The sequence below is a fragment of the Streptococcus oralis genome, assembly GCF_016127915.1.
Lineage (GTDB): Bacteria > Bacillota > Bacilli > Lactobacillales > Streptococcaceae > Streptococcus > Streptococcus oralis_BO.
The window spans coordinates 1,756,524-1,814,194 of record NZ_CP066059.1; the positions used below are offsets into that span (position 1 = coordinate 1,756,524).

Consider the following 57,671-nt stretch of genomic DNA (forward strand, 5'->3'; position numbering starts at 1 on the left):
TCTACCATCCTAAACGTACTGTCTATAGCTCAGCGAGCGAAATGGAGGCCATGAAACCCTATATTGAGACAGGACAGGGCTATACGCTGGATCATCAATCCTACGTCAGTCAGGAACAGATTGCAGGGACTGATTGGACGGTTATAGGCGTGTCTTCGCTGGAGAAGTTAGACCAGGTTCGGAGTCAGCTCTTGTGGACCTTGCTTGCTGCTAGTGCCTTATCTCTTCTTGCCTGTCTCTGCTTGGTGTGGTTCAGTCTCAAACGCTGGATTGCCCCTTTGAAGGACCTAAGAGAAACCATGCTGGAAATTGCTTCTGGTACACAAAATTTTCGTGCTAAGGAAACTGGTGCCTATGAACTGAGAGAAGTGACTCGCCAGTTCAATGCCATGCTGGATCAGATTGATCAGCTGATGGCAGATGTGCGCAGGCAGGAAGAAGCGACCCGGCAGTATGAACTTCAAGCCTTGTCAAGCCAGATTAACCCCCATTTCCTCTACAATACTTTGGATACTATCATCTGGATGGCTGAATTTCAGGATAGTCAGCGAGTGGTTCAGGTGACCAAGTCTTTGGCAACCTATTTCCGCTTGGCGCTCAATCAAGGAAAGGATTTGATTTCTCTTTCTGATGAAATCAATCATGTCCGCCAGTATCTCTTTATTCAGAAACAACGCTATGGTGATAAGCTGGAGTATGAGATTGATGAAGATCCTGCTTTTGGTAACCTAGTCTTGCCCAAGCTGGTGTTACAACCTCTTGTAGAAAATGCTCTTTACCATGGCATTAAGGAGAAGGAAGGTCAGGGCCATATTAAAGTCTCTGTTCAGAAAAATGATACAGGGCTTGTCATCCGCATTGAGGATGATGGTGTTGGTTTCCAAGCTGCTGGCGATAGTAGTCAAAGTCAGCTCAAACGTGGGGGAGTTGGCCTTCAAAATGTCGACCAACGACTCAAACTTCATTTTGGAGACAATTACCAGATGAAGATCAATTCTGTACCCTCAAAAGGGACGATAGTTGAAATATACATCAATAAAATTGAAACAAGTTAACTCCCAGTTCATTCTGGGAGTTTTACTTTTAAAATTCAGAATGATTAGTTGGCCTTGATAAAATCAGTAAAAAAAGATATGATAGATAATGACAAAAGAGGTATCAAGTATGAAGGAAAAAGACATTCAAAGAGCAACAAGCCAGATTGTAGAAGATGTATTAGAAAAGGCCAATTTAAAGCAAGGAGCTATCTTTGTTTTGGGCCTTTCTTCTAGTGAGGTGATAGGTGGTCAGATTGGCAAGGAATCCAGTCAAGAAATTGGGGAAATCATTGTGAAAACCATTCTAGCTATCCTAGAGGATAAAGGAATTCATCTAGCTGTTCAAGGTTGTGAACATGTCAATCGAGCTCTCGTTGTTGAACGTCAGGTGGCAGAGCAGTTTGGTTTGGAGATTGTTAGTGTCCTTCCTACACTTCATGCAGGAGGTTCGGGTCAGTTGGCAGCCTTCAAGTTTATGCAGGATCCTGTTGAGGTTGAATTTATCAAGGCCCATGCTGGATTGGATATCGGAGATACTGCAATCGGCATGCATGTCAAGCATGTTCAGGTTCCGATTCGCCCTCTTTTGAGAGAGATTGGGCACGCCCACGTAACGGCTCTAGCTAGTCGTCCCAAACTAATCGGAGGTGCGCGTGCGCAGTATCCACAAGATTCTATCAGAAAGTCATAAAATCATTCGATAGTAACAGAAGAAAAGCAAAAGACAGAGGAAACAACGGTATAGATACCATGACTTCCTCTGTTCTTTTTTGTTGTATTTTTGTGTAAAGTGCTCCAAATAAGAGCAGTTTTTACAAGAAGAAGGGGTGCTATCTGATGGAGAATTGCCAAAAGTAGAAAAAAGCAACTTAGAGAAGATTTTCCGTTATAGAAATCAGTAAACAAAGCTGGATTTAGCTGTTCTAGGTCGACTTTTTTGTGCTATACTTAAGATATGCATAGAAAAACAGTGATTGATTTTAGGGCTTTGGGGGAGAGATACACCTTTACCCAGCCGATCAAAGAGTTAAAAACGAGAGACTTATCAGAAGTAGCGGACCTGCTGGCACAGGTGGAAAGCTACCAAGAACAAGGCTATTATGTGGCGGGCTACGTCAGTTACGAGGCTGCACCTGCTTTTGAGGAGAAACTAGCAGTTCATAAAGCTCCTTTACTGGCAGAGTATCTGTTATATTTTACAGTTCATGATAGGGTGGAAACATCTCCTATTCCTCTGACTTATGAGGAAGTAGATCTGCCTTCAAAGTGGCAGGAAGAAACATCTGCAGAGAACTATGAAAAGGCGATTGCCCAGATTCACCATCATTTACGCCAGGGGGATACCTATCAGGTCAACTACACCGTCCAACTCAAGCAAGACCTAAGTGCTAATCCTTTTGCCATTTACAATCGTATGGTGGTAGAACAGGAGGCGGGCTACAATGCCTATGTTGAACATGATGAGATGGCAGTGATTTCCATGAGCCCAGAGCTTTTTTTTGAGCAAAATGACCGAGAATTAACGACTCGGCCAATGAAGGGAACAACTAAACGTGGTCTGACTGACGATGAAGATTTGAAAGAGGCAGCTTGGTTGGAGCAGGATCCCAAAAATCGTTCTGAAAATATGATGATTGTGGACCTCTTGCGCAATGATATGAACCGTATTTCTGAAGTGGGCAGTGAGCATGTGGAGCGTCTGTGCCAAGTGGAGCAGTATTCGACCGTTTGGCAGATGACTTCGACCATCAAGAGTCAGTTGCGAGAGGATGTGGACTTGGTTGCCATTTTTCGCTCTCTCTTTCCTTGTGGATCAATAACGGGAGCTCCGAAAATTGCAACCATGGAAATCATCAAGGACTTGGAGCCACAACCCAGAGGAGTTTACTGTGGAACGATTGGTCTCTTGCTTCCAAATGGGCGACGAATTTTCAATGTCGCCATTCGGACCATTCAACTTCACAAGGGCCAAGCCATTTATGGAGTTGGAGGCGGGATTACTTGGGATAGCACCTGGGAGTCTGAATACCGTGAAGTGCATCAAAAGGCGGCTGTTCTCTATCGTAAACAAGCACGTTTCCAATTGATTACAACTGGGAAAATCAGCCAAAAACAACTGCTTTTTGAAGATCAACATCTGGAAAGACTGACAAAGGCGAGTCGATATTTTGCCTATCCTTTTGATCCAGAAAACCTGAGACAAAAGATAGAGAAAGAGTGCCAAGTTTGTGATGTTAATCAAGACTACCGCTTACGAGTTACCCTCAGCAAATCTGGAGAGATGAAACTAAGTCGCCAAATCTTAACACTCCTCAGTCCAAGTTTCTGCAAAGCCCAACTTTATCAGCAAGAAGCAGATTTAAATCAATCCTTTACTTACTTTAAAACAACTTATAGACCACATTTGAGCGTAGGGGAACAGGAAATCATTTACCATAATGCAGCAGGAGAATTGCTTGAAACCTCTATTGGAAATCTGGTCTTAAAAATTAATGGTAAGCTCTACACATCTCCTATCAGTTTAGGGATTTTGCCAGGAATCTATCGTCAGCATTTGCTAAAAACAGGACAGGTAGAGGAAAAAGTCTTGACTTTGGCAGACTTGAACCAAGCAGAAGCTGTCTATGGCTGTAACGCAGTGAGAGGATTGTATGAGTTGAGGATTGAATCTTAAGTTAGCAAACTTTGGAATAAAGAAAGTGATTAAATGAGAATAAATTCACGCAAACCTTTGCACAAAACAGACGATTTTGTTATACTATATCTGTAAGCATTTTCAATTAAAAAGGAGAAGACGATGAGTCAAAAGATTATTGGGATTGACCTTGGTGGAACATCTATCAAGTTTGCAATTTTAACTCAAGAGGGAGAAATCCAAGAAAAATGGTCTATCAAGACTAATATTTTGGATGAGGGAAGTCATATTGTAGATGATATGATTGAGTCTATTCAGCATCGTTTGGACTTGCTTGGATTGTCATCTACGGATTTCCGAGGCATTGGAATGGGATCACCTGGTGTGGTTGACCGTGAAAAAGGAACTGTTATCGGTGCCTACAACCTCAACTGGAAAACCCTTCAACCAATTAAAGAAAAGATTGAAAAAGCCTTGGGGATTCCATTCTTCATCGATAATGATGCCAACGTAGCTGCTCTTGGTGAGCGCTGGATGGGTGCTGGTGAAAACCAACCAGACGTTGTCTTTATGACACTTGGTACAGGTGTTGGTGGCGGTATCGTGGCAGAAGGCAAATTGCTTCACGGTGTCGCTGGTGCGGCAGGAGAACTTGGTCATATCACTGTTGACTTTGACCAACCAATCGCTTGTACTTGTGGTAAGAAAGGCTGTTTGGAGACAGTTGCTTCTGCAACAGGGATTGTCAACTTGACACGTCGTTATGCTGATGAATACGAAGGCGATGCAGCCTTGAAACGCTTGATTGATGACGGTGAAGAAGTAACTGCTAAAACTGTCTTTGACCTTGCAAAAGAAGGGGATGACCTTGCCTTGATCGTTTACCGAAACTTCTCACGTTACTTGGGAATCGCTTGTGCTAATATCGGCTCAATCCTAAACCCATCAACAATCGTTATCGGTGGTGGTGTGTCAGCAGCTGGAGAATTCCTTCTCCAAGGTGTTCAAAAAGTCTACGACGAAAATACCTTCCCTCAAGTACGCACATCCACAAAATTGGCTCTTGCAACTCTAGGAAATGACGCTGGAGTTATCGGAGCAGCATCACTTGTATTGCAATAAGATAATAAAAAGGGGAAAAACACTACTTTAAAGCCAGTGATTTTCCTCCTTTCTTTTTTTATGCTATACTAGTTAGGACAATAAATGAGGTGAGAGAAAATGACAAAAGCAGATACGATTTTTAAAGAAAATATTGAACGAATCCTCAAAGACGGTGTCTTTTCTGAACAAGCACGTCCCAAGTACAAGGATGGGACTGTTGCTAATTCCAAGTACATAACGGGCGCCTTTGCGGAGTATGATTTGTCTAAGGGGGAATTTCCCATCACAACCTTGCGTCCCATTGCAATCAAATCCGCCATCAAGGAAGTACTCTGGATTTACCAAGATCAGTCTAATAGCTTAGATGTTCTCAATGACAAGTACAATGTTCACTACTGGAATGACTGGGAAGTGGGAGATACGGGAACCATCGGTGAGCGCTATGGGGCAGTCGTTAAGAAACACGATATCATTAATAAGATTCTCAAGCAGTTGGAAGCCAATCCTTGGAATCGTCGCAATATCATCTCACTCTGGGATTACCAAGCATTTGAGGAGACAGACGGCCTCCTTCCATGCGCCTTTCAGACCATGTTTGATGTCCGTCGTGTTGATGGAGAAATCTATCTGGATGCGACCTTGACTCAGCGTTCTAACGATATGCTGGTGGCCCACCACATTAACGCTATGCAGTACGTAGCCTTGCAGATGATGATTGCCAAGCATTTCGGCTGGAAGGTTGGGAAGTTTTTCTATTTTATCAACAACCTTCATATCTATGATAATCAGTTTGAACAAGCTCAGGAATTACTCCGTCGTGATCCGTCAAATTGCCAACCACGTTTGGTCTTGAATGTACCAGACAAGACTAACTTCTTTGATATCAAAGCGGAAGATTTTGAGTTAGTTGACTATGATCCGGTTAAGCCACAGCTGAAGTTTGATTTGGCTATTTAAGAAAATAAAAAGAAGTTGAGAAATCTCAACTTCTTTTGTTGCTTAATGTGATACGCGACGGCGAGCTGCTTTTTTGCGGTTTTCTTCGATGAAAGCTGCTTTTTGCTCTTCTGGCTCAATCACTTTCTTTTTAATTGCATATACTGCACCTGCAACGGCAGCGACAGTTCCTGCGACACCTGTTACAAGACCTTTAGCGAATCCTTTAGCCATGAGTCTTCCTCCTTTATCTTCCCGATCAGCCAGGCTCCTTAAGTGGTAGCATTTTTCTGACTGACCTTTTTGTGATATAATAATAGTAACGAAAAAATGGAAATTTTTCAAGGAAAAAAGATGAAAACAAAAATAATTGTGATTGTTGGACCGACTGCTGTTGGGAAGACAGCCCTTGCTATTGAAGTGGCTAAGCGCTTTGGTGGAGAGGTGGTCAGTGGTGACAGTCAGCAAGTATACAGAGGGTTGGATATTGGGACGGCCAAGGCTAGCCCAGAGGAGCAAGCAGCTGTTCCTCATCATTTGATTGATGTCAGAGAGGTGACCGAGTCTTACTCGGCTTTTGATTTTGTTTCAGAAGCTAAGAAGGCTATTGAGGATATTCAAAGCCGTGGCAAGCTAGCCATTATCGCTGGTGGAACTGGACTTTATATCCAGAGCTTGCTGGAAGGCTATCATCTAGGTGGGGAAACACCTCATAAGGAGATATTAGCCTATCGAGCTAGTTTAGAGTCTTATTCAGATGAGGAATTAGCCCATCTTGTGGAGCAAGCAGATCTTGAAATTCCCCAGTTTAACCGTCGTCGTGCTATGCGTGCCTTGGAGATTGCCCATTTTGGTCAGGATTTGGAAAATCAGGAAAGTCCTTATGAAGCTTTGATTATCTGCTTGGATGATGAACGCAGTCAGCTTTATGAACGTATCAACCGTCGAGTAGATCTGATGTTTGAGGCTGGATTATTGGATGAAGCCAAGTGGTTGTTTGAGCATTATCCATATGTACAGGCAGCCAAAGGCATTGGCTACAAAGAACTCTTTCCTTATTTCCGTGGGGAACAAACTCTTGAGGAAGCAAGCGAGAGTCTCAAACAGGCAACCCGTCGTTTTGCCAAGCGTCAGTTGACCTGGTTCCGTAATCGCATGCAGGTGACCTTTTATCAGATAGGAGAGTCTGGCGTGAAGGACCGCATTTTAAGCCAGATAGAGGAGTTTTTAAATGATTGAAACGGAGAAAAAAGAGGAACGTGTCCTGCTCATTGGTGTGGAATTACAGGGCATGGACAATTTTGACCTCTCTATGGAAGAATTGGCCAGTCTAGCCAAGACTGCTGGAGCAGTTGTAGTCGATAGCTACAGACAAAAACGTGAAAAATATGATTCCAAGACCTTTGTCGGCTCTGGCAAGTTGGAAGAAATTGCGTTCATGGTGGATGCAGAAGAGATTACAACTGTCATCGTCAACAACCGCTTGACTCCACGGCAAAATGTCAATCTAGAGGAAGTTCTGGGTATCAAGGTTATTGACCGTATGCAGTTGATTTTGGATATCTTTGCCATGCGAGCTCGAAGCCATGAAGGCAAGCTCCAAGTTCATTTGGCCCAGCTTAAGTATCTCTTGCCTCGCTTGGTTGGTCAAGGGATTATGCTCAGCCGTCAGGCAGGGGGAATTGGTTCCCGTGGTCCTGGTGAAAGCCAGCTGGAGCTGAACCGTCGTAGCGTTCGCAATCAAATCACAGATATCGAGCGCCAGCTCAAGGTGGTTGAGAAAAATCGGGCGACAGTCAGAGAAAAGCGTCTGGAATCAAGCACCTTTAAGATTGGTTTGATTGGTTACACCAATGCTGGAAAATCAACCATCATGAACACCTTGACCAGTGAGACCCAGTATGAAGCAGACGAGCTGTTTGCGACTCTGGATGCGACAACGAAGAGTATCCATCTGGGGGGCAATCTTCAGGTTACCTTGACTGATACGGTTGGCTTTATCCAAGATTTGCCGACAGAGTTGGTGTCCAGTTTCAAGTCTACTTTGGAAGAAAGTAAGCATGTGGATCTTCTGGTTCATGTCATCGATGCCAGTAATCCTTATCACGAGGAACATGAAAAAACGGTTCTGTCTATCATGAAAGACTTGGATATGGAGGATATTCCTCGCCTGACTCTTTATAATAAAGCGGATTTGGTGGAGGATTTCACGCCGACTCAAACGCCTTATGCCCTCATTTCTGCCAAGTCTGAGGATAGTCGTGAGCAGTTGCAAGCATTGTTTTTGGAGAAGATCAAGGATATTTTTGAGAGATTTACCCTGCGCGTGCCTTTTTCAAAGTCTTACAAGATTCATGATTTGGAAAGTGTAGCGATTCTGGAGGATCGTGACTACCAAGATGACGGTGAAGTGATTACAGGATTTATTTCCGAGAAAAATAAATGGAGGTTAGAGGAATTTTATGACTGATATTAAAACTTTGGCTCTAAAGTATGGAGGTTATACAAGTCTGGATAAGGTCTATCTAGATCAACTTCTAGCTGGCAAAACAGAGCAAGAGCAGCTGGCTCTCATCACACCTCCTCCGAGTGTAGTCAATGCCTACTTTGCAGAACTCTACCAGAAAAAGAGTCCTGAAGCTGCGACGGATTATTTTGCAGAACTCAGTCATGAACTGAACCTCTACAATGCTGAGCCAAGTTTCACCTTTGAAAACAAGCCCTTTATTCGTCTTAATTTATCTGGCAAATCCTTTGGCTTTTGCTATGAGAGTGAGGGACTGGGGCGGATTTTCTCTGAAAATGAAGAGGGAATCTCGGATGACTTACTTTTTGAGATTGCGCAAATTTTCCCCCATCAACTCGTCTTTGAAGAGTCTGGAAAGATTTACATGAAGGATGCCGGAGATAAGGAAGTTGTTAGTGTGGAGAATCTCACAGCTTTGACGGACTTGGAAAGTTTAGCAGATGGCCGCAAACGTCTCAAAGGTTATAGTCAAGACGATTTGCTTCAAGAGTCTAAAGCTTTTACTGGCAAGCGCTATTTCCGATCGGAAAATCGCACAGCCATGTTATATATTGATTAATTAGAAAGTATCGAATGGATATTCAATTTTTAGGAACAGGGGCTGGTCAGCCCTCTAAAGCCCGCAACGTCTCAAGTCTCGCTCTGAAACTCTTGGACGAGATTAACGAAGTTTGGCTCTTTGACTGTGGAGAAGGAACGCAAAATCGTATTCTGGAAACCACGATTCGACCACGGAAGGTCAGCAAAATCTTTATCACTCACCTGCATGGAGACCACATCTTTGGTTTGCCAGGGTTTCTCTCTAGCCGTGCCTTTCAGGCCAATGAAGAGCAGACAGATTTGGACATTTATGGACCGCAAGGCATTAAGTCCTTTGTCTTAACCAGCATTCGTGTGTCGGGTTCTCGTCTGCCTTATCGCATTCATTTTCATGAGTTTGACCAAGATTCTCTAGGGGAAATCCTTGAGACCGATAAATTCACGGTGTATGCAGAGGAGTTGGATCACACTATTTTCTGCGTTGGTTATCGTGTCATGCAAAAGGATCTAGAAGGTACTTTGGATGCTGAAAAACTCAAAGCTGCGGGTGTGCCATTTGGACCGCTCTTTGGAAAAATTAAAAACGGTCAGGATGTTGTTCTAGAAGACGGCACTGAAATCAAGGCAGCAGACTATATCTCAGCTCCACGTCCAGGTAAGATTATTACTATTCTGGGTGACACCCGAAAAACTAATGCCAGTGTGCGTTTAGCTGTCAATGCAGATGTCCTTGTCCACGAGTCGACTTATGGTAAGGGAGATGAAAAAATTGCCCGCAATCACGGTCACTCAACCAATATGCAAGCAGCACAAGTAGCAGTAGAAGCCGGCGCCAAACGCCTCTTGCTCAATCATATCAGTGCTCGTTTTCTTTCAAAAGATATCAGCCAGCTCAAGAAAGATGCGGCTAGTGTCTTTGAAAATGTTCATGTGGTTAAAGACTTGGAAGAGGTTGAGTTATAATTTTTCAGGTTCGTTGAGAGGGAAATAAGATGACTGTTGAAAATCGTTTATTGGATAAAGCGGATTGGTATTTTGAGAATGCATTAACCAACTACTTGCAGAGCTATCAATTACAAAAAGAAGAGTTAACTCAAAAAGATTATCGGGAGATTTATCGTTGGGCTGCGAATCATATCGGTTTTTTCGTTACTTGGCTCATCCAGCATGATGCCAAAGAAATCATGTCTCCTGATGAAGAAACGGTATTCCAAAGTGTAAAAAATGAGCAAATTTTGGGTGTTGATTATCTTTTAGACTGGTGTGATGGTAAACTGGGAACAATGTATATCAAAAAGGATTTCCAGGCTTTTGTAAATGACTATTATGAACATCAGTATATGGATGATTATTCCGAATTTGTAGTCAATGACTTGTATGACTTGCCTTTAGAATTTTTAGGTAGCTGGGAGGATTATCATCTGTTTGCTCCTGTCATTGATCAAGCCTATGCTCATTATTTAGCTGGAAAAAGATTTCATTAATTGACCAAAACTTTGAAAGGAATAGAGATGCGCACCATCATCATCACTGGGGCTAGCGGTGGCTTAGCCCAAGAAATGGTCAAACTCTTGCCAAATGACCAACTCATCTTACTAGGTAGAAACAAGGAAAAATTAGCTCAACTCTACGGAAATCATCCTAATGTGGAATGGATTGAAATCGACATTACTGATGACTCAGCCATAGAAGCTCTGGTAGCTGACCTCTATCTCCGTTATGGCAAGATTGATGTCTTGATTAACAACGCAGGATATGGAATTTTTGAAGATTTCGACCATATCTCTGATCAAGACATTCACCAGATGTTTGAGGTTAATACCTTTGCTCTGATGAATCTGTCTCGTCGTCTTGCAGCTCGTATGAAGGAGAGAGGAAAAGGGCATATCATCAATATTGTCAGCATGGCAGGTTTGATAGCGACTAGCAAGTCCAGTCTCTACTCAGCGACCAAGTTTGCGGCTATTGGATTTTCAAATGCTCTGCGCCTCGAAATCATGCCCTATGGTCTCTATCTAACGACGGTTAATCCAGGACCAATCCGAACAGGATTTTTTGACCAGGCTGACCCAGATGGGAGCTACCTCAAATCGGTTGACCGCTTTCTCTTAGAACCAGATGCAGTCGCTAGAAAGATTGTCAAAACCATAGGAAAAAACAAACGGGAACTCAATCTCCCAGTTTTGTTGAACCTAGCCCATAAGTTTTATACCCTCTTTCCCAAGCTAGCTGATAAGTTGGCAGGGGGAATCTTTAATTATAAGTAAAAGGAGTTCCTTACAAAAGGAACTTTTTTATAATATTGATCTGACTATCAAAATTTGTTTATTTTTGTTCTAAATCTACATTCACTTTTTTCGAATCTTCTACAAATTTTAGAAAAAACAATCAAAAATATGATTTTTTGTGTTTAGGGTATTGAAATTTCCTATATTATTTTATAAAATAAGGGTAAAAGGCTATGAAAAAGTAATGCGCTTGCAAATAAATGGAAGCGGTTACCAAAGGAGGATTTTATGGAAAAAGGCCATTGGAATCGTAAAAGAGTCTACAGCATTCGTAAGTTTGCCGTAGGAGCTTGCTCTGTCATGATTGGAACCTGTGCGGTTCTATTTGGAGGAAGTGTCATTGGAGAATCACCAGTTTTCGCCGATGAAACTCCGATTACTCACACTGTGGAACAAGCAAAAGAGGAAAGTCCGTCAGTGGAGGAAAAAGAAGATCAAACTGTAGCAGAGCACAAGGATACTGCAAGTGTCGACCAAAGTCAAGCTGCTCCAATTGAAGCAAGCAAACCAGAGAAGAAAGAAGATGAACCTGTAGCTCCAAAAGAGGAGAAAGCATCTCTAAAACCTGAAGAAACAGCTCCAAAGGTAGAATCTCAAGCTTCAAGTCAGGAAAAGCCTGTTAAGGAAGATTTGAAAGCTGCGACAAATGAAGAAGTGAATCAAATGATTGAAGATAGAAAAGTGAATTTTAATCAAAATTGGCACTTTAAACTCAATGCGAATCCTAAAGAAGCTGTGAAATCAGATGCCGATGTATCAACATGGCAAAAATTGGATCTCCCACACGACTGGAGTATCTTTAACGATTTTGACCATCAGTCACCTGCCCAAAACGAGGGTGGACAGCTCAATGGTGGTGAAGCTTGGTATCGCAAGACTTTTAAACTTGATGAAAAAGATCTCAAGAAAAATGTTCGTGTGACCTTTGATGGTGTCTACATGGACTCTCAAGTCTATGTCAATGGTCAGTTAGTGGGGCATTATCCAAATGGTTATAACCAGTTCTCATACGATATCACAAAATATCTTCACAAAGATGGTCGTGAGAATGTGATTGCTGTCCATGCGGTTAACAAACAGCCAAGTAGCCGTTGGTACTCAGGTAGTGGTATCTACCGTGATGTGACCTTGCAAGTGACAGATAAGGTTCATGTTGAGAAAAATGGAACAACTATCTTAACACCAAAACTTGAACAACAGCAACATGGCAAGGTTGAAACTCATGTAGCCAGCAAGATTGTCAATACAGACGGTAAAGACCATGAACTGGTGGCAGAGTATCAAATCGTTGAACGTGGTGGTCAGGCTGTAACAGGCTTGGTTCGTACAGCGAGCCGTACCTTGAAAGCACATGAATCAACAAGTCTTGATGCGATTTTAGAAGTTGAACAACCAAAACTCTGGACAGTTTTAAATGATAAACCTGCCTTGTACGAATTGATTACGCGTGTTTACCGTGACGGTCAATTAGTTGATGCTAAGAAAGATTTGTTTGGTTACCGTTACTATCACTGGACTCCAAATGAAGGTTTCTCTTTGAATGGTGAACGCATTAAATTCCATGGTGTTTCCTTGCACCATGACCACGGAGCGCTTGGAGCAGAAGAAAACTATAAGGCAGAATACCGCCGTCTCAAACAAATGAAGGAGATGGGTGTTAACGCCATCCGTACAACTCATAACCCTGCAAGTCCACAGACCTTGCAAATCGCAGCAGAACTTGGTTTGCTGGTTCAGGAAGAGGCCTTTGATACTTGGTATGGTGGCAAGAAACCATATGACTACGGACGTTTCTTTGAAAAAGATGCCACTCACCCAGAAGCTAGAAAAGGTGAAAAATGGTCTGACTATGATCTTCGTACCATGGTCGAAAGAGACAAAAATAACCCAGCTGTCTTCATGTGGTCTATCGGAAACGAAATCGGTGAAGCAGATGGAAAGGCTCACTCTCTTGCAACAGTTAAACGCTTAGTAAAAGTGATTAAAGATGTTGATACTACACGTTATGTTACTATGGGAGCAGATAAGTTCCGCTTTGGTGATGGTAGTGGTGATCATGAGAAGATTGCTAATGAACTGGATGCGGTTGGTTTCAACTACTCAGAAGACAACTACAAGAAACTTCGTGCGAAACATCCAAACTGGTTGATTTACGGTTCAGAAACATCTTCAGCAACCCGTACACGCGGTAGCTATTATCGTCCTGAACAGGAATTGAAACATAGTAACGGACCTGAACGTCATTATGAACAGTCTGATTATGGAAATGACCGTGTTGGTTGGGGTAAAACGGCAACAGATTCATGGACTTTTGACCGTGACAACGCTGGCTATGCTGGACAGTTTATCTGGACAGGTACGGACTATATCGGTGAGCCTACACCATGGCACAACCAAAACCAAACTCCCGTTAAGAGCTCTTACTTTGGTATCGTAGATACAGCCGGTATTCCAAAAAATGACTTCTATCTTTACCAAAGCCAATGGGTTTCTGTCAAGAAGAAACCAATGGTTCATCTCCTTCCTCACTGGAACTGGGAAAATAGAGAATTGGCCTCTAAAGTAGAAGATGCACAAGGAAAAATCCCAGTTCGTGCGTACTCTAATGCTGCAAGTGTTGAATTGTTCTTGAACGGTCAATCTCTCGGAGTTAAGAAGTTCAACAAGAAACAAACTAGCGATGGACGCACTTACCAAGAAGGTGCCAATGCCAAGGAACTCTACCTTGAGTGGAAGGTTGCGTACCAACCAGGTACTTTGGAAGCTGTAGCTCGCGATGAAGCCGGAAAAGAAATTGCACGTGATAAGATCACGACTGCAGGCCAACCAGCAGGTGTTCGCCTCGTCAAGGAAGAACACGCAATCGCAGCAGATGGAAAAGACTTGACCTACATCTACTATGAAATCGTAGACAGTGAAGGAAATGTGGTACCAACTGCCAATAATTTGGTTCGTTTCCAATTGCATGGACAAGGTCAACTGGTCGGTGTAGATAATGGGGAACAAGCCAGCCGTGAACGCTATAAGGCGCAACCAGACGGTTCTTGGATCCGCAGAGCCTTTAACGGTAAAGGGGTTGCCATCGTTAAATCAACTGAACAAGCAGGTAAATTCACCCTTACTGCCCACTCTGATCTCTTGAAATCTGGTCAAGTAACTGTCTTTACTGGTAAGAAAGAAGGACAAGAAAAGACAGTTCTAGGAACAGAGGTACCAAAAGTACGTACTGTTATCGAGAAAGAACCGAAAATGCCGAAGACCGTCGCTTTTGTCTATAGTGATGGCAGTCGTGAAAAACGTCCAGTAACATGGTCATCTGTTGATGTGAGCCAAGCTGGAGTTGTGACAGTTAAAGGCATGGCAGACGGACGTGAGGTAGAGGCTCGTGTCGAGGTTCTAGCAATTGTGAAAGAACTACCAACAGTTAAACGTGTTGCTCCAGGAACAGATTTGAATGCAGTTGATAAATACGTTTCTATTGTTGTAACAGATGGAAGCGTTCAAGAATACGAAGTTGATAAGTGGGAGATTTCGGAAGCAGATAAAGCTAAACTGTCAGTTGCAGGATCACGTATTCAAATGACTGGCCAACTAGGAGGAGAAACCATTCATGCTACCCTTGTGGTAGAAGAAGGTGAGGCTGCAGCACCTGTAGTGCCAACTGTAACTGTTGGCGATGAAACTGTCACAGGTCTTACTGGTCAAAAACCAATGCAATACCGCACTCTTGCTTATGGAACTGAGTTGCCTAAAGTCACAGCAAGTGCTGAAAATGCAGCTGTTACAGTGGTGCAAGCAAGTGCAGCAAACGGTATGCGTGCAAGCATCTTTGTTCAACCAAATGATGGTGGCCCTCTTCAAATGTATGCAATTCAATTCCTTGAAGAAGCACCAAAAATTGACCATTTGAGCCTACAAGTGGAACAAGCTGACAGCCTTAAAGAAGACCAAACAGTCAAATTATCTGTCCTTGCACACTATCAAGACGGAACACAAGCAGTTTTACCAGCAGATAAGGTGAACTTCTCTACAAGTGGTGAAGGGGAAGTCGCAGTTCGTAAAGGAATGCTTGAGTTACATAAGCCAGGATCAGTCGCTCTCAAAGCAGAATATGAGGGGGCTACAGGTCAAATCGATCTCACGATTCAGGCCAACACTGAGAAGAAGGTTGCGCAATCTATCCGTCCAGTAAACGTAGTAACAGATTTGCATCAGGAACCAAGTCTTCCAGCTACAGTAACAGTTGAGTATGATAAAGGTTTCCCTAAAGCCCACAAAGTCACTTGGCAAGCCATTCCAAAAGAAAAACTCGATCACTATCAAACCTTTGAAGTTCTAGGTAAAGTTGAAGGTCTTGACCTTGAGGCGCGTGCTAAAGTCTCTGTAGAAGGCATCGTTTCAGTTGAAGAGGTCAGTGTGACGACACCAATCGCAGAAGCGCCGCAATTACCAGAAAGCGTTCGTACCTACGATTCAAATGGCCACGTTTCATCAGCTAAGGTTACTTGGGATGCGATTCGTCCAGACCAATACGCCAAGGAAGGGGTCTTTACAGTTAATGGTCGCCTAGAAGGTACGCAATTAACAACGAAACTTCATGTTCGCGTATCTGCTCAAACTGAGAAGGGAGCAAATATTTCTGACCAATGGACCGGTTCAGAATTGCCACTTGCCTTTGCTTCAGACTCAAATCCAACCGACCCTGTTTCAAACGTCAACGATAAATTGATTTCCTTTAATGACCGACCAGCCAACCGTTGGACAAACTGGAACCGTACTAATCCAGAAGCTTCAGTTGGTGTCCTATTCGGAGATTCAGGTATTTTGAGCAAACGTTCAGTTGATAATCTAAGTGTCGGATTCCACGAAGACCACGGAGTTGGTGTACCGAAGTCTTATGTGATTGAATATTATGTCGGTAAGACCGTTCCAACAGCCCCTAAAAACCCTAGCTTTGTAGGTGAGGAAAACCATGCCTTTAACGATCCTGCAAACTGGAAAGAGGTAAGCAATCTCAAAGCACCAGCTCAATTAAAAGCTGGAGAAATGAATCATTTCAGCTTTGATAAAGTTGAGACCTATGCGGTTCGCATTCGTATGGTTCGACTTGATAGCAAGAAAGGAACGTCTATCACAGAAGTACAAATTTTTGCGAAACAAGTCGCAGCAGCCAAACAAGGACAAACGAGAATCCAAGTTGACGGTAAAGACTTAGCAAACTTCAACCCAGATTTGACAGACTACTATCTTGAGTCTGTAGATGGAAAAGTTCCTGCAGTAACAGCAAGTGTTAGCAACAATGGTCTCGCTACCGTCGTTCCAAGTGTTCGTGAAGGTGAGCCAGTTCGTGTTATCGCGAAAGCTGAAAATGGCGACATCCTAGGAGAATACCGTCTACACTTTACAAGCAATAAAGACTTGCTCTCTCGTAACCCAGTTGCTGCGGTCAAACAAGCTCGCTTACTACAAGTAGGGCAACCACTTGAATTGCCAACTAAGGTTCCTGTTTACTTCACAGGCAAAGACGGTTACGAAACAAAAGACTTGGCAGTAGAATGGGAAGAAGTTCCAGCAGAAAATCTGACAAAAGCAGGTCAATTTACCGTTCGAGGCCATGTCCTAGGTAGTGATCTTGTTGCTGAGTTCACTGTACGAGTGACAGACAAACTTGGTGAAGCTCTTTCAAATAACCCAGAGTATGATGAAAATAGTAACCGCGCCTTTGCTTCAGCCACTAACGACATTGATAGAAACTCCCATGACCGTGTGGACTATCTCAATGACGGAAATCATTCAGAAAATCGTCGTTGGACAAACTGGTCTCCAACACCATCTTCTAATCCAGAAGTATCAGCAGGTGTGATCTTCCGTGAAAATGGTAAGATTGTCGAACGGACTGTAGCGCAAGCCAAACTTCACTTCTTTGCAGATAGTGGTGCAGATGCACCATCTAAACTCGTTTTGGAACGCTATATTGGCCCAGAGTTTGAAGTGCCTACCTACTATTCGAACTACCAAGCCTATGATGCAGCCCATCCATTCAACAATCCAGAAAATTGGGAAGCTGTGCCTTATCGTGCGGATAAAGACATTGCAGCTGGTGATGAAATCAACGTAACATTTAAAGCTGTCAAAGCCAAAGCCATGAGATGGCGCATGGAGCGTAAAGCTGACAAGAGCGGTGTTGCGATGATTGAGATGACCTTCCTTGCACCGAGTGAATTGCCTCAAGAAAGTACCCAATCAAAAATTCTTGTAGATGGAAAAGAACTTCCTGACTTCGCTGAAGATCGTCAAGACTACCAAATCACCTATAAAGGTCAACGTCCAAAAATCTCAGTCGAAGAAAGTAATCAAGTGGCTTCAACAGTTGTAGATAGCAGAGACGATAACCTTCCAGTACTTGTTCGCCTTGTTTCAGAAAGTGGAAAACAAGTCAAGGAATACCGTATCCAGTTGACTAAGGAAAAACCAGTTTCTGAGAAGGCTGTTGCTGCTGTACAAGAAGATCTTCCAAAACTCGAATTTGTTGAAAAAGATTTGGCTTACAAGACAGTTGAGAAAAAGGATTCAACACTGTATCTAGGTGAAACTCGTGTAGAACAAGAAGGAAAAGTTGGTAAGGAACGGATCTTCACAGCGGTTAATCCTAGTGGAAGTAAGGAAGAAAAACTCCGTGAAGTGGTAGAGGCACCGACAGACCGCATCGTCTTGGTTGGAACCAAACCAGGAACCTCCCTTCCAGAAGATGAAGTGAAAAACCTTGTCCTTAACAGACCAGAACTTGTAATCGAAGAAGAAACAATTGATTTCAAGGTTCAGGAACAAAAGAATGATCAGCTTCCAGCGGGTCAAACTCGTGTTCTCCAAGAAGGTCAAAAAGGTATCCGTGTTCACTTGATCGAAGTTGAAAATGGCAAGCGAACTGAAAAAGAAAGCTATGATAAAGTCATGGCTCAAGATCGCATTGTAGAAGTTGGTACGGCTAGTGAAACAACTAAACCAGTACCTCAAGAATCTACAAAACCACAAGTATCAGAAAAAGCAGATACAAAAGAAATTTCTTCAAATGAAGCTAGTCAGGTTCAAAAAGAACAGTTACCAAATACAGGAAGTGCAGAAAGTCAAGCAGCTCTAGCAGTAGGCCTAGCTCTTCTTGGTTTGAGTGCAGGATTAGTGGCCACTAAAGGTAAAAAAGAAGACTAGAATGAATCAGTATTTCTTCTAATTGTATCTCAGAAAGACCAGGGGAACCTGGTCTTTTTAATGGGTAGAAGTATTCTCTCTAGAGTAATTTAACGTTTATGAAATCAGATAACCAAAATGATAAAAACACTATCTGGTATCCAAAACGAGGTGAACTTATTTTTTTAAAAAATAGCGGTAAAATATACCAGATTCTGTTTTGATGATAGGAGAAGAAAAGACACAAAGCGGTTAATATACGGATGTGAAAAAGTCGATTTCGAACGATAAGAAAAAATTGGATTTTTTTATAAAAATTTGCTTGATAGTTCTAGCCTTTTTCTTCATAGTATGATAAAATGTGGATGTAATGTGGCTAATAATTTTCGCTTGAAAAAGCAGAATGGTGATTAGTTGGGGACAATCATTTAGTTTACTATTACATTGTACATTTACAACTGAATATTATAAGAAAGGAAGATTAAATGAACAAGAAAATAAGATCTTGGATTCAGATCCTTATTCTTTGTTTGGGAGTTATTCTCCAATCATTTGCCCCTCTGACGCAAGTACATGCGACAGAGTATAACAATGTGATCACTAGTGTTGGTGTTGAGAACAAATCTGGTGAAGCATTAACGCAAGGATTGGATATTTGGCAAGAATTCCGTCTTACTGCCAATTTTGAGTTGCCAGATAATACGGTGCATGAAGGTGATACAACAACACTTCAATTGCCATCAGAGATTGCATTTTCAAACTCTTCAGACATTGAATTACGAGATGCTTCTAACAATCTTGTAGCTACTGGACATCTAGATGCCACTAGCAAAACGATTACTCTAACTTACACAAAGTTTGTTGAGAATAATTCTGGCGTTAGGGGGAAATTCTTTGTCTATGTTCGAGTTGACCATGATGTTGTTTCAGAAGAAAAAGACATTGATGTCAATATTACTGTAGGACATAGAGTTCTATCTGCAGGGAAAATCCGTTATAACGGCCCTCCAGGGAAATACGACTCTAAAATTGAAAAGAGTTCCTTCCAATACAAGGATGATGAGAAAAATGTAATCCGTTATAACATTACTGTAAACCGCAATATGGCGAACTACAGTGATGTCACTATCAAAGATGCTTTCTCTTCTCCAAATATGACATTCCTACCAGATACTTTTCGTATTTATAAAGTAAACTGGAGCTGGAATAACGGAGACTGGAAATGGTCCGATGCTCAGGATATGACTGAAACCTTTAAAAACCAACTAGTGGTAAATGCGAATGGTGATGGTTTCACCCTTCCTTTAGGAGATACTAATGGTTTTGGTTATATGATCGAGTATCGAGCTAAAGCGAATTATGATCTAGTCGATGGTGAGGAAATCACGAACGTAGCCAACATGAGCTACAATGGTAGTGAGAATGAACAATCAACCAGCACACGTACCTACCAGATTGCAGGTGGTGTTGCGGAAGGATATGTTTTCACCATTAAAATTCATAAGGTAGATGAAGCTGGCCAACCATTGCAAGGTGCAGTTTTTGAAGTGATTCGTGATCGTAACCAAGCTGTTGTTGGACGATTGACAACAGATTCTGATGGTAACGCTAGTGTAGGTAAATTGTTGCGAGACAACTATACAATTCGTGAAGTAACGGCTCCTTTTGGCTATGACAAACTAACTGAAGATATTAAAATTTCTCCAGATGAGTTCGGCTCAGACAAATCTGTAGAACGTAGAATTGAAAATAAGAAGACACCTCCGAAGACTCCAACTGAGAAAGAGATTACTTTCAAAAAGGTGGATCCAAATGGGAAAGAAATCCCAGGTGCCGAACTTAAAATCTACAGCGGAGATCGTGTAAGACCAGAAGCTCCACCTGTAGCAGACTGGACAACAGAAGCTAATACTTCTAAAGTGACTAAATTAGCTCCTGGTACCTATACTCTAACAGAGTCCTATGCTCCAGATGGGTATCAGTATGTTGATGATGTTACCTTCACGGTCAATGCTGATGGTTCTATTACAATTGTCAAAAAAGGTACAACAGATACTGTCGTAACAACTGGTTCTGTTTTGTCAATCACTGACAAAGAAGATACAACTCCAAAGGCGATTACCTTCAGTAAGGTAAACCTTGGAGGAAATGAAATCGCTGGTGCACAGATTAAGATCTACAAGGGCGAAAAAGCTGAAGGTACAGCCGTAGAAAGCTGGACTTCAACTGACCAACCTAAGCAACTGAATCTTGAACCAGGCATCTACACTTTCCATGAGGAAGCAGCCCCAACTGGATACCTCAAAGTAACGGATATCACTTTCCAAGTTAAACCTAACGGTACTGTTGAAGTGACAAAAGTAGGTGAAAAAGATTCTAAAGGTGAAGACAATCGTGTTGTAGCCCAAAATTCAACTCTGACAGTTACTGATAAAGATGACGATGTAGCTCGTAAAATCACGTTCAGTAAAATTAGTCTTGGTGGGGTTGAAATCGCAGGAGCACAAATCAAGATCTTCAAAGGCGATAAGGCAGAAGGCACAGCCGTAGAAAGCTGGACTTCAGAAGCTGGTAAGTCTAAAGACTTGAATTTGGCTCCAGGCACTTACACCTTCCATGAGGAAGCAGCCCCAACTGGTTACCTCAAAGTAACGGATATCACTTTCCAAGTTAACTATGATGGAACAGTTAAAGTGACGAATGTTGGTACTAAGGATGCTAAAGGCGAGGACAATACAGTCGTAACCGATGGTTCAACAATCAAAGTCACTGATAAAGATGACGATAGTCCACGTAAGATTACCTTTAGTAAAGTTAACCTTGGTGGTACAGAAATTGCAGGTGCTACAATCAAGATCTACAAGGGCGATAAGGCAGAAGGCACAGCCGTAGAAAGCTGGACATCTGAAGCTGGTAAGTCTAAAGATCTCAACTTGGCCCCAGGTACTTACACCTTCCATGAGGAAGCAGCTCCAACAGGTTACCTCAAAGTAACAGATATTACTTTCAAAGTGAAAACTGACGGAACAGTAGAAGTAACCAATGTCGGCGAGAAAGACTCTAAAGGTGAAGACAACAAGGTCGTAACCAACGGCTCAACTGTTACAGTAACGGATAAAGACGATGATAGTCCAAAAGCCATTACTTTCAGTAAAGTTAACCTTGGTGGAACAGAAATCGCAGGTGCTACAATCAAGATCTACAAGGGCGACAAGGCAGAAGGCACAGCCGTAGAAAGCTGGACTTCAGAAGCTGGTAAGTCTAAAGACTTGAATTTGGCTCCAGGCACTTACACCTTCCATGAGGAAGCAGCCCCAACTGGTTACCTCAAAGTAACTGACATCACTTTCCAAGTCAAACACGATGGCACAGTGGAAGTGACAAATGTTGGTGAAAAAGACTCTAAAGGTGAAGAAAACAAAGTCGTAACCAACGGTTCAACTGTGACTGTAACTGACAAAGATGATGACCTTCCACGTAAGATTACCTTTAGTAAGGTTAGCCTTGGTGGAACAGAAATCGCAGGTGCTACAATCAAGATCTACAAGGGCGACAAGGCAGAAGGCACAGCCGTAGAAAGCTGGACTTCAGAAGCTGGTAAGTCTAAAGACTTGAACTTGGCTCCAGGTACTTACACCTTCCATGAGGAAGCAGCTCCAACAGGTTACCTCAAAGTAACGGACATCACTTTCCAAGTCAAACATGACGGCACAGTGGAAGTGACCAATGTTGGTGAAAAAGACTCTAAGGGTGAAGAAAACAAAGTTGCCACAAACGGTTCAACTGTAACTGTAACTGATAAAGATGATGACCTTCCACGTAAGATTACCTTTAGTAAGGTTAGCCTTGGTGGAACAGAAATCACAGGCGCTCAAATCAAGATCTACAAGGGCGATAAGGCAGAAGGCACAGCCGTAGAAAGCTGGACTTCAGAAGCTGGTAAGTCTAAAGACTTGAATTTGGCTCCAGGCACTTACACCTTCCATGAGGAAGCAGCCCCAACTGGTTACCTCAAAGTAACTGACATCACTTTCCAAGTCAAACACGATGGCACAGTGGAAGTGACCAATGTTGGTGAAAAAGACTCTAAGGGTGAAGAAAACAAAGTTGCCACAAACGGTTCAACTGTAACTGTAACTGATAAAGATGATGACCTTCCACGTAAGATTACCTTTAGTAAGGTTAGCCTTGGTGGAACAGAAATCGCAGGCGCTCAAATCAAGATCTACAAGGGCGATAAGGCAGAAGGCACAGCCGTAGAAAGCTGGACTTCAGAAGCTGGTAAGTCTAAAGACTTGAATTTGGCTCCAGGCACTTACACCTTCCATGAGGAAGCAGCCCCAACTGGTTACCTCAAAGTAACGGACATCACTTTCCAAGTCAAACACGATGGCACAGTGGAAGTGACAAATGTTGGTGAAAAAGACTCTAAGGGTGAAGAAAACAAAGTTGCCACAAACGGTTCAACTGTAACTGTAACTGATAAAGATGATGACCTTCCACGTAAGATTACCTTCAGCAAGGTTAGCCTTGGTGGAACAGAAATCGCAGGCGCTCAAATCAAGATCTACAAGGGCGACAAGGCAGAAGGCACAGCCGTAGAAAGCTGGACTTCAGAAGCTGGTAAGTCTAAAGATCTCAACTTGGCCCCAGGTACTTACACCTTCCATGAGGAAGCCGCTCCAACCGGTTACCTCAAAGTAACTGACATCACTTTCCAAGTCAAACACGATGGCACAGTGGAAGTGACCAATGTTGGTGAGAAAGACTCTAAAGGTGAAGAAAACAAAGTCGTTACAAATGGCTCAACAGTAACTGTAACCGACAAAGACGATGACCTTCCACGTAAGATTACCTTCAGCAAGGTAAATCTAGCAGGTGAAGAAATCGCGGGCGCAAAAATCCAAATTTTCCGTGGAGAAAAAGTTGCAGGTAGTCCTGTGGCTGAATGGACTTCAAAAGCCAATCAATCACATGTACTTGATTTGACTCCAGGAGTATATACTTTCCATGAAGAAGCCGCTCCAACTGGATACTTAGCAGTAACAGATATTACATTCCAAGTTAACTACGACGGAACTGTAACAGTGGTAAATGCTAGTGGAAATCAGGTTGAGTTTAAGGATGGTAAGTTAGTAGTAACGGACCAAACTGAACCAGAAAATCCTAACCTACCAAACACTGGAAGTGAATCTGGACAAGCTGCATTAGCAGCAGGTTTAGCTCTTCTAGCTTTAGGTGCAGGTCTTGTAGCAACTAAACGAAGAAAAGAAGACTAATCTCATTTAGTAGCCAATAAGTACAGTAAAGAAAGATCAGGGATAACCCCCTGGTCTTTTTTATGGTTCAGAATAATGAAATATGCTAAATTAAACTATTTATCAGGATGGGATATGACTATTACTAGATTTCTTCTGAGTTTTACTTATATAAAATAGTTTGGATAATTATTAAGGTGTATCAAACTTATAAATAAATGGAATGTTTTGTGCATTGTTCCTTTCTGTTTGTTTAAAAGAGAAGTTGTTCGTATGTGTACACTAAACTTAAAGAAACTTCAGTCTGATGAAAGAATTAGTTTTTATGGCAGTAATTTTACACTGTGTCAATATTTTCAAAAGGCAATAACCTCATAATATTACAAAAAAAGTTAATTTTGTTTTATAATGAAATTAAAGGAGGTTTCTATATTAAAAATAGAACAAATATGATAAATATTGCACTCACATATAGTTATGAAACATGTTAATATGATGTAACTTATTCAATAACCCTCATGGATTTCAACGAATTCGAAAGGAGATGAGTGTTGAGATTTTATAATCATAGTTTGTCGTTTTAATGTTTTCGGTAATTTAGAAAGGAAGATTATGAAGAACAAGAAATTTTGGTTACCCATCCTAACTTCTCTGGCCTGTTTGCTAGGGATGATCTTTGCTCCAAATTCAGTTCAAGCAAAGGAACTGAAGAACGTTATCAGTAATATTGGAATTTGGGAGGTTGATAATGGTAAGTTTATAAAACCAGATGCGAATGGTGTTTATACACTTTCTCCTGAACATCATAACTACTCAAATTATAAATTCACTGTTGATTACGATTTGAGTGCCTATGATGGTAAATTAGAGGACGGTGATACCTTTACCTTTACTGTTCCGAGCCCTTTAACTGTTAGAAATGAAACTTTTGATTTAAAAGATAAGGAAACAGATCTAGTTATCGGGGAAACTCAAATTGTATCAAACGGGGATAATAATGGTGGTAAGGCAACTATTACATTAAAAAATCTGAAAACCTATCTTGAGAAAAAAGGTGGCTATCAAGTCCAAAACGTTAAAGGAAATTTCTTTGTTGGTTTTAGTTCTAAAAATGAATTAAGCAATGAAACACTCCGTTTTGATAAGACGGAAACCATAAATGAAATTACCCATCAAATCAAGGTTAAAAAAGGTGATACGGCTGATTATTCTGAAGGAATTGGTCGAGCTAATTTCAATAAATATCATGGTTTGATTTACAAAGAGGATTGGACATCAAAGGCTCTAAATAAGAGCGGAAAATACTTACACAGCTGGTATGTTCGTGTTAATCCGAAACAAGCAGCCTATAATAAAATTGAAATTCATGACTGGGTAGATCCAAATGCTTCACCAATGCAGATGATTCCTGAAACATTTAGCGTCACAGCAGGTTGGTATGATCAATATTATTACTTTAAAGATGAAGTGGTTTTAGAAGCTGGTAAGGATTACCAAGTAAAATGGAATGATTCTTACACAGAATTTACTTTAACAATTAACAATGCATCTTCAATTCTTGCGAAGAACGGTAAACCAGCAGCATTTCGAATTCATTATAAAACAAGTGCTCCAGCAGATGGCACGCAAGTCCAAAACAATGCTGAAATGAAGGGTGATGACCAGATTCTTACATATGACGACTATAGTAATAAGACAGTTGTTAAGCAAATCGGAAACTCAGTTGTTGCTTCTGGCGGTACAATTCAGTTAGAAACAGGTTACCGTATCATTCTTTACAAGGTCGACGAGCTGACTCATGACCGTCTAAAAGGAGCAAAATTCAAGATTACTCCTCCAGCAGGAGCTACGGCTAAAGAGGAAATTGTAACGACAAATGATGACGGAATTGCTGAATCATCTATTTACTCAGAAAGTGATATCAAGAAAGGGAACTTTACAGTAACTGAGGTTGAGGCTCCTGAGGGATATGAGTTAAATCCTACTCCATTTGAGATGACTGTTGGACAAGACGGAGCTATCAAAACAGTTACAAATAAACGTAGCAAAGCTAAAGCTAAGATTAAAGCTAATAAAAAACTTACAGGACGTGAGTTGAAGGCTGAAGAGTTTGAATTCACTTTAACAGACCAAGATGGTAAGGTGAAAGAAACTGTGAAGAATGACAAAGACGGAAACATTGCTTTCTCAGAATTGGAATTCGACAAAGCAGGGACTTATACCTTTAAAATTGCTGAAAAAGCTGGCAGTGATACAAGCATCAAGTACGACACTAAAACTGTTACGGCTACAGTTACTGTAGCGGACAAGGGTAAAGGTGCACTTGAAGCAACTGTTTCTTACGACGACGAAAAAGCTTTCGAGAATACTTACACACCAGCGAAAACTGAAGTTCCTGTGAAAAAAGAATGGGATGATAAGGACAACCAAGATGGTAAACGTCCATCTTCTGTCACAGTTAAATTGCTTGCAGATGGTCAAGATACTGGTAAAACACTTGAATTGACTGAAGCAAATGGTTGGGCTGGAAGCTTCAAAGACCTTGATGCTGATAAAGGCGGCACACCTATCAAGTATACTGTAGTAGAAGTAACTGTTGCTGGTTACACTTCTAAGGTTACTGGTGACGCTGCATCAGGATTCACTATCACAAATAGTTATTCTCCAGAAACAGTTGTTGTAAAAGCAACTAAGAACTGGGATGACGCGAATAACCAAGACGGCAAACGTCCAACTAAGATTACAATCAATCTTTTAGCAGACGGTCAGAAAGTTGATTCGAAAGAAATTCAGGCTGCTGCAGACGGAACTTGGACTGTCGAATTCACGAAATTAGCAAAATATAAAGCTGGTAAAGAAATCAAATACACTGTAACAGAAGAAGCCGTAGCAGAATACGAATCAACTATTACAGACTTTACCATCACAAACAAATATGCTCCAAAAGCAATCGACTACAAGGTAACAAAAGTATGGAACGACGCGAACAACCAAGACGGCAAACGTCCTGAGTCCGTAACGGTTCAACTTTATAAAAAAGTAGGAGATGCAGATTCAGTAGCTGTTGAAGGTAAGAAATTGACCTTGACAGCTAAGGATAAGACAGACGCTAACACTTGGGTAGCATCCTTCACCAATCTTCCACAATACGAAGCTGGTAAAGAAATCACTTACTCTATCAAGGAAGTAGACGTACCAGCTGGTTATGAAGCCTCTGTGACTGGTCAGGTCGTGACAAACACTCACACACCAGAAACAGTCGTTCTTTCAGGAACTAAGGTTTGGAAAGATAACAACAACCAAGACGGCAAACGTGCAGATAAAGTGAAAGTTCAAATTCTTAACGGCGACAAAGTTGTTCAAGAAATTGAAGTTTCAGAAGCAACTGGTTGGAAGTTCGAATCAAAAGCACTTCCTAAGTATGAAAATGGTAAAGAAATCGAGTACAAAGTCAAAGAAGTTGTTGTTGCAGAATACAAATCAGTAGTTACTGACCACAAAGACGGTAAGTACACTATTACCAACAAACATACACCGTTGAAAACTACTGTAAAAGGTAAGAAGATCTGGAAAGATGAAGAAAACAAAGACGGTATCCGTCCATCTTCTGTCACTGTGAAACTTCTTGCAGATGGTAAGGAAACTGGTCAGACAGCTACAGTGTCAGAAACAAGTGGCTGGACTTATGAGTTTACAGGTCTTGATCGTTATCAAGAAGGTAAGGAAATTGCCTACACTGTTGAAGAAGTGAATGTTCCAGATGGTTATACAGCTTCAGTAGAAGATTACAACATTACAAATACGCATACTCCTGAAAAACCAACACCTGGCAAACCAAATGAACCAGGTAAGCCTAAAAAAGGTGGGGAATTGCCTAATACAGGAAGCGAGTCTAACCAAGTGGCTCTAGTAGCTGGAATCGTCCTTCTTGGATTGGGAACAGGATTCTTGGCAAGACGCAAAAAAGAAGATTAAGTTTTTTAAACGGTATCTTTCACGAAATTTTGCAAGACAGTTTAAAAGTGGAAACAAGTGTCAATAGAAATTGGCACTTGTTTTTTGTAACTGACCCTGGTTCTACTACCGGATACAAGTGGATAGTTGCCACTTACTAAAAAGCTATTGTTTTTGCGATGAATTCCACTATAATAGATGACAAATAGAAAAGGAGATGTTGCATATGATTGAAACAAGATTACAAGATAAATTGAAGGCAGGTTTAGAGGTGGAAAATTTTCAAAAAGATGGCGACATCTATCTGTCTCTTAATCCTGATTATCTATCTGGAGATAATGCTAAATACATGACCATGTATAACCGTATGGCTCGCTGGTATGATATGGGTGAAAAATGGATAGGACCACTTCTCCACGGCAAGGCAATTGATAAGTTGAGAAGGGATCTGATGGAGGAAATAGAATGGAAAGATAATTTATCTGTTCTTTATGTCTCTATCGGGACTGGTCAAGACCTCCGTTATATCCCTGAGACAATTGACCTGAAAAGTTTAGACTTTGTAGGGGTAGATATTTCTATCGGTATGTTAGAAAAATGCCAGAAATCTTGCGCTAAAAAGACTAATTTGCAACTTTTCCATGCTTGCGCGGAGGATCTACCCTTTGCGGATAATAGTTTTGACATTGTCTACCATATTGGCGGAATCAATTTTTTCAATGATAAGGCCAAGGCTATGCAGGAAATGCTACGAGTGGCGAAGCCAGGAACCAAGCTTTTAATTGCAGATGAGACGGCTGACTATGTGGATCAGCAATATAAGAAAAATCATTTTAGTAAGGATTATTTTAAAGATGCTACTGTTGATTTGAGTGAAATTGAGAATGCTGTTCCAAGCGAAGTTAAGGAAAAGGAATTGAAACTTCTTTGGGATGGAAAATTCTACGCCTTGACATTTAGGAAATAAGATAAAGTATCTTGGTAGAGCTTAGAAAACAAGGTATGAAGATAAAAACATTCCCTTAGACAGCTGTCTGAGGGAATGTTTTTTTATGGGAGCATCATCAATTCGACAACCATCGCTATGTAGATGATTAAGGTAAGGAGAAAACCGGCTCTCCAGAAAAACTTGATGAATTTAGGGTAATAAAAACTTCGTTTTTTGACAAGGAAAAAGACTACAAGGAGAATTGCTAGGAGAGAAAGAGCAACACCAAGTCGCGGTAGAAAGTTGTGGGTAAAGGCTTTAGCAGTAATCAGGTAGTACTCAAATACCAAAAGTGGAAAAGCTAGATCCGCGAAATTAAATCCTATTTTCCTAAGTCCGAAAAGCTTGGTGACAATAAAGCAAACCACCAAGGTTAATATCAATAATAAAATAGATGCTATTTTCATTAAAATCATACCCATATTGTATCATAAAAAAACGCTAAAGGAAATGAGAAACAAGGGAATTTGTTGGAAAGTCAGGCTTTTGAGATTGTAGGTGTTTTTTGTTATAATGAAAGTTATGAAATCTTATAATACCTTGAATGATTATTATCGAAAACTTTTTGGAGAAAAGACTTTCAAAGTTCCTATTGATGCGGGATTTGACTGTCCAAATCGGGATGGAACTGTAGCTCATGGTGGTTGTACTTTTTGTACGGTTTCAGGTTCTGGAGATGCCATCGTGGCACCGGATGCCCCTATCCGTGAGCAATTTTATAAGGAAATTGACTTTATGCACCGCAAGTGGCCAGAAGTTAAAAAGTATCTGGTTTATTTTCAAAATTTTACCAACACCCATGAAAAGGTGGAAGTCATCCGAGAACGTTATGAGCAGGCCATCAACGAGCCAGGTGTAGTTGGAATCAATATTGGAACACGGCCAGATTGTTTACCAGACGAAACAATCGAATATTTGGCTGAGTTGTCGGAGCGTATGCACGTGACTGTAGAATTGGGCTTACAGACTACTTTTGAAGCAACCTCTGACCTGATTAACCGTGCCCATTCTTATGAATTGTATGTTGAAACAGTAAAACGCTTGAGGAAATATCCCAAGATTGAGATTGTTTCCCATTTGATCAATGGTTTGCCTGGGGAAACTCATGAGATGATGGTCGAAAATGTTCGCCGTTGTGTCACCGATAATGATATTCAAGGAATTAAACTGCACTTGCTTCACCTTATGACCAATACGCGCATGCAGCGAGATTACCACGAAGGACGCTTGCAACTGATGAGTCAGGATGAGTATGTAAAGGTCATTTGTGACCAACTGGAAATTATTCCCAAGCATATCGTCATCCATCGAATCACAGGAGATGCGCCTAGAGATATGCTGATTGGTCCTATGTGGAGCCTCAATAAATGGGAAGTGCTAAATGCTATTGAAACTGAGATGAGACGTCGTGGAAGTGTGCAAGGATGCAAGGCTGTAAAACAGGAGTTTAAAAATGAAAAGACCACTTGAGATGGCACATGATTTTTTAGCTGAAGTTGTGACAAAAGAGGATATTGTTGTGGATGCGACCATGGGCAATGGCCATGATACCCTTTTTTTAGCCAAGCTAGCCAAGCAAGTCTATGCCTTTGATATCCAGGAGCAGGCTTTGGAGAAGACGCAAGAGCGTTTGGATCAGGCTGGAATGACAAATGCCCAGTTAATCTTGCAAGGTCATGAGACACTTGATCAATTTGTGACAGAAGCTAAGGCAGGGATTTTTAATCTGGGTTATTTACCTTCTGCTGACAAATCCGTCATCACCCAACCTCAGACTACTATCGAAGCCTTAGAAAAGCTGTGTCACTTGCTTGTCAAAGGGGGACGGATTGCCATTATGATTTATTATGGTCATGAGGGAGGAGATATTGAGAAGGATGCTGTTTTGGAGTTTGTTAGCCAGTTGAACCAACAAGAGTATACTGCTGCCATTTATCGGACTCTCAACCAAGTTAACAATCCACCGTTTTTAGTTATGATTGAAAAATTAGAAAGGTATAGACATGGATAAACAATACCTTCGTGAGAAGCTTGAGACAATGCGCCAAAATTTTGTCGAGTCAACGCATCACGAGCGAGCAGTCGGGGTGCTCGACGAAGCACATATGAGCAAGAAAATGCTTAAAATTAAGAAAAAATTAGTGGCTCTTGAAATGGAACGATGCCAGAAAAAAATTGAGCACAAAGACTGTTCTAAGATTGATCAGAAAATCCAAGAGCAAAAGGAGATTTTTGAATCTTGTTGTAAAAAAGATTAAGGAGGAATTGTGTGGAATTACTCATTTACTTGATTCTATTTTTATTTGTCTTAATCATTTCAACTACGACCAATAAACTTCTCCCTTTTTTACCCCTTCCTCTGGTGCAAATCCTTTTGGGGATTGGGATTGGTTTATTTGTTCCCGATGCGGACTTTCATCTCAATACAGAGCTGTTTCTGGCCATGGTTATTGGTCCCTTACTTTTCCGGGAGGCAGAAGAAGCTGATATTACGTCCATTTTGAAGCACTGGCGGATTGTTGTCTTTCTAATTTTTCCTGTGATTTTTATCTCGACCTTAAACTTGGGGGGCATGGCTCACTTCCTTTGGATGACTCTTCCTTTGGCTGCCTGTTTAGCAGTTGGAGCGGCACTTGGGCCAACAGATTTGGTTGCCTTCGCATCTCTTTCTGAACGTTTTCGTTTTCCCAAACGGGTTTCTAATATTCTAAAAGGGGAAGGACTCTTAAATGACGCTTCTGGTTTGGTTGCCTTTCAGATGGCTCTTGCTGCTTGGACAACAGGAACGTTTTCTTTCAGCCAAGCTGGAACTTCCCTAGCACTTTCTATCCTTGGTGGTTTTGTAGTCGGTTTTGTGACGGCTATGGTCAATCGTTTTTTGCATAGCTTTTTGCTGAGTGTACGAGCGATAGATATAGCCAGTGAACTATTGCTAGAGCTAAGTTTGCCGCTCATGACCTTTTTCATCGCAGAAGAGTTTCATGTTTCAGGAATTATCGCAGTAGTGGTTGCAGGTATTTTGAAGGCCAGTCGCTTTAAGAAAATTACGCTCCTTGAGGCTCAGGTAGACACCGTGACGGAGACCGTTTGGCATACCGTGACCTTTATGCTAAATGGATCAGTCTTTGTTCTCTTGGGAATGGAGTTAGAGTTGATTGCAGAGCCAATTTTGTCTAATTCTCTCTACAATCCCCTTCTTTTACTGCTTTCAATTGTCGTTCTGACCTTCTTGCTTTTTGTGATCCGCTTTGTCATGATTGCTGGTTTTTACTTTATGAGGACCCGTCGACTCAAGAAAAAAATTCATAAGTACATGAAAGATATGCTTCTTTTGACCTTCTCTGGTGTCAAAGGGACAGTATCTATCGCGACCATTCTCCTCATACCAAGTCATTTGGAGCAGGAATATCCTTTGTTGCTATTCCTAGTAGCAGGCGTTACACTATTGAGCTTTTTAACGGGTTTATTGATTCTCCCTCACTTATCTGAAGAACAAGAGGAAAGCAAGGATCATTTGATGCATATTGCGATTTTGAATGATGTAGCTGCAGAATTAGAAAAAGAGCTGGACCATCACAAGAACAAACTCCCTCTTTATGCAGCTATTGATAATTATCATGGTCGGATTGAAAACCTCATCCTTAGTCTGGAAAATAAGAGAGTCCAAGAGGACTGGGAGTCCATCAAACTTCTTATCTTGAGTATTGAGAGTGATGGTTTGGAGCAAGCCTACGAAGAAAATAGAATCAGTGAGCGTGGCTATCGAGTTTACCAACGTTACCTAAAAAACATGGAGCAGAGTATCAATCGGAATTTCGCTTCTAGAGTGACTTATTACTTCCTAGTTTCCTTACGGATACTGCGCTTTCTACTCCATGAAATGTTTACCTTTGGCAAAACTTTCCGTAGTTGGATGAATGAAGAATCTCGTAAACTACTATCAGTTGACTATGATCAGATTGCAGAGTTGTATTTGGAAAATACAGAGCTGATTATCGAGAGTTTGGAAAACCTCAAGGGGGTTTACAAGAGTTCTCTGATTAGTTTTATGCAAGAGTCTCGTCTACGCGAGACGGCCATTATCGGAAGTGGTGCCTTTGTTGAGCGGGTTATCAATCGCATCAAGCCAAACAATATCGATGAAATGCTACGAGGCTACTATCTCGAACGTAAGGCAATCTTTGAATACGAAGAAGCTAAACTGATAACAGCCAAGTATGCTAAAAAACTACGCCAAAATGTGAATAATTTAGAGAATTATTCTCTGAAAGAGGCTGCAAATACCTTGCCTTATGATATGCTAGATTTAATCAGAAGAACTTAGATGATGATGAAAATGACGGAGGATGGGATATGAAAAAGTGGTGGAAGGAGCTATTGGATAAGCCCTTATTGAAAGCTTTTTTGCATTATTATCAAGCATCGGATAGTGAGTTGACCAGTGTTGCGGTTGCCTACTATTGGTTGGTTTCAATCTTTCCTTTGCTAATGATAATGGTCAATATTTTGCCTTATTTTCAGATTCCAGTCTCAAATTTCCTACTGACAATCAAGGAATTTTTGCCTGATACAGTGTATGATGTGGTCGCCAAGATTGTCCGAGAAGTTCTGACTCAACCATCAACTGGTTTGCTGAGTTTTGCTGTTTTGTCAGCCCTATGGACCTTTTCGAAATCAATGGATTTTCTCCAAAAAGCCTTTAACAAAGCCTATGGAGTGACCAAGAGTCGAGGGATTATCTCCCATCAGTTGATGAGTTTGCTTGTTAGCCTTGGCTTGCAGATTCTTTTTGCCCTAGCCTTGTTTTTGAGTATGTTTGGTCGCATGTTGCTCAACCTCCTCAAAACTTACTGGCAATCAGACAGCCCGCTATTTTCCTACCTGCAAGATTTTACAGGCCCTCTGGTCTATGCCTTGATCTTTGCCATTCTGGTTATGATTTATTACTTCCTTCCAAAAGTAAAAACACCACGAATCCGCTATGTTTTACCAGGAAGTGTCTTTGTCTTGCTAACTCTTATCGGTTTATTGAATATCTTTTCTGTTTCTTTTAATAACTATGTCAATCACCTAGTGGATGTCCGATTTTTCAGTTCCATCATCGTGGTAGTCATGATGTTCTGGTTTATTCTTATTGCAAAGATTTTGATTATCGGAGCGGTTATCAATGCCAGTGTTCAGAGTTTGAAAGATCCAAAGTTTAGTATGGAATAATTAGAAAAATCCCTATTAGGAAACCTAATAGGGATTTTCTTAATAGATAAACATGGCATCGCCGAAACTGAAGAAACGATAGCGTTCTTGAATAGCGTGCTGGTAGGCATCTAAGACTAATTCACGGCCGGCAAAGGCAGAAACCAACATGACGAGAGTTGATTTGGGTAGGTGGAAGTTGGTTGAGAAAGCATCCACGACCTTCCAGTCGTAACCAGGTTTGATAAAGATATTGGTCCAGCCAGAATCAGCCTGAATTTGCCCATCAAACTTGGAACCGATGGTTTCCAACGTACGGATCGAAGTGGTTCCGACAGCGATGACGCGACCTCCATTTTCCTTGACAGATCGAAGGGTGGCTGCTGCTTCCTCAGAAAGTTGGTAGAATTCGGAGTGCATTTCGTGTTCGTCTAGATTGTCCACAGAAACAGGTCTAAAAGTTCCTAAACCAACGTGGAGAGTCAGATAAACCAGATGGACCCCCTTGGCTTGGATTTCTGCTAGCAGTTCTTTGGTGAAGTGAAGGCCAGCAGTCGGTGCAGCAGCAGAGCCACTTTCTTTAGCGTAGACGGTTTGATAACGTTCACGGTCATCCAGTTTTTCATGGATGTAGGGTGGTAGTGGCATTTCACCTAGACTTTCTAAGACTTCTAGGAAAATTCCTTGGTATTCAAAACGGACAATGCGGCCTCCGTGGGTCAATTCTTCCGTAACGACAGCGCTGAGGCGACCATCGCCAAAGTTGACACGAGTGCCAACCTTGAGGCGTTTGGCAGGTTTAGCCAGAACTTCCCACTCATCACCATTAGTATTTTTGAGTAGGAGAAGTTCCACATGGCCTCCCGTCTTTTCTTTTTGGCCATAGAGGCGGGCAGGAAGAACGCGGGTATCATTCATAACGAGTGCATCTCCAGGTTCCAGCATATCAATAATGGAGTGGAAGTGTTTATCCTGCATTTCTCCCGTTTCCCGGTTTACGATGAGAAGCTTGGAGGCATCTCGTTTTTCAAGTGGCGTTTGGGCAATCAATTCCTCAGGCAAGTGGAAATCAAAATCAGCAGTATTCATTTTTTTCATCATTCTTTCTAAGTTCTAATCTTATCCATTATAACATGTTTCAAGTTTGGGCGCTCTTTTTTTAGAAATTAAATCGTTTTCACTTGACAAAAATTGGTCTATACCATATAATGAATATAGATTAAAATGGAGGATGAAAAGATGAAAGTTATTAAAGTTGAAAATCAAGTTGAAGGTGGAAAAGTTGCTTTTGAGATTCTGAAGGAAAAATTGGCCAATGGTGCTCAAACATTAGGACTTGCGACAGGGAGCAGTCCGCTTGAGTTTTACAAGGAAATCGTTGAGAGTGGCCTTGATTTTTCAAATCTAACCAGTGTAAACCTTGATGAGTATGTAGGACTTGACGGAGACAATCCTCAATCTTACCGCCACTTTATGCAAGAACACTTATTCAACCAAAAACCATTTAAAGAAAGTTTCTTGCCTCGTGGGATTAAGGACAATGCTGAAGCTGAAGTAGAACGCTACAACCAAATTTTGATTGACCATCCAGTTGATTTTCAAATCTTGGGAATCGGTCGCAATGGACATATCGGATTTAATGAGCCAGGAACTGCCTTTGATAGCCAGACACACCTTGTAGACCTAGACCAGTCTACAATTGAAGCCAATGCTCGCTTCTTTGACAAGATTGAAGACGTTCCAACTCAAGCCATCTCAATGGGGATTAAAAACATCTTGGATGCAAAGTCAATTATTCTCTTTGCTTATGGTGAGTCGAAAGCAGAGGCCATTGCTGGAACAGTATCAGGCCCAGTGACTGAGAATCTTCCAGCAAGTAGCCTACAAAACCACCCTGATGTGACTATTATTGCGGATGCTGAAGCGCTCAGCTTGCTTGAAAAGTAAAATGACAAGAACCACTTGCTCTTTGGAGTGAGTGGCTTTTTACTTCAATTGTTCACTATCCTGTTAAAGTGGTATAATATAGCTATACGAGGAGGATCGATTTTGATTTATATAATTGGTTTTATTTGTTTTTTACTTTTAATGTTACTATTTAGTCGCTTAATTCAGCAATCAAAGAACCCTTCGGGCTTTCTAGGAAAACGAATGATGAAATTGTGGAATAGAGCCTACCTCCCCATGTTTGTATGGGCAATTCGTCATCTGGATAGGACATTTTACCCTGTAATCTTAGATGTGGGAGTTGGAAATGGTCGTTCAACCATCCTACTGAAAGAAACTTTTCCGCAAAGTACCATAACTGGAATCGATATTTCAGATACTGCAATAGCTCAAGCCAAACAGATAGAGATGACTAATCTAAATTTTGAACGAAGAGATGTTAGTGAGACAGGATTTTCTGATGAAAGTGTTGATTTAATCACAGCCTTTCAAACTCATTTTCATTGGAGGGACCTAGAGGCTTCTTTTATGGAACTTCGAAGAATACTCAAATCAGACGGGATGCTCTTACTGGCTTGTGAATATAACAAGTTGTCTTACTTTTTACCAGAGGTCCAAAGCGAAGAAGCATTTAGACGATTCTTGTTATCAGTAGGATTTGAGCTCGTAACTAGTCAAAGAAAGGGATCATGGATTCTTTATAAAATTGTTAAACATTAATGGAGGTACATCATGAAACAATTATTTTTATGTTCATACTTTGCTGGAGTCACAAAGCTTTTTAGCGATTATGCAAAGGAAAAGAATCTAGAAAACAAGGTTTTATTTATTCCTACCGCTGGGAACAAAGAGGATTATACTGCCTATATCGATGAGGCTCAGCAAACATTCAAAGATTTAGGATTTGAGATAGAGGTTCTAGATATTGCTTCTTGTGATCGAGAAACTGCTCAGGCAAAGATTTTCCAAAGCAAGATTCTTTATATCTCAGGTGGGAATACATTTTATTTATTACAAGAATTAAAGAAAAAACAACTTCTATCTCTCATCAAAGAGCAAATAAGAGATGGGTTGGTCTATGTGGGAGAATCAGCAGGGGCTATCATTACAGCCAAGGATATTGACTACAATAAACTCATGGACGACAAGACGGTAGCGACAGAGTTATCTGATACAGCGGGATTGGATGAAGTGGATTTTTATATCCTTCCACATTATGGTGAGGAACCTTTTACCGATAGTAGCAAAAAGACCTTTGAAATGTATAAAAAGCAGCTTGAATTGCTACCGCTTCATAACCACCAAGCAATTATCGTTAACGATGAGCAAATAGATATCTTGACAATAGAATAACAGCGTGGTAGAATAACAGCGTGGTTGGAAGAACATTAATATTTTACCAATAAAACGATTAGCGGTTGATAATTCATTTAGTGGGAATCTGCCATGGATAGATTAATTTTATGAATTCAAGAAGGGAAAAGTTATGAAAATAAAAACGTTAGATAAAATAGGTGGGATTGTTTTCTTGTTTCTAACGATTACTACCATTGTCGTTTTTTTATCAGATACGAGCTTCTTTGAGTGGGCGTTTACTAGACACCAGAATACTCTGAGTTGGTATATTCGCCCTCTCTTTATTATTCCAATTGTAATGGGAGCTTATAAAAAATCCTATAGCCTGATTTTCTTTTCTATATTTTGCCTATTTACTAGCATGTTCTGGTTCCCAAAGCCGGAAATAGTTGATGTAAAAGTAATTGAGTTTTTGAATTTTGAGAAGACTTATTTTACGAGCGGATGGAGTATTGAAAAAGTTATTATTCTGGCGACGATTCTAGCATTTTTTACGGCAATTATATCCTTAACATGGAGTAGACGTTGGTATGGATTATTAGCAACGGTAGTAATTGGAGCGTTTCTGAAGGTTGCCCATAGTCTTTTATTTAGTGGAGGAAGTGGCATATCGATTGTAAAACCAGCTGTTTTGGGATTGATTCTCTGCATCTTAGTGATTTATTTCATCTTCAAAAGAAGAAAGTAAAAATAATAAAAGTTTATGGTCGCTTTTCTCTTGACAATTATTCACTTTGTGTGTAAAATGGAATAGATCTTGAACTTGAAGGGAGTGAAAAAAATGTCTAAAACAGTAGTACGTAAGAATGAATCTCTTGACGATGCACTTCGTCGTTTCAAACGTGCGGTTACTAAAGCTGGTACTCTTCAAGAAACACGCAAACGTGAATTCTATGAAAAACCTTCTGTAAAACGTAAACGTAAATCAGAAGCAGCTCGTAAACGTAAAAAATTCTAATTTGAAATGAAAGGCTAGAGAAATCTAGTCTTTTTCTTTTAAATAAATACCGTAAATCCTGCAAAAAAAGGAAACTTCCACCTACAATCTGATATAATAGTAGGGAGAACTCGATTGAAGGAGGAAATTATGTCGGTTTTAGTAAAAGAAGTCATTGAAAAGCTCAGATTAGACATTGTTTACGGTGAAGGCGATTTACTTGAAAAAGAAATCAATACTGCGGACATTTCTCGACCAGGTCTTGAGATGACAGGGTATTTTGATTACTATACTCCGGAGCGACTTCAACTATTGGGAATGAAGGAATGGTCTTATTTAGTCTCCATGTCTTCTCACAACCGTTATAAGGTGTTGACCAAGATGTTTCAACCGGAAACACCAGTGGTTATTGTTGCACGTGGTTTAGTAGTTCCAGAAGAAATGTTGAAAGCTGCCAGGGAATGTAAGATTGCGATTTTAACCAGTCGAACAGCTACTAGTCGCCTGTCAGGAGAACTATCTAGCTATTTGGATTCTCGTTTGGCAGAACGGACCAGTGTTCATGGCGTCTTGATGGACATTTATGGCATGGGTGTCTTGATCCAAGGGGATAGCGGTATCGGTAAGAGTGAAACTGGTCTGGAACTTGTGAAACGTGGACACCGTTTGGTGGCAGATGATCGTGTAGATATTTTTGCAAAAGACGAAATGACCCTTTGGGGAGAGCCAGCTGAAATTTTGAGGCATTTACTTGAGATCCGTGGAGTGGGGATTATTGATGTGATGAGTCTCTACGGAGCAAGTGCAGTTAAGGATTCTTCACAAGTTCAACTAGCAGTTTATTTGGAAAACTACGATACGCATAAGACCTTTGATCGCTTAGGAAATAATGCTGAAGAAATCGAAATTTCTGGTGTAGCCATTCCGCGTATCCGCATTCCGGTAAAAACAGGACGCAATATTTCTGTTGTTATTGAAGCGGCTGCCATGAACTACCGTGCTAAGGAAATGGGCTTTGATGCGACACGTTTATTTGAAGAACGCTTGACAAATCTAATCGCTCAAAATGAGGTGAAACATGATTAATCCAGTCGCATTTGAAATTGGTCCCTTTGCTATTCGTTGGTATGCTTTGTGTATTGTAGCTGGTTTGGTTCTGGCAGTTTATCTTGCCATGAAAGAAGCTCCTAAAAAGAAAATTCTATCAGATGATATTTTGGATTTTATTCTGATTGCTTTTCCGGTAGCTATTTTAGGTGCTAGGCTATACTACGTACTCTTTCGCTTAGATTATTATCTGCAAAATCCAGGTGAAATCATTGCTATTTGGAATGGTGGTTTGGCCATTTACGGAGGATTGATAGCGGGCGCTATTGTCCTTTATATCTTTGCAGATAGAAAGCTGATTAATACTTGGGATTTCTTAGATATTGCAGCACCGAGCGTCATGATTGCCCAGAGTCTAGGGCGTTGGGGAAACTTCTTTAACCAAGAAGCCTATGGTGCAGCGGTAGATAATCTGGATTATTTGCCAGGCTTCATTCGTGACCAGATGTACATCGATGGTAGCTACCGTCAGCCGACCTTCTTATATGAGTCGGTTTGGAATCTGATTGGATTTGCTTTGATTCTGATTTTTAGACGAAAATTAAAAGGAATCAGACGTGGTCAGATCACGGCATTCTACTTGATTTGGTATGGCTTTGGTCGTATGATCATCGAAGGCATGCGGACGGATAGTCTCATGTTCTTTGGTCTGCGAGTTTCCCAATGGTTATCAGTTGTCCTTATCGGACTCGGTATTTTTATCATACTTTATCAAAATCGAAAGAAAGCCCCTTTCTATCATACTGAGGAGGAAAAATAAATGTTAGAAGTTGCATATATTCTTGTTGCGATTGCTTTGATTGTCTGTTTAGTCTATTTGACAATCACGATTCAAAAAGCAGGTCGTATGATTGATGAGACAGAGAAAACCATCAAAACCTTGAGCTCAGATGTGAACGTTACCTTGCATCAGACTAATGAATTGTTGGTTAAGGTCAATGTGTTAGCAGACGATATCAATATCAAAGTTGCGACGATTGATCCACTTTTTACAGCTGTGGCAGACTTGTCTGAGTCAGTATCTGATCTCAACCAACATGCACGTGTTTTAGGCAAAAAAGCTTCATCTGCTGGTTCGAAGACCATCAAAACAGGTGCAGGCTTGTCCGCTCTTCGTGTCGCAAGTAAATTTTTCAAAAAATAAAAAAGGAGAAATCTTATGGGAAAACTATCCTCTATCCTTTTAGGAACAGTTTCAGGTGCAGCTCTAGCTTTGTTTTTGACGAGTGACAAGGGCAAGCAAGTTTGTAGTCAAGCTCAGGATTTTCTAGATGATTTGAGAGAAGATCCAGAATTTGCTAGAGAGCAGGTTTGTGAGAAACTAACAGAAGTGAAGGAACAGGCAACGGACTTTGTGCTGAAAACAAAGGAACAAGTAGAAGCTGGTGAAATCACTTTTGATAGTGTCCTTGGCCAAGCTAAAAACTGTGCTCGACAAGCGACAGAAGCGTCAAAGGAAACCTTTAACAACCTCAAGGAGCAGTGGCAGGAGCAGTCAGAAACTCCAGACGTTGCTGAAGACCAAGAAGAAATCATCATAGATATTACTGAAGTATAAGGTATCACCATCTCTGGTTTTTGGAGATGGTGATTTTTATCTGCAAGCCTGTCTTTGTGGTATAATAAATACTATGCAGAAAAAACCAACGTCCGCCTACGTGCATATTCCCTTTTGCACACAGATTTGTTATTATTGTGACTTTTCAAAAGTTTTTATCAAGAATCAACCAGTAGATAGTTACCTGGAGCATCTGCTAGAAGAGTTTCGTTCTTATGATATCCAAAAGTTGTCAACTCTCTACATTGGAGGTGGGACGCCAACGGCTTTGTCAGCTCCGCAATTAGAGGTGCTCTTGGATGGCTTGACTAAAAATCTAGACTTGTCTGTCTTGGAAGAATTGACCATTGAGGCCAACCCAGGCGACTTGAACGCGGATAAGATTGCGGTTTTGAAACAGTCGCCAGTCAATCGTGTTTCTTTAGGTGTGCAGACTTTTGATGACAAAATGCTGAAAAAGATTGGGCGCAGTCATTTGGAGAAGGATATTTATGAGAATATCGACCGCCTCAAACTGGCTGGTTTTGACAATATCTCCATCGACCTAATCTACGCTCTTCCAGGTCAAACTATGGATCAGGTCAAGGACAATGTAGCTAAGGCTATCTCGCTTGATATTCCTCATATGAGCCTTTATAGCTTGATTTTGGAGAATCATACGGTCTTTATGAACCGCATGAGACGTGGGAAATTGCCCCTACCCAAGGAAGAGTTAGAAGCGGAGATGTTTGAGTACATCATCGCAGAACTGGAGCGAGCTGGTTTTGAGCATTATGAGATTTCCAATTTCTCTAAACCCGGATTTGAAAGTCGCCACAATCTCATGTACTGGGACAATGCCGAGTATTATGGTATCGGTGCGGGTGCTTCAGGTTATGTGAATGGGGTGCGTTATAAAAATCATGGTCCTATCCGCCACTATCTCAATGCGGTAGAGGCAGGAAATGCTCGGATTACAGAAGAACACCTGAGTCAAAGGGAGCAGATGGAAGAAGAAATGTTCCTAGGCCTCCGGAAAAAATCCGGGGTTTCCATGGCGCGATTTGAGGAAAAATTTGGACGGTCCTTTGATGGACTTTATGGCGAAATCATCAGAGACTTGGTTCAACAAGGACTCATGCAGATCGACGGTGATCGTGTCCGAATGACAAAGAGAGGTCTCTTCTTAGGAGACACTGTAGCAGAACGATTTATTTTGGAGTAGAACAATGGGCTTAACTTATCAAATGAAAATGAAAATTCCTTTTGATATGGCGGACATGAACGGTCATATCAAACTTCCAGATGTAATTTTGCTGTCCCTGCAAGTGTCAGGTATGCAGTCGATTGAACTGGGAGTTAGCGATAAGGATGTGTTAGATCGTTACAATCTGGTCTGGATTATTACAGACTATGCGATTGACGTGGTTCGCTTGCCTCGCTTTGCTGAAGAGATTACGATTGAAACAGAAGCATTGACTTACAATCGTCTTTTTTGCTACCGCCGTTTCACTATCTATGATGAAGCAGGTCAAGAAATCATTCGCATGGTAGCAACCTTTGTTCTCATGGACCGAGACAGTCGTAAAGTCCATGCTGTCGAACCGGAGATTGTTGCGCCTTATCAGTCTGAGTTTGATAAAAAACTCATCCGAGGGCCAAAGTATGCAAATCTAGAAGATCCGATCAGTAAAGATTACCATGTTCGTTTTTACGACTTGGATATGAATGGTCATGTCAATAACAGCAAATACTTGGATTGGATTTTTGAGGTCATGGGAGCAGACTTTTTGACCAAGTATATTCCAAAGAAAATCAATCTCAAATATGTCAAAGAAGTACGACCAGGTGGCATGATTGCTTCAGCTTATGAACTCAAGGGACTAGAAAGCAAGCATGAGATTATCAGTGATGGCGAGATTAATGCCCAAGCTATGATTACTTGGCAAGAAATTAAAGGCAATTAGAAAGGGCGATATGGCTTATAAAGGTTATTTAATTGATTTAGACGGAACTATCTACAAGGGGAAAGACAGAATCCCGGCAGGAGAGGCTTTTGTGCATGAACTGCAAAAGCGAGAAATTCCCTATCTCTTTGTAACCAACAACACAACCCGAACTCCAGAGAGTGTTCAAGAGATGTTGGCTCAGAATTTTAATATTAATACCCCTCTATCGACTGTATACACAGCAACTCTGGCAACCATCGACTATATGAACGATTTGGGACTGGAAAAGACAGCCTATGTCATCGGTGAAGCGGGGCTCAAGGATGCCATTCAGGCAGCCGGTTATGTCGAAGACAAGGAAAATCCAGCCTATGTGGTAGTTGGACTGGACTGGCAAGTCGACTATGAAAAATTTGCGACGGCGACTCTAGCCATTCAAAAGGGAGCCCACTTTATAGGAACCAATCCTGACCTCAATATCCCGACGGAACGTGGTCTCTTGCCTGGTGCTGGTTCACTAATTACACTTCTTGAAGTCGCTACACGGGTCAAACCAGTATATATCGGAAAACCGAATGCCATCATCATGGACAAGGCGGTTGAGCACTTGGATTTGAAAAGAGAAGAATTGCTCATGGTCGGGGATAACTATTTGACTGATATTCGAGCAGGGATTGACAATGGCATTCCAACGCTCTTGGTGACAACAGGTTTTACCAAGGCAGAAGAAGTAGCAGATCTGCCAATCGCACCAACTCATGTAGTTTCTAGCCTTGCGGAGTGGAATTTTGATGAAAACTAAACTGACCTTTTGGGGAAGTATGATCTTTTTCCTCTCCCTGTCTATTCTCTTAACCATTTATCTGGCATGGATTTTCTATCCTTTGGAAATTCAGTGGCTGAACTTAGCGAATCGAGTCTATCTAAAGCCCGAAACCATTCAATACAACTTTCATATCTTGATGAATTACCTGACCAATCCCTTTAGTCAGGTCTTGGAGATGCCAGATTTTCGTTCATCAGCTGCAGGTCTACACCACTTTGCGGTGGTGAAGAATCTCTTTCACCTAGTTCAGCTAGTTGCCCTAGTGACACTTCCAAGTTTCTATTTCTTTGTTGGAAAGATTGTGAAAAAAGGCTTTTTGCCCCTATATCGTAAAAGTATCTTGACTTTAGTGCTATTGCCTCTCGTCATTGGCTTTGTAGGAGTATTGATTGGTTTTGAGCAATTCTTTACTCTTTTCCATCAGATTCTCTTTGTGGGAGACAATACCTGGCTTTTTGATCCAGCAAAGGATCCCGTTATTTGGATTTTGCCAGAGACTTTCTTTCTCCATGCCTTTTTACTTTTCTTTGCTTTGTATGAAGGAATGTTTGGTTTCCTTTTTGTTAAAGCTTCAAGGAAATAGTGGAAAAAATTCTGTATTTTTAATAAAAAACGAGAGAAGTTGCTCTACTCCCTATTTATTGTTAGGTTATCCTAAAGATAAACTTGTAAAGCAGGAGATTTTTGCAGAAAACAGTCTATTTTCTATGAAAAAATAGGCTTTTTTTCTAAAAATACCTAGTCAAGCGCTTTATTTTTTTGTATAATAGAAATAGCAAGTATAGATAAAAGAAGAGAAAAGCATGATTACACTATTTTTATCACCGAGTTGTACATCATGTCGTAAGGCAAAGGCTTGGTTAGAGACGCATAAAGTGCCCTTTCAAGAGCATAATATTATGACTAGTCCTTTAACAAGAAAAGAATTACAACATATTCTTTCCTTGACCGAAAATGGTACTGATGACATCATTTCAACTCGTTCAAAAATTTTTCAAAAATTGGATATTGATGTAGAGAGTATCTCAGTATCGGAGTTGCTTCAGTTGATTGAGCAATATCCTAGTCTTTTGCGTCGCCCAATTATTATAGATACCAAACGCATGCAGATCGGTTTTAATGAAGATGAGATTCGTGCTTTTCTCCCTCGTAGTTACCGTAAACAAGAATTGAAAGAAGCAACATTGAGAGCTGGTATAGGATAGATGAACAAACAGTATAGTTACCCACTAGATTTGTCGTGGAGCACTGAAGAACTTGCTTCAGTGCTTTCTTTTTTTAATGATGTTGAAGCTGCTTATGAAGATAAGGTAGAAGCAAAAAAACTGCTAGAGTCTTATAAGGAATTTAAGTCTGTGGTTCCAAGCAAAAGCGAAGAAAAGCGCTTAGGTCGCGAATTTGAGACGGCTAGCGGTTATTCCTGCTATCATGCAGTTCAATTAGCAAAAGAAAAAAGAGAAGGGAAGATTTCTCTTGGAAACTAAATTTGAATTTGCCAAACAGATTGTGCAGGAAGCTGCTGCCTATATTTTGGCTCACATGAAAGAAGATTTGCAGGTTGAGCGCAAGTCTTCACCTACCGACTTGGTGACGCGTTTGGACAAGGAGGTCCAGGAACTCTTGGTTGATCGGATCAAGTCCTCCTATCCTGAGGATTTGATTTGCGCGGAAGAGGGCTGTTTGCGTGCTGCGGTCGATCAAGGTTCTGTTTGGGTGATTGATCCCATTGACGGTACCAATAACTTTGTCGCTCAGCAGGAAGATTTTGCCGTGATGTTGGCTTATTTTGAGAATGGTGTGGGCAAATTTGGCATCATCTATGATGTTATGAAAGGTGATTGTTACCATGGTGGCGGTGCCTTTCCTCCTTGTCGCAATAATGAGCCCTTACCGCCTTTTAAAAAGAAGCCCCTCAGAGAATTCCTGATTGCTGGTAACTCAGGTATGTTTGAAAGCAATGAGTGGGGCCTGGCGGATTTGGGGCGAGCAGCATTGGGAGTCCGTGTCTACGGCAGTGCAGCCATTAGTTTTGCTAAGGTTTTATCGGGTCGTCTTCTGACTTATATTACCTACTTACAGCCATGGGATTACGCTGCAGCTAGTATTTTAGGGGAAAGTCTGGGTTATCGTCTTCTTACGGTATCGGGTGAACCTGCTGATTTTAAAACGCGTCAGCCTGTCATGATGGTGCCAATCGAGATGCAAGAAGAGATTCAGTCTTATATCTACGAAAGGAAAGAGAACTAAATGCAATTTCCAGAAGGATTTGTTGAAAAATATGAAGCAATACTAGACGATGAGGCAAGAGATTTTCTTGCCTCTTTTAAGCAGGAAGCGGTTTCGGCTTTTCGGGTTAATCCTTTAAAAGAAAGTCAATTGTCGTTTGCGGATGATATTCCAAATACACCTTGGGGACATTATGGCAAGGTCTCAGGGAAGTCACCAGAGCACGTGACGGGTCTCGTTTATTCACAAGAGCCTGCAGCCCAAATGGTGGCCCAGGTAGCTCAACCAAGTCCTGGCATGAAGGTCTTGGACTTGGCGGCAGCACCAGGTGGAAAATCCACTCAACTAGCAGCTTATCTGGCTAATCAAGGAGTCCTTGTTTCCAACGAAATTTCAAGCAAGCGTGCTAAGATTTTAGTGGAAAATATGGAGCGATTTGGAGCGACAAACGTTGTTGTAACCAATGAATCTGCTGATCGCTTGGCCAAGGTTTTTAAAGGTTACTTTGATGTGATTGTCCTTGATGCACCTTGCTCGGGTGAAGGAATGTTTCGTAAGCAGCCAGATGCCATGGATTATTGGAGTACCAATTATCCTAGCCAATGTGCCAGTCTCCAAAGAGAAATTTTAGAAGATGCAGTGACCATGCTTGCAGAAGGAGGGCGTTTGGTCTATTCGACCTGTACTTGGGCACCTGAGGAAAACGAAGAAATCGTCCACTGGTTGCTGGATACTTATGATTTTGAATTGCTTCCAGTCGAACATCTGAACGGTATGGTAGCAGGAATTGATCTTCCTGAAACGGCTCGGATGTACCCTCATCATTTCAAGGGAGAAGGTCAGTTTGTTGCCCACCTGCACTTTAAGGGAGAAAATCCAGCACCTAAATTCAAAGCTAGCAAGAGCAATCTCAGTCGTGAACAATTGGCTTTGTGGCAAGAATTTGCCCAAAAACACTTGCGGGTCAATCTAGCTGGTATCTTGCAGACTTTTGGAGATCAACTCTATCTTTTGCCAGAGATGCTACCTGATCTAGGGAAACTCAAAATTGCCCGAAATGGACTTCATCTGGGGACTTTTAAAAAGAAACGCTTTGAACCAAGCTTTGCTCTGGGATTAGCCTTGAAACCAAGCCAAGTAAAACAAAGTGTTGAAATCAATGATGAGGACTTTGTAAAATATGTGGCTGGTGAGACTGTTCAATTGTCTGAAGATCGACCAAATGGCTGGTACCAAGTTGTGGTTCAAGGAAACGGATTAGGCTTTGCCAAGGTAACGGGAAATGTTTTGAAAAATTATTATCCAAAAGGACTCAGATTCAGGTGAAAAAGCTAGTCAAAGAGCCTATTCTATGTTATAGTGGAAGTATGAGTTTTTTCTGATAGTCTTTCATTATTACTTATATTATACGATGGAATTTCCCGCTCTAAGAATGTCTAGATAAAATAAAGCGGGACAATCATTGATGATAATTGGATGATCAGGACAAACGGAAGAAATCAGAACATTTATCATTATGTTCAAGGAGAATAACAGTGAAAAAAAGAAAAAAGCTCGTCATGTCTCTTGCAGCACTTTTGATGGCAGGTTCTCTAGCAGGATGTGCTAGCTGGATTGATCGTGGAGAATCCATGACAGCCGTTGGTTCAACAGCTCTTCAGCCTCTTGTCGAAGCGGCAGCAGATGAATTTGGTTCTAGAAACATCGGAAAAACAGTCAATGTTCAAGGTGGTGGATCGGGTACAGGACTATCTCAAGTCCAGTCTGGAGCAGTAGACATCGGGAACTCTGACGTTTTTGCAGAGGAAAAAGAAGGAATCGATGCTTCAGCTCTAGTAGACCACAAGGTTGCAGTGGCTGGTCTTGCAGTGATTGTAAACAAAGAAGTGGATGTTGAAAATCTCACAACCGAGCAACTTCGCAAAATCTTTACAGGTGAAGTGACCAACTGGAAAGAAGTTGGGGGCAAAGACCTGGCCATTTCAATCATCAACCGAGCAGCAAGTTCTGGTTCACGAGCGACGTTTGATACGGTGGTTATGAATGGCCAATCTGCTATGCAGAGCCAGGAGCAGGATTCTAACGGGATGGTCAAGTCGATTGTATCCCAAACGCCTGGAGCCATTTCTTACCTAGCCTTTGCCTATGTAGATGACTCCGTGAAAAGCATGAAACTGAATGGGTATGAGCCTACGTCTGAGAATGTAACGACCAACAACTGGCCTTTGTGGTCTTATGAACATATGTACACACTTGGTCAGCCAAATGAGTTAGCTGCTGAATTCCTAAATTTCGTCCTTTCAGATGAAGCTCAAAATGGAATTGTTAAGGGGATGGGCTATATCTCTATCAATGAAATGAAAGTCCAAAAGGATGCTTCAGGTACCGTTACAGCAGTAGAAGGAGGTCAATAATGAATCAAGAAGAATTATCTAAAAAATTACTCTCTCCTTCAAAGAACTCTCGCCTTGAGAAGTTTGGTAAAGGTTTGACCTTCACTTGCCTTTCTTTGATTGTTATCATTGTGGCGATGATTTTGATTTTTGTAGCCCAAAAAGGCTTGTCGACTTTCTTTGTCAATGGAGTGAACATTTTTGATTTCCTCTTTGGACAAACTTGGAATCCTTCAGGGAAACAATTTGGTGCTCTTCCGATGATTTTGGGTTCCTTTATTGTGACGATTTTATCAGCTCTTATCGCAACACCCTTTGCTATTGGTGCTGCAGTATTTATGACAGAAGTATCACCAAAGGGTGCAAAGATTTTGCAACCGGCCATCGAACTTCTTGTCGGTATTCCTTCAGTCGTCTATGGATTTATCGGTTTGCAAGTTGTGGTGCCTTTTGTTCGTAGCGTCTTTGGTGGAACTGGTTTTGGGATCTTGTCAGGGATTTTCGTTCTCTTTGTCATGATTCTGCCAACTGTTACCTTTATGACAACAGACAGCTTGCGTGCTGTTCCTCGTCATTACCGTGAAGCTAGTTTAGCCATGGGAGCCACTCGTTGGCAAACCATCTGGCGTGTGACCTTGAAAGCAGCACGTTCAGGTATTTTCACTGCAGTGGTCTTTGGGATGGCGCGTGCCTTCGGTGAAGCCCTTGCTATTCAGATGGTGGTCGGAAACTCAGCAGTTATCCCAACCTCGTTAACAACACCAGCTGCGACTTTGACTTCTGTTTTGACTATGGGTATCGGAAATACCGTCATGGGTACAGTTGATAATAACGTACTCTGGTCACTGGCCTTGGTATTGCTCTTGATGAGTTTGGCCTTTAACAGTGTGATTAAATTGATTACGAAAGAAAGAGGAAAGAAAAACTATGCACGCTAAGAAATTAGATAAACTTGCAACAGCTGTCCTCTATACCATCGCGGGTATCATCGTGACCATCTTGGCGTCCTTGATTCTCTATATCCTGGTGAGAGGGTTACCGCATATCTCTTGGTCCTTCTTGACTGGGAAATCCTCCTCTTATCAAGCAGGTGGGGGTATCGGGATTCAGCTCTACAATTCCTTCTTCCTTCTGGTCATTACCTTGATCATTTCTGTTCCCCTGTCCATGGGAGCTGGCATTTTCCTTGCTGAGTATGCCAAAAAAGGGCCTGTGACCAATTTTATTCGTACCTGTATTGAGATTTTGTCTTCTCTACCATCAGTCGTTGTAGGTCTCTTTGGTTACTTGATTTTTGTAGTCCAGTTTGAGTATGGATTTTCAATCATTTCAGGTGCCTTGGCCTTGACGGTCTTTAACCTCCCTCAGATGACTCGAAATGTTGAGGACAGTTTAAAACACGTTCACCATACACAACGTGAGGCTGGTCTGGCCCTCGGAATTTCTCGTTGGGAGACTGTGGTCCATGTCGTCATTCCAGAAGCCCTTCCAGGTATCGTAACGGGTGTTGTCTTGGCCTCTGGCCGTATCTTTGGTGAGGCTGCCGCTCTTATCTATACGGCAGGACAATCCGCTCCAGCCCTTGACTGGTCTAACTGGAATATCCTCAGTGTTACCAGTCCTATCTCAATCTTCCGTCAAGCAGAAACCTTGGCAGTCCATATCTGGAAGGTCAACAGTGAAGGAACCATTCCTGATGCTACTATCGTATCAGCAGGTTCTGCCGCTGTGCTCCTCATCTTTATCTTGATTTTTAACTTTGGAGCACGCAAACTCGGAAGCTATTTACACAAGAAATTAACCGCTGCCTAAAGGAGAAGCCATGTCAAAATATAACTGGGATGAAAAGCATATCATCACCTTCCCTGAAGAAAAAGTGGCCCTCTCTACCAAGGATTTACATGTTTACTATGGTAAAAATGAATCCATCAAGGGCATCGATATGCAATTTGAAAAAAATAAAATTACAGCCTTGATTGGCCCCTCTGGATCAGGGAAATCTACTTATCTTCGCAGTCTCAATCGGATGAATGATACTATTGATATTGCCAAGGTCACAGGTCAAATCCTCTATCGAGGGATTGATGTTAATCGTCCAGAAATCAATGTCTATGAGATGCGCAAGCATATCGGAATGGTCTTTCAACGTCCAAATCCATTTGCTAAGTCTATTTATCGCAACATTACTTTTGCTCATGAACGTGCAGGTGTTAAGGACAAGAAAGTCCTTGATGAAATTGTAGAAACCTCTCTAAGACAGGCTGCCCTTTGGGATCAGGTCAAAGACGACCTCCACAAATCAGCCTTGATGCTTTCTGGAGGTCAGCAACAACGTCTCTGTATCGCTCGCGCCATCTCTGTTAAGCCAGATATCCTCTTGATGGATGAACCGGCTTCAGCCTTGGATCCAATTGCGACAGCCCAACTTGAAGAAACCATGTTGGAATTGAAGAAGGACTTTACCATCATCATCGTTACCCACAGTATGCAACAGGCTGCGCGTGCAAGTGACTACACAGGATTTTTCTACCTTGGTGATTTGATTGAGTATGATAAGACATCCAATATTTTCCAAAATGCTAAGTTACAGTCAACCAATGACTATGTAACGGGACACTTTGGTTAGAAAGGAAACGGTATGTCAGAAGCGATTTTACAGGTGTCAGACCTGTCCGTTTATTACAATAAAAAGAAGGCCTTGAATAGTGTTTCCCTTTCTTTCCAACCTAAGGAAATAACGGCCTTGATAGGTCCATCTGGATCAGGAAAGTCCACCCTACTCAAAGCTATCAACCGCATGGGCGATCTAAATCCTGAGGTGACAACAACGGGATCAGTGGTCTATAATGGTCACAATATCTACAGTCCCCGCACCGATACGGTTGAATTGCGTAAGGAAATCGGTATGGTCTTTCAACAGCCCAATCCCTTCCCTATGTCTATCTACGAAAATGTTGTCTATGGGCTACGTATCAATGGGGTTAAGAACAAGCAAGTTCTTGATGAAGCAGTGGAAAAGGCCCTGCAACGTGCTTCTATCTGGGATGAAGTAAAGGATCGTTTGCATGATTCGGCCATTGGTCTCTCAGGTGGACAACAACAACGTGTTTGTGTTGCTCGTGTCTTAGCAACCAGTCCGAAAATTATCCTCTTAGATGAACCAACTTCAGCTTTGGATCCTATTTCTGCAGGTAAGATTGAGGAAACCTTGTATGGTCTGAAAGATAAATACACCATGCTCTTGGTAACGCGTTCGATGCAACAAGCTTCTCGTATCTCTGATAAAACAGGATTTTTCCTAGATGGGGATTTAATCGAGTTTAACGATACGAAGAAGATGTTCCTAGACCCACAAAACAAGGAAACAGAAGATTATATTACAGGAAAATTTGGATAAGGAGTTGAATGATGTTACGATCTCAATTTGAAGAAGATTTGGAGAAATTGCACAACCAGTTCTATGCTATGGGACAAGAAGTGCTCTCGCAGATCAATCGTACAGTGCGTGCTTTTGTTACGCATGACCGTGATTTGGCAAAAGAAGTCATCGAAGACGATGCAGAAGTAAATGAATACGAAGTGAAGTTGGAAAAGAAATCATTTGAAATGATTGCCCTTCAACAACCTGTTTCGCAAGATCTTCGTACCGTCTTGACCGTTCTCAAGGCAGTGTCAGACGTAGAACGCATGGGAGATCATGCAGTGTCTATAGCTGAGGCGACCATTCGTATGAAGGGGGAGCAACGTATCCCTTCTGTTGAAGAAGAAATCAAAAAGATGGGACGCGACGTGAAAAACTTCGTCGAAGCGGCTCTAGATCTCTATCTCAACGGTTCTGTGGATCAAGCCTACGAAGTAGCAGCGATGGACGAAAAAATCAACCATTACTTTGATAGCATCCGTGATTTGGCTACAGAAGAAATTAGGAAAAATCCTGAAGCTATCGTTACAGGCCGTGATTACTTCCAGGTCATTTCTTTCTTGGAACGTATCGGAGACTACGCTAAAAATATCTGTGAATGGGTTGTTTACTTTGAAACAGGTAAGATTGTCGAACTATAAGAAACAGTTTAAATATACAGAACAAAGGCTGATTAGAATAAATCAGTCTTCTTTTTATGAAAAGAATTGTTTTACAATCAAAATCTCTAAAAGGGTTGACAACTATTTTTAAAAGAGTTATAATTATTCAGAATTAACAGAAAGGTCGTTTATTTATGAAATTTAAGAAATGGATATTAGTTGTGTGTAGCATGCTTGCCAGTGTGGTTTTAGTAGCTTGCCAGTCAGGAACAGATAGTTCTCAATCTGCTGTGGACGCTATTAAACAAAAAGGGAAGCTAGTTGTTGCGACCAGCCCAGACTATACGCCGTTTGAATTCCAAGCCTTGGTAGATGGTAAAAACCAAGTGGTTGGTGCAGATATTGATATGGCTCAAGCAATTGCAGACGAGCTTGGGGTTAAACTTGAAATCTCTAGCATGAGTTTTGACAATGTCTTGACCAGTCTTCAAACTGGAAAGGCTGACTTGGCCATTGCAGGAATTAGTGCTACAGATGAGAGAAAGGAAGTCTTTGACTTTTCAATCCCTTACTATGAAAATAAGATGAGTTTCTTGGTTAGAAAAGCCGATTTAGACAAATACAAGGATCTTACAAGCCTCGCAAGTGCCAATATCGCAGCTCAAAAGGGAACTGTGCCAGAAACCATGGTCAAGGAACAATTGCCAAATGCCCAGTTGACATCCTTGACCAATATGGGGGAAGCAGTCAATGAGTTGCAGGCTGGAAAAGTGGATGCTGTTCATATGGATGAACCAGTTGCTCTTAGCTACGCAGGTAAAAACTCGGACCTTGTCGTTGCATCTGTTAACTTGACGATGAAAGATGGCGAAGCCAATGCCGTTGCTATCAAGAAGGATCAATCAGACTTGAAAGCAGTAGTAGATAAGGTTATCCAAAAACTGAAAGATGACGGAACCTATCAAAAGTATCTAGAAAAGGCAGCGAAACTAACAGAAGTTGAACAATAAGAAAAAGCAGAGTTGGACTTTAATCCAATTCTGCTTTTATGTATCCTAATAGCTCTTCTAGATTTTCGAGAGAGACTTTGGCGAACTGATAAGGGCAGGTGTCCAAATAAGCCTTCTCAAAAAAGTCTAGTTTGAGTGAGCTGTGTTTCAAACTGGCAATCTTAGGATAGTTTCTCAAATCAAGGAGAAGGCCATCATGTAGAGGATAGTGGGGCAAGGGACAGGTGTTTTTTTCAAGTATTTCCTTAATCCGGGCCTGATAGTTCTCTTGAAGGGTAAGGCGGGCCAGTCGATTTTTGTCAAATAACTGGCTATCGATGTAAAGAGAAAGAGCCTTTTGCATGATGAGATTGCTGTCATAGTCCAGGATATTTTTGTAGGAAACAAAGGCCTCTTTTAGAGCATTTGGGAGAATGAGGGCGGTAATACGAAGGGCTGGAAAGAGACTGGTTGAGAAGGACTTGATATAAATGACCCGATCCTCAGTATCCAGATAGTGGAAGGTTTGGCCCTTTCTAGGATCTAGGTCCCCTAGATAGTCATCCTCGACGATATATACACCATACTGATTTGCTAGATCCAGAATAGCCCTTTTTTCCTGATCAGAATAGGAATGACCTAGAGGATAGTGGAAGCGAGGAATGGTGTAGAAAAACTTGATTTTCCCGGATTTGAATTGTTTTTCCAGTTCGTCAAGGTCAATCCCATCGATTCGGCGTTCAATGGTCCTGTAGGTCAATCCCTGGGCGACCAAGAGACGATTCATTCGGTGGTAAGTCGGCTGTTCAACCAAAATCTCCTCTCCCTGGCTCGGAAAGTTAATCTGAGAAAGGATAAAGAGAGCTTGCTGGGTACCAGATGTTAGAACCAGTTGGTCGGGTTTGCAGTAGAGGGCTTGGTTGAAAAGAAGTTGATGGACAGATTGTCTGAGTTCCTCAAGCCCTTCTTGGTTGTCATAGTAGTTGAAGAGGTAGTTTTCTCGGCCTATCAGGGTTTCATTGACACAGAGTCGGAAGTCGTCATAGGCACTAGCATGCTCGTCAGTGACTTCGATTTCCAAGTCTTGGTGCGGTCCTTGTTCTAGAACATAGTAGCCACTTTGGGGTTTGGCATAGAGGTATTGTTCATGGCGTAATTCCAGCAGGGCTCGTTGGATAGTGTCCTTGCTACAATGAAAGTCCAGACTCAGTTGACGGATAGAGGGAAGCCGGCTACCTGTTGGGAATTTTCCTGATTCGATCCCCTTTTTGAGAAAGGAAACGACTGCTTGGTATTTACTTTCTTTCTTCATTCCAGACCTCCGTTGATTTTGTTACATTGTACCTTTTTTTTGCCTCCTTTGCAATGGGAAAAGCATTTCTCCCTTTCACAACTAGGAGCAAATGTGGTATACTTAGAAAGTATGATGATTCATTGAACAGAAGATAAGAAAGAGAATGGATAGAAAAGTGCAGGAACCGGTTAAATTATTTCAATACAATACTCTAGGTGCCCTAATGGCAGGTCTCTATGGTGGAACCATGACAGTGGGAGAATTGCTGGAACATGGTGATCTTGGTTTGGGGACTTTGGATTCGATTGACGGGGAGTTGATTGTCCTTGATGGCAAAGCTTATCAAGCCAAGGGGTCTGGTCAAACGCCTGAAATCGTTGAAGTGGCAGCGGATGCCCTTATTCCCTATGCAGCAGTGGTTCCTCATCAGGCAGAAGTGATTTTTCGTCAGCGCTTTGAGATGACGGATAAGGAATTAGAAAAGCGGATTGAGTCCTACTATGATGGGGAAAATCTTTTTCGTTCCATCAAAATTCATGGCGAATTTTCACAAATGCACGTACGGATGATTCCTAAATCCACTCCTGATACCAAGTTTGCTGATGTCGCGACTCACCAACCTGAATATAGCCGTGAAAATGTATCGGGAACCATTGTTGGATTTTGGACACCGGAAATTTTCCATGGGGTGAGTGTTGCAGGCTACCATTTGCATTTTATCTCAGATGATTTGACCTTTGGTGGGCATGTGATGGACTTTGTTATCAAAGAAGGAATGATTGAGGTTGGGGCAGTCGACCAGTTGGACCAACGTTTTCCAGTCCAAGATCGCCAGTATTTATTTGCCAAATTTAACGTTGACGAGATGAAGAAAGATATTGATAAGTCAGAATAGGAGAAAAAGATGACAGTACATATTATCCTTACCATGATCGCTTTGGTTCTCATTCTAGTAAGTGGAACTTGGTATGCCAAAAAACGGTTTAAAATCTCTCTTGCAGTGATGGGCTTGGGGGCAATCGCATTTTTTGTTTCTTCTCAAGTGTTAGAGAAGATGGTTCACCTTCTGGTACTCCATCCGCAAAAAGATGGAACCATTCCGCTTATGCAGGAGCAGCCTTTCTTATATGTCCTTTATGGAATCGCTATGGCGGCCCTCTTTGAGGAAACAGCTCGTCTTGTCTTTTTTAAATGGTTGGAGAAAAAGAGAAAGCTAGAAGATCGAGATGCTTTGGCTTATGGTTTGGGACATGGGGGCTTGGAGATGCTCTATCTCGGAATGGGAAGTTTGATCAGTCTTTTGATCCTCTTTTCACTCATCCAGTCTTCAAATACTGATGTAGCCAATCTCCTTCCAAAGGCTACACTCGAAACGGTCCAGTCTCTTTCTGTATGGCAGGTTTATTTACTAGGAGTTGAGCGTGTGCTTGCCTTAGTTCTCCAAATCGGTCTTTCCATCTGGGTCTATCAAAGTGTCCGCCAAAAGAAATGGATCTACCTCCTTGCTGCCTATGGTTTGCATGCCTTGTTTGACTTGGCTCCAGCCTTATCTCAAGTAGGATGGATTGCAAATCCGCTTCTAGTTGAGTTTGTTCTTCTCGTAGAACTTTTAGTCTTTATCTGGCTGACAAAATCTACATTTTGGAAAAAATCATAAAAAGAGGGGTGACCTCTTTTTTTATGTAATGATAAAACAAGCTCTTTTTATGGTCGTCAAATGTCTCTAAAAATGGTATAATGGAATGAATTTTGAAAAAGGAAGAGTGACATGTTAGTAAAAGAAAAAATACTTGAAATCCTAGAAGGAATCGATATTCGTTTTAAGGAACCTTTGAAGACCTATACCTATACCAAGGTAGGAGGTCGAGCGGATTATCTAGTTTTGCCACGCAATCGCTATGAGATGGCTCGTGTCGTCCAATTTGCCAATCAAGAGAATATTCCCTGGATGGTGCTAGGAAATGCTAGTAATATCATCGTTCGTGAAGGTGGGATCCGTGGATTTGTCATCTTGTGTGATAAGCTTAATAACGTTTCGGTTGATGGCTATACCATCGAAGCGGAAGCAGGAGCGAACTTGATCGAAACAACACGTATTGCCCTCCGTCATAGTTTGACTGGTTTTGAGTTTGCTTGTGGGATTCCTGGAAGCATCGGAGGAGCTGTCTTTATGAATGCGGGAGCCTATGGAGGAGAGATTGCTCATATCTTGCAGTCTTGTCAAATTTTGACCAAGGAAGGGGAAATCAAGACCTTGTCAGTCAAGGATTTGGCTTTTGGTTACCGTCATTCAGCTATTCAGGATTCTGGGGCCATTGTCTTGTCAGCTAAATTTGCCCTATCTCCAGGGAATCATCAGGTTATCAAGCAAGAAATGGACCGCTTGACGCACCTACGTGAACTCAAACAACCTCTAGAATACCCATCTTGTGGTTCAGTCTTTAAGCGTCCAGTTGGGCATTTTGCAGGTCAGTTGATCTCAGAGGCTGGCCTGAAGGGCTATCGAATCGGTGGTGTGGAAGTATCTGAAAAACACGCAGGTTTCATGATCAATGTTGCTGACGGAACGGCCAAAGACTATGAAGACTTGATCCAATCTGTTATCGAAAAAGTCAAGGAACACTCAGGTGTCACCCTTGAGAGAGAAGTCCGAATCTTGGGTGAGAAGGAATAAGGTTGGGGTAGAAAAGTTGCTGCTATAACCATTGTAAAGGGGGTGAAAGCCTATCGTTAGTGAAAATGTATGTAGGCAGTTTAATCTCCTACACGAGGTAGTAGCGGCCTGACAGAGCCCTGATCTGTTAATTTATGAAAAAGAAGGAATTTATGACAATTGAAAAAACCAATTATTGAATTCAACAACGTCTCTAAAGTTTTTGAAGACAGCAACACCAAGGTTCTCAAAGACATTAACTTTGAGTTGGAAGAAGGGAAATTTTACACTCTTTTGGGCGCATCTGGTTCAGGAAAATCAACCATTCTAAATATCATTGCAGGTTTACTGGATGCGACGACAGGGGATATTTTACTGGATGGGGTGCGAATCAACGACATCCCAACTAATAAACGAGATGTCCATACCGTCTTCCAATCCTATGCCTTGTTTCCACATATGAATGTGTTTGAAAATGTTGCCTTTCCACTCCGCTTGCGTAAAATCAACAAGAAAGAAATCGAACAACGCGTAGCGGAAGTTCTCAAGATGGTTCAGTTGGAAGGTTACGAGAAGCGTTCCATTCGTAAACTCTCTGGAGGACAACGTCAGCGTGTGGCCATTGCCCGTGCCATCATCAACCAACCCCGTGTGGTTTTGTTGGATGAGCCTTTGTCAGCGCTGGACTTGAAATTGCGAACAGACATGCAGTATGAACTGCGTGAATTGCAACAACGATTGGGGATTACCTTTGTCTTTGTCACTCATGATCAGGAAGAAGCCCTTGCT

At 41.5% G+C, this 57,671-nt stretch carries 52 protein-coding genes (2 of these 52 cut by a window edge); 48 read left to right on the top strand and 4 right to left on the bottom strand.

The features are described from left to right. From I6H78_RS08625 to I6H78_RS08645, 5 genes are all read left to right on the top strand, one after another. A protein-coding gene (locus I6H78_RS08625; protein WP_198459423.1) for a cache domain-containing sensor histidine kinase crosses the window boundary here: on the top strand, nucleotides 1-1,055 show its 3' portion. It extends 637 nt beyond the left edge of the window; the window shows 1,055 of its 1,692 coding nt (coding positions 638-1,692); its start codon lies beyond the left edge, outside the window; its stop codon occupies nucleotides 1,053-1,055. Between the two features lie 109 nt (nucleotides 1,056-1,164). After that, nucleotides 1,165-1,728 (top strand): TIGR01440 family protein, encoded by a 564-nt coding sequence (locus I6H78_RS08630; RefSeq protein WP_198459424.1) that lies wholly within the window; start codon nucleotides 1,165-1,167, stop codon nucleotides 1,726-1,728. A 264-nt stretch (nucleotides 1,729-1,992) separates the two neighbouring features. Next, nucleotides 1,993-3,711, top strand: a complete 1,719-nt coding sequence (gene pabB, locus I6H78_RS08635) for an aminodeoxychorismate synthase component I (RefSeq protein WP_198459425.1) — start codon at nucleotides 1,993-1,995, stop codon at nucleotides 3,709-3,711. A 123-nt stretch (nucleotides 3,712-3,834) separates the two neighbouring features. After that, the gene (locus I6H78_RS08640) at nucleotides 3,835-4,794 is read left to right on the top strand and encodes an ROK family glucokinase (protein ID WP_061406775.1); all 960 of its coding nucleotides are present in this window, start codon (nucleotides 3,835-3,837) and stop codon (nucleotides 4,792-4,794) included. A 99-nt stretch (nucleotides 4,795-4,893) separates the two neighbouring features. Further along, the gene (locus I6H78_RS08645; RefSeq protein WP_061406777.1) at nucleotides 4,894-5,733 is read left to right on the top strand and encodes a thymidylate synthase; all 840 of its coding nucleotides are present in this window, start codon (nucleotides 4,894-4,896) and stop codon (nucleotides 5,731-5,733) included. Nucleotides 5,734-5,775: 42 nt separating this feature from the next. Here I6H78_RS08645 and I6H78_RS08650 read toward each other — a convergent pair whose 3' ends face one another. Next, nucleotides 5,776-5,946 (bottom strand): DUF3042 family protein, encoded by a 171-nt coding sequence (locus I6H78_RS08650; RefSeq protein ID WP_001051782.1) that lies wholly within the window; start codon nucleotides 5,944-5,946, stop codon nucleotides 5,776-5,778. Between the two features lie 120 nt (nucleotides 5,947-6,066). Between I6H78_RS08650 and miaA the strand changes: the two genes are divergently transcribed. The 10 genes from miaA to I6H78_RS08700 all read left to right on the top strand — a co-directional run bounded on the left by miaA (nucleotide 6,067) and on the right by I6H78_RS08700 (nucleotide 28,431). After that, complete coding sequence (gene miaA / locus I6H78_RS08655) at nucleotides 6,067-6,951, top strand: tRNA (adenosine(37)-N6)-dimethylallyltransferase MiaA (RefSeq protein ID WP_198459426.1); 885 nt, start codon at nucleotides 6,067-6,069, stop codon at nucleotides 6,949-6,951. Then, nucleotides 6,944-8,182, top strand: coding sequence for a GTPase HflX (hflX, locus tag I6H78_RS08660; protein ID WP_198459427.1), 1,239 nt, complete (start codon nucleotides 6,944-6,946; stop codon nucleotides 8,180-8,182). Before miaA ends, hflX begins: the two co-directional genes overlap by 8 nt. Further along, nucleotides 8,175-8,798 (top strand): cystathionine beta-lyase, encoded by a 624-nt coding sequence (locus tag I6H78_RS08665; protein WP_198459428.1) that lies wholly within the window; start codon nucleotides 8,175-8,177, stop codon nucleotides 8,796-8,798. Before hflX ends, I6H78_RS08665 begins: the two co-directional genes overlap by 8 nt. Before the next feature lie 14 nt (nucleotides 8,799-8,812). Further along, complete coding sequence (gene rnz, locus I6H78_RS08670; protein ID WP_198459429.1) at nucleotides 8,813-9,742, top strand: ribonuclease Z; 930 nt, start codon at nucleotides 8,813-8,815, stop codon at nucleotides 9,740-9,742. A 29-nt stretch (nucleotides 9,743-9,771) separates the two neighbouring features. After that, nucleotides 9,772-10,263, top strand: a complete 492-nt coding sequence (locus I6H78_RS08675) for a DUF7832 domain-containing protein (protein WP_198459430.1) — start codon at nucleotides 9,772-9,774, stop codon at nucleotides 10,261-10,263. Between the two features lie 27 nt (nucleotides 10,264-10,290). After that, a complete protein-coding gene (locus I6H78_RS08680; protein WP_198459431.1) occupies nucleotides 10,291-11,046 on the top strand; it encodes an SDR family NAD(P)-dependent oxidoreductase in 756 nt (251 codons plus the stop codon). 249 nt (nucleotides 11,047-11,295) lie between these two features. Then, complete coding sequence (gene bgaA / locus I6H78_RS08685; protein ID WP_198459432.1) at nucleotides 11,296-18,273, top strand: LPXTG-anchored adhesin/beta-galactosidase BgaA; 6,978 nt, start codon at nucleotides 11,296-11,298, stop codon at nucleotides 18,271-18,273. A 464-nt stretch (nucleotides 18,274-18,737) separates the two neighbouring features. Further along, complete coding sequence (locus tag I6H78_RS08690) at nucleotides 18,738-23,531, top strand: SpaA isopeptide-forming pilin-related protein (protein WP_198459433.1); 4,794 nt, start codon at nucleotides 18,738-18,740, stop codon at nucleotides 23,529-23,531. Nucleotides 23,532-24,122: 591 nt separating this feature from the next. Continuing rightward, the gene (locus I6H78_RS08695; RefSeq protein WP_198459434.1) at nucleotides 24,123-27,485 is read left to right on the top strand and encodes a Cna B-type domain-containing protein; all 3,363 of its coding nucleotides are present in this window, start codon (nucleotides 24,123-24,125) and stop codon (nucleotides 27,483-27,485) included. 205 nt (nucleotides 27,486-27,690) lie between these two features. Further along, the gene (locus I6H78_RS08700; RefSeq protein ID WP_198459435.1) at nucleotides 27,691-28,431 is read left to right on the top strand and encodes a class I SAM-dependent methyltransferase; all 741 of its coding nucleotides are present in this window, start codon (nucleotides 27,691-27,693) and stop codon (nucleotides 28,429-28,431) included. Nucleotides 28,432-28,514: 83 nt separating this feature from the next. Here the strand turns inward: I6H78_RS08700 and I6H78_RS08705 are convergent, their stop codons facing one another. Continuing rightward, nucleotides 28,515-28,874: a DUF3397 domain-containing protein gene (locus I6H78_RS08705; protein WP_070567053.1), complete on the bottom strand. Its 360-nt coding sequence runs from the start codon at nucleotides 28,872-28,874 to the stop codon at nucleotides 28,515-28,517. A gap of 91 nt (nucleotides 28,875-28,965) precedes the next feature. On the opposite strand from I6H78_RS08705, the gene mnmL reads away from it, so the two are divergent. From mnmL to I6H78_RS08730, 5 genes are read left to right on the top strand one after another with little or no spacing between them, the layout of a single operon-like run. Then, nucleotides 28,966-29,922 carry a tRNA modification radical SAM protein MnmL/YtqA gene (gene mnmL, locus I6H78_RS08710; protein WP_049549786.1) on the top strand — a complete coding sequence of 319 codons (957 nt, stop codon included), beginning with the start codon at nucleotides 28,966-28,968 and terminating at the stop codon, nucleotides 29,920-29,922. Further along, nucleotides 29,906-30,463 carry a tRNA 5-(aminomethyl)-2-thiouridylate-methyltransferase MnmM gene (gene mnmM / locus I6H78_RS08715; RefSeq protein ID WP_198459436.1) on the top strand — a complete coding sequence of 186 codons (558 nt, stop codon included), beginning with the start codon at nucleotides 29,906-29,908 and terminating at the stop codon, nucleotides 30,461-30,463. Before mnmL ends, mnmM begins: the two co-directional genes overlap by 17 nt. Further along, on the top strand, nucleotides 30,456-30,710 hold the full coding sequence (locus tag I6H78_RS08720; protein ID WP_000361100.1) for a hypothetical protein: 255 nt from the start codon (nucleotides 30,456-30,458) through the stop codon (nucleotides 30,708-30,710). Before mnmM ends, I6H78_RS08720 begins: the two co-directional genes overlap by 8 nt. Nucleotides 30,711-30,721: 11 nt before the next feature. Next, entirely contained in the window at nucleotides 30,722-32,776 is a 2,055-nt protein-coding gene (locus I6H78_RS08725; protein WP_198459437.1) for a cation:proton antiporter, read from the top strand. Between the two features lie 29 nt (nucleotides 32,777-32,805). Next, complete coding sequence (locus I6H78_RS08730) at nucleotides 32,806-33,666, top strand: YihY/virulence factor BrkB family protein (RefSeq protein WP_198459438.1); 861 nt, start codon at nucleotides 32,806-32,808, stop codon at nucleotides 33,664-33,666. Between the two features lie 39 nt (nucleotides 33,667-33,705). Here I6H78_RS08730 and queA read toward each other — a convergent pair whose 3' ends face one another. Next, entirely contained in the window at nucleotides 33,706-34,734 is a 1,029-nt protein-coding gene (queA, locus tag I6H78_RS08735) for a tRNA preQ1(34) S-adenosylmethionine ribosyltransferase-isomerase QueA (RefSeq protein ID WP_198460246.1), read from the bottom strand. Nucleotides 34,735-34,884: 150 nt separating this feature from the next. Between queA and I6H78_RS08740 the strand changes: the two genes are divergently transcribed. The 24 genes from I6H78_RS08740 to I6H78_RS08855 all read left to right on the top strand — a co-directional run bounded on the left by I6H78_RS08740 (nucleotide 34,885) and on the right by I6H78_RS08855 (nucleotide 52,956). After that, nucleotides 34,885-35,592 (top strand): glucosamine-6-phosphate deaminase, encoded by a 708-nt coding sequence (locus tag I6H78_RS08740; protein WP_198459439.1) that lies wholly within the window; start codon nucleotides 34,885-34,887, stop codon nucleotides 35,590-35,592. 102 nt (nucleotides 35,593-35,694) lie between these two features. Further along, nucleotides 35,695-36,312, top strand: coding sequence for a class I SAM-dependent methyltransferase (locus I6H78_RS08745; RefSeq protein ID WP_198459440.1), 618 nt, complete (start codon nucleotides 35,695-35,697; stop codon nucleotides 36,310-36,312). A gap of 12 nt (nucleotides 36,313-36,324) precedes the next feature. After that, nucleotides 36,325-36,945: a Type 1 glutamine amidotransferase-like domain-containing protein gene (locus tag I6H78_RS08750; RefSeq protein ID WP_198459441.1), complete on the top strand. Its 621-nt coding sequence runs from the start codon at nucleotides 36,325-36,327 to the stop codon at nucleotides 36,943-36,945. A 133-nt stretch (nucleotides 36,946-37,078) separates the two neighbouring features. After that, nucleotides 37,079-37,636 (top strand): hypothetical protein, encoded by a 558-nt coding sequence (locus I6H78_RS08755; protein WP_198459442.1) that lies wholly within the window; start codon nucleotides 37,079-37,081, stop codon nucleotides 37,634-37,636. Between the two features lie 93 nt (nucleotides 37,637-37,729). Then, nucleotides 37,730-37,906 (top strand): 30S ribosomal protein S21, encoded by a 177-nt coding sequence (rpsU, locus tag I6H78_RS08760; RefSeq protein WP_000048054.1) that lies wholly within the window; start codon nucleotides 37,730-37,732, stop codon nucleotides 37,904-37,906. Nucleotides 37,907-38,035: 129 nt separating this feature from the next. Continuing rightward, the gene (gene hprK, locus I6H78_RS08765; protein ID WP_180833338.1) at nucleotides 38,036-38,971 is read left to right on the top strand and encodes an HPr(Ser) kinase/phosphatase; all 936 of its coding nucleotides are present in this window, start codon (nucleotides 38,036-38,038) and stop codon (nucleotides 38,969-38,971) included. Beyond that, nucleotides 38,964-39,752, top strand: a complete 789-nt coding sequence (gene lgt / locus I6H78_RS08770) for a prolipoprotein diacylglyceryl transferase (RefSeq protein WP_198459443.1) — start codon at nucleotides 38,964-38,966, stop codon at nucleotides 39,750-39,752. The genes hprK and lgt overlap by 8 nt, the downstream gene beginning before the upstream one ends. Continuing rightward, nucleotides 39,753-40,136 (top strand): DUF948 domain-containing protein, encoded by a 384-nt coding sequence (locus tag I6H78_RS08775; RefSeq protein WP_000895033.1) that lies wholly within the window; start codon nucleotides 39,753-39,755, stop codon nucleotides 40,134-40,136. Between the two features lie 15 nt (nucleotides 40,137-40,151). Beyond that, nucleotides 40,152-40,550: a YtxH domain-containing protein gene (locus tag I6H78_RS08780; RefSeq protein ID WP_198459444.1), complete on the top strand. Its 399-nt coding sequence runs from the start codon at nucleotides 40,152-40,154 to the stop codon at nucleotides 40,548-40,550. Between the two features lie 73 nt (nucleotides 40,551-40,623). Further along, nucleotides 40,624-41,754: a radical SAM family heme chaperone HemW gene (hemW, locus tag I6H78_RS08785; RefSeq protein WP_198459445.1), complete on the top strand. Its 1,131-nt coding sequence runs from the start codon at nucleotides 40,624-40,626 to the stop codon at nucleotides 41,752-41,754. Nucleotides 41,755-41,758: 4 nt separating this feature from the next. Continuing rightward, on the top strand, nucleotides 41,759-42,496 hold the full coding sequence (locus I6H78_RS08790) for an acyl-[acyl-carrier-protein] thioesterase (protein ID WP_198459446.1): 738 nt from the start codon (nucleotides 41,759-41,761) through the stop codon (nucleotides 42,494-42,496). A 10-nt stretch (nucleotides 42,497-42,506) separates the two neighbouring features. After that, nucleotides 42,507-43,280 (top strand): TIGR01457 family HAD-type hydrolase, encoded by a 774-nt coding sequence (locus tag I6H78_RS08795; RefSeq protein ID WP_198459447.1) that lies wholly within the window; start codon nucleotides 42,507-42,509, stop codon nucleotides 43,278-43,280. Further along, a complete protein-coding gene (locus tag I6H78_RS08800; RefSeq protein WP_198459448.1) occupies nucleotides 43,270-43,887 on the top strand; it encodes a TIGR01906 family membrane protein in 618 nt (205 codons plus the stop codon). The genes I6H78_RS08795 and I6H78_RS08800 overlap by 11 nt, the downstream gene beginning before the upstream one ends. Nucleotides 43,888-44,107: 220 nt before the next feature. Further along, nucleotides 44,108-44,509: a Spx/MgsR family RNA polymerase-binding regulatory protein gene (locus I6H78_RS08805; RefSeq protein ID WP_000631261.1), complete on the top strand. Its 402-nt coding sequence runs from the start codon at nucleotides 44,108-44,110 to the stop codon at nucleotides 44,507-44,509. Next, nucleotides 44,510-44,788 carry a UPF0223 family protein gene (locus tag I6H78_RS08810; RefSeq protein WP_084926065.1) on the top strand — a complete coding sequence of 93 codons (279 nt, stop codon included), beginning with the start codon at nucleotides 44,510-44,512 and terminating at the stop codon, nucleotides 44,786-44,788. After that, entirely contained in the window at nucleotides 44,778-45,551 is a 774-nt protein-coding gene (locus tag I6H78_RS08815; RefSeq protein ID WP_125398181.1) for an inositol monophosphatase family protein, read from the top strand. Before I6H78_RS08810 ends, I6H78_RS08815 begins: the two co-directional genes overlap by 11 nt. Then, a complete protein-coding gene (locus I6H78_RS08820; RefSeq protein WP_198459449.1) occupies nucleotides 45,552-46,856 on the top strand; it encodes an RsmF rRNA methyltransferase first C-terminal domain-containing protein in 1,305 nt (434 codons plus the stop codon). 209 nt (nucleotides 46,857-47,065) lie between these two features. Further along, nucleotides 47,066-47,944, top strand: coding sequence for a phosphate ABC transporter substrate-binding protein PstS (locus tag I6H78_RS08825; RefSeq protein ID WP_007520299.1), 879 nt, complete (start codon nucleotides 47,066-47,068; stop codon nucleotides 47,942-47,944). After that, entirely contained in the window at nucleotides 47,944-48,861 is a 918-nt protein-coding gene (pstC, locus tag I6H78_RS08830; protein WP_001070951.1) for a phosphate ABC transporter permease subunit PstC, read from the top strand. Before I6H78_RS08825 ends, pstC begins: the two co-directional genes overlap by 1 nt. Then, on the top strand, nucleotides 48,851-49,735 hold the full coding sequence (gene pstA, locus I6H78_RS08835) for a phosphate ABC transporter permease PstA (RefSeq protein ID WP_198459450.1): 885 nt from the start codon (nucleotides 48,851-48,853) through the stop codon (nucleotides 49,733-49,735). The genes pstC and pstA overlap by 11 nt, the downstream gene beginning before the upstream one ends. Nucleotides 49,736-49,745: 10 nt before the next feature. After that, the gene (gene pstB / locus I6H78_RS08840; RefSeq protein WP_000049851.1) at nucleotides 49,746-50,549 is read left to right on the top strand and encodes a phosphate ABC transporter ATP-binding protein PstB; all 804 of its coding nucleotides are present in this window, start codon (nucleotides 49,746-49,748) and stop codon (nucleotides 50,547-50,549) included. Nucleotides 50,550-50,561: 12 nt separating this feature from the next. Further along, a complete protein-coding gene (pstB, locus tag I6H78_RS08845; protein WP_125398178.1) occupies nucleotides 50,562-51,320 on the top strand; it encodes a phosphate ABC transporter ATP-binding protein PstB in 759 nt (252 codons plus the stop codon). A gap of 11 nt (nucleotides 51,321-51,331) precedes the next feature. Next, a complete protein-coding gene (gene phoU / locus I6H78_RS08850; protein ID WP_000946469.1) occupies nucleotides 51,332-51,985 on the top strand; it encodes a phosphate signaling complex protein PhoU in 654 nt (217 codons plus the stop codon). A 155-nt stretch (nucleotides 51,986-52,140) separates the two neighbouring features. Beyond that, the gene (locus I6H78_RS08855) at nucleotides 52,141-52,956 is read left to right on the top strand and encodes an ABC transporter substrate-binding protein (protein ID WP_125398176.1); all 816 of its coding nucleotides are present in this window, start codon (nucleotides 52,141-52,143) and stop codon (nucleotides 52,954-52,956) included. 19 nt (nucleotides 52,957-52,975) lie between these two features. On the opposite strand, the gene I6H78_RS08860 is transcribed toward I6H78_RS08855, so the two are convergent. After that, nucleotides 52,976-54,247 carry an aminotransferase-like domain-containing protein gene (locus I6H78_RS08860; RefSeq protein ID WP_198459451.1) on the bottom strand — a complete coding sequence of 424 codons (1,272 nt, stop codon included), beginning with the start codon at nucleotides 54,245-54,247 and terminating at the stop codon, nucleotides 52,976-52,978. A gap of 145 nt (nucleotides 54,248-54,392) precedes the next feature. On the opposite strand from I6H78_RS08860, the gene budA reads away from it, so the two are divergent. The 4 genes from budA to I6H78_RS08880 form a co-directional block, all read left to right on the top strand. Continuing rightward, nucleotides 54,393-55,124: an acetolactate decarboxylase gene (gene budA, locus I6H78_RS08865; protein ID WP_000375405.1), complete on the top strand. Its 732-nt coding sequence runs from the start codon at nucleotides 54,393-54,395 to the stop codon at nucleotides 55,122-55,124. Between the two features lie 9 nt (nucleotides 55,125-55,133). Then, nucleotides 55,134-55,886 (top strand): YhfC family intramembrane metalloprotease, encoded by a 753-nt coding sequence (locus I6H78_RS08870; protein ID WP_198459452.1) that lies wholly within the window; start codon nucleotides 55,134-55,136, stop codon nucleotides 55,884-55,886. A gap of 111 nt (nucleotides 55,887-55,997) precedes the next feature. After that, on the top strand, nucleotides 55,998-56,903 hold the full coding sequence (murB, locus tag I6H78_RS08875; RefSeq protein ID WP_198459453.1) for a UDP-N-acetylmuramate dehydrogenase: 906 nt from the start codon (nucleotides 55,998-56,000) through the stop codon (nucleotides 56,901-56,903). A gap of 159 nt (nucleotides 56,904-57,062) precedes the next feature. Beyond that, nucleotides 57,063-57,671 carry the 5' portion of an ABC transporter ATP-binding protein gene (locus I6H78_RS08880; protein WP_198459454.1) on the top strand. 549 nt of this gene lie beyond the right edge of the window, so the window shows 609 of its 1,158 coding nt (coding positions 1-609); the start codon lies at nucleotides 57,063-57,065; its stop codon lies beyond the right edge, outside the window.

What these genes read in the sequence shown, in the direction of transcription:
- I6H78_RS08855 (WP_125398176.1), top strand. Translation starts at nt 52,141, where the DNA reads ATGAAATTTAAGAAATGGATATTAGTTGTGTGTAGCATGCTTGCCAGT.
- mnmM (WP_198459436.1), top strand. Translation starts at nt 29,906, where the DNA reads ATGAAAAGACCACTTGAGATGGCACATGATTTTTTAGCTGAAGTTGTG.
- hflX (WP_198459427.1), top strand. Translation starts at nt 6,944, where the DNA reads ATGATTGAAACGGAGAAAAAAGAGGAACGTGTCCTGCTCATTGGTGTG.
- budA (WP_000375405.1), top strand. Translation starts at nt 54,393, where the DNA reads ATGGATAGAAAAGTGCAGGAACCGGTTAAATTATTTCAATACAATACT.
- I6H78_RS08640 (WP_061406775.1), top strand. Translation starts at nt 3,835, where the DNA reads ATGAGTCAAAAGATTATTGGGATTGACCTTGGTGGAACATCTATCAAG.
- I6H78_RS08705 (WP_070567053.1), bottom strand. Translation starts at nt 28,874, where the DNA reads ATGGGTATGATTTTAATGAAAATAGCATCTATTTTATTATTGATATTA.
- hprK (WP_180833338.1), top strand. Translation starts at nt 38,036, where the DNA reads ATGTCGGTTTTAGTAAAAGAAGTCATTGAAAAGCTCAGATTAGACATT.
- I6H78_RS08730 (WP_198459438.1), top strand. Translation starts at nt 32,806, where the DNA reads ATGAAAAAGTGGTGGAAGGAGCTATTGGATAAGCCCTTATTGAAAGCT.
- mnmL (WP_049549786.1), top strand. Translation starts at nt 28,966, where the DNA reads ATGAAAGTTATGAAATCTTATAATACCTTGAATGATTATTATCGAAAA.
- I6H78_RS08870 (WP_198459452.1), top strand. Translation starts at nt 55,134, where the DNA reads ATGACAGTACATATTATCCTTACCATGATCGCTTTGGTTCTCATTCTA.
- I6H78_RS08650 (WP_001051782.1), bottom strand. Translation starts at nt 5,946, where the DNA reads ATGGCTAAAGGATTCGCTAAAGGTCTTGTAACAGGTGTCGCAGGAACT.
- miaA (WP_198459426.1), top strand. Translation starts at nt 6,067, where the DNA reads ATGAAAACAAAAATAATTGTGATTGTTGGACCGACTGCTGTTGGGAAG.
- rnz (WP_198459429.1), top strand. Translation starts at nt 8,813, where the DNA reads ATGGATATTCAATTTTTAGGAACAGGGGCTGGTCAGCCCTCTAAAGCC.
- I6H78_RS08720 (WP_000361100.1), top strand. Translation starts at nt 30,456, where the DNA reads ATGGATAAACAATACCTTCGTGAGAAGCTTGAGACAATGCGCCAAAAT.
- I6H78_RS08740 (WP_198459439.1), top strand. Translation starts at nt 34,885, where the DNA reads ATGAAAGTTATTAAAGTTGAAAATCAAGTTGAAGGTGGAAAAGTTGCT.
- I6H78_RS08790 (WP_198459446.1), top strand. Translation starts at nt 41,759, where the DNA reads ATGGGCTTAACTTATCAAATGAAAATGAAAATTCCTTTTGATATGGCG.
- I6H78_RS08665 (WP_198459428.1), top strand. Translation starts at nt 8,175, where the DNA reads ATGACTGATATTAAAACTTTGGCTCTAAAGTATGGAGGTTATACAAGT.
- pstA (WP_198459450.1), top strand. Translation starts at nt 48,851, where the DNA reads ATGCACGCTAAGAAATTAGATAAACTTGCAACAGCTGTCCTCTATACC.
- I6H78_RS08675 (WP_198459430.1), top strand. Translation starts at nt 9,772, where the DNA reads ATGACTGTTGAAAATCGTTTATTGGATAAAGCGGATTGGTATTTTGAG.
- I6H78_RS08810 (WP_084926065.1), top strand. Translation starts at nt 44,510, where the DNA reads ATGAACAAACAGTATAGTTACCCACTAGATTTGTCGTGGAGCACTGAA.
- hemW (WP_198459445.1), top strand. Translation starts at nt 40,624, where the DNA reads ATGCAGAAAAAACCAACGTCCGCCTACGTGCATATTCCCTTTTGCACA.
- pstC (WP_001070951.1), top strand. Translation starts at nt 47,944, where the DNA reads ATGAATCAAGAAGAATTATCTAAAAAATTACTCTCTCCTTCAAAGAAC.
- I6H78_RS08805 (WP_000631261.1), top strand. Translation starts at nt 44,108, where the DNA reads ATGATTACACTATTTTTATCACCGAGTTGTACATCATGTCGTAAGGCA.
- I6H78_RS08775 (WP_000895033.1), top strand. Translation starts at nt 39,753, where the DNA reads ATGTTAGAAGTTGCATATATTCTTGTTGCGATTGCTTTGATTGTCTGT.
- I6H78_RS08630 (WP_198459424.1), top strand. Translation starts at nt 1,165, where the DNA reads ATGAAGGAAAAAGACATTCAAAGAGCAACAAGCCAGATTGTAGAAGAT.
- I6H78_RS08860 (WP_198459451.1), bottom strand. Translation starts at nt 54,247, where the DNA reads ATGAAGAAAGAAAGTAAATACCAAGCAGTCGTTTCCTTTCTCAAAAAG.
- bgaA (WP_198459432.1), top strand. Translation starts at nt 11,296, where the DNA reads ATGGAAAAAGGCCATTGGAATCGTAAAAGAGTCTACAGCATTCGTAAG.
- I6H78_RS08695 (WP_198459434.1), top strand. Translation starts at nt 24,123, where the DNA reads ATGAAGAACAAGAAATTTTGGTTACCCATCCTAACTTCTCTGGCCTGT.
- I6H78_RS08780 (WP_198459444.1), top strand. Translation starts at nt 40,152, where the DNA reads ATGGGAAAACTATCCTCTATCCTTTTAGGAACAGTTTCAGGTGCAGCT.
- pstB (WP_125398178.1), top strand. Translation starts at nt 50,562, where the DNA reads ATGTCAGAAGCGATTTTACAGGTGTCAGACCTGTCCGTTTATTACAAT.
- I6H78_RS08680 (WP_198459431.1), top strand. Translation starts at nt 10,291, where the DNA reads ATGCGCACCATCATCATCACTGGGGCTAGCGGTGGCTTAGCCCAAGAA.
- I6H78_RS08750 (WP_198459441.1), top strand. Translation starts at nt 36,325, where the DNA reads ATGAAACAATTATTTTTATGTTCATACTTTGCTGGAGTCACAAAGCTT.
- I6H78_RS08645 (WP_061406777.1), top strand. Translation starts at nt 4,894, where the DNA reads ATGACAAAAGCAGATACGATTTTTAAAGAAAATATTGAACGAATCCTC.
- I6H78_RS08820 (WP_198459449.1), top strand. Translation starts at nt 45,552, where the DNA reads ATGCAATTTCCAGAAGGATTTGTTGAAAAATATGAAGCAATACTAGAC.
- I6H78_RS08690 (WP_198459433.1), top strand. Translation starts at nt 18,738, where the DNA reads ATGAACAAGAAAATAAGATCTTGGATTCAGATCCTTATTCTTTGTTTG.
- rpsU (WP_000048054.1), top strand. Translation starts at nt 37,730, where the DNA reads ATGTCTAAAACAGTAGTACGTAAGAATGAATCTCTTGACGATGCACTT.
- pabB (WP_198459425.1), top strand. Translation starts at nt 1,993, where the DNA reads ATGCATAGAAAAACAGTGATTGATTTTAGGGCTTTGGGGGAGAGATAC.
- phoU (WP_000946469.1), top strand. Translation starts at nt 51,332, where the DNA reads ATGTTACGATCTCAATTTGAAGAAGATTTGGAGAAATTGCACAACCAG.
- lgt (WP_198459443.1), top strand. Translation starts at nt 38,964, where the DNA reads ATGATTAATCCAGTCGCATTTGAAATTGGTCCCTTTGCTATTCGTTGG.
- pstB (WP_000049851.1), top strand. Translation starts at nt 49,746, where the DNA reads ATGTCAAAATATAACTGGGATGAAAAGCATATCATCACCTTCCCTGAA.
- queA (WP_198460246.1), bottom strand. Translation starts at nt 34,734, where the DNA reads ATGAATACTGCTGATTTTGATTTCCACTTGCCTGAGGAATTGATTGCC.
- I6H78_RS08795 (WP_198459447.1), top strand. Translation starts at nt 42,507, where the DNA reads ATGGCTTATAAAGGTTATTTAATTGATTTAGACGGAACTATCTACAAG.
- I6H78_RS08800 (WP_198459448.1), top strand. Translation starts at nt 43,270, where the DNA reads ATGAAAACTAAACTGACCTTTTGGGGAAGTATGATCTTTTTCCTCTCC.
- I6H78_RS08755 (WP_198459442.1), top strand. Translation starts at nt 37,079, where the DNA reads ATGAAAATAAAAACGTTAGATAAAATAGGTGGGATTGTTTTCTTGTTT.
- murB (WP_198459453.1), top strand. Translation starts at nt 55,998, where the DNA reads ATGTTAGTAAAAGAAAAAATACTTGAAATCCTAGAAGGAATCGATATT.
- I6H78_RS08700 (WP_198459435.1), top strand. Translation starts at nt 27,691, where the DNA reads ATGATTGAAACAAGATTACAAGATAAATTGAAGGCAGGTTTAGAGGTG.